Here is a 55041-nt window from a genome sequence, read left to right as displayed (position 1 = left end):
GGCGTGGGTTCGGTAACGGTTTCCTGCGGCGGGAGCTCTGATGTCGGAGTTTCCTTCGTTTGCATGAGCACAGCGTGTTCCCAGGCCGCAGACCATCGCGTCGGTGACTATCGCCTAGTCAGTGCCGGCCGTAGGCAGTCGGCGGTCCGAGGAATCCCCAGGCCGGTATGGCCGCCGTAGGCGCTCGCATTGCTTAGGCGATTTCTACCGACGCGAGCGCGGAAGCGGTGATGCGATCTTTGCGTCATGAACGGCCCCCGACTCGAAGAGCCGCCCATCCGATCCAGACCGTGGTTTCCGCTGGCGGCCCTGGCGACCGCCCAGTTCCTCGTCGTGCTGAGCACCTCGATCGTGAACGTCGCGCTTCCGGAGATCCGCACCGGCCTGGGACTCTCATCGGCGGGGTTGTCGTGGGTGGTCAACGCCTATGTGCTGGTGTTCGGCGCGCTGCTGCTGCTCGGCGGCCGATCAGGTGACGTCTACGGCCTGCGCCGCGTCTTCCTGCTCGGCGCCGGCCTGTTCACGCTGTCTTCCCTGGCCGCGGGACTGGCTCCGGGGGCCGCGCCACTGATCGCCGCGAGGGCGGCCCAGGGGGTGGGGGCGGCGCTGCTCGCACCGACGGCGCTGGCCCTGATGCTGACCATTTTCCCCGAGGGGAGCGGGCGCGGCACCGCGCTGGGCGTGTGGGGCGCGGTCTCCGGGGCGGGCGGCGCAGCGGGCGTTCTGCTGGGCGGGCTGCTCAGCGGTCTTTTCGGCTGGCGTTCGGTGTTCTTCGTCATGATCCCCGTCGCCATCGCCGTGATGATCGCCACCTGGGTGCTGGTCGCCGCCGACCGGCCGCGCGGTGGCCGGCTCGACCTCGGCGGAGCGCTGACGGTGACGGCCGGCCTGGTCACCCTCACCTATGGACTGTCCGGCTCGTGGCCCGCGTCGATCGCCGGACTCATCCTCCTGCTGATCTTCGTCGTCCTCCAGCGGCGGACGGCCGACGCGCTCGTGCCGGCACGAATCTTCGCCGTGGGCGCGGTAGGCGCGGCGAACCTGCTGATGGCGCTGCTCGGCGCGGTCTGGCTCGGCCTGTTCTTCTTCCTGCCGCTCTACCAGCAAAGGGTGCTCGGATACACCCCGATGGAGGCGGGGCTCACCCAGTTGCCGCTCGCCCTGACGATCACCCTGGCTTCCTGGATCACCCCACGGCTGGCCGGTCGGCTGTCCACGCGATCCGTGCTGGCCGGTGCGCTGATCTTGCTCGCCGCCGGGCTGGTGTGGCTCTCCAGGGCGCCCGAAGACGGCGCCTTCCTCATCGACCTGCTCGGCCCCTCGTTCCTGGCGGGCGCCGGGCTGGGGATGACGTTCGTCCAGCTCACCACGCTGTCGTCGGCGGGCGTCCCGGCCGCTGACAGCGGCCTCGCCGGTGGGCTGATCAACGCCACCCGTCAGATCGGCGGAGCGATCGGCCTGACCGTCCTCACCGCCGTCTCCGCCGCGGGCGGGTACGGCTCCGCCTTCCTGGCCTCCGCCGCGATCACCTTGCTGACCGTACTCCTCGCGTTCGTCACCATCAGAAACTGAAAGGAATCCGCTCCATGAGCATCGACTTGCCTAAGCCGTACATCAGCGGCCATTTCGCACCCGTTCCCGACGAGATCACCGCCCGCGAGCTGACCGTTCACGGCACGCTGCCGCCGGAGCTGAACGGGCGCTACTTCCGTAACGGCCACAATCCCAGACCGAGCGTCACCCCTTCGCACTGGTTCCGCGGCACGGGCATGGTGCACGGCGTACGCCTGGCCCAGGGCCGGGCCGAGTGGTACCGCAACCGCTGGGTGCGTACCCCTTATCTGGACGGCGTGCCGTTCACCGGGACGGAGCTGGAGGTCAGCGCCGCCGCCACCAACATCATTTTCCACGGCGGCCGCTATCTGGCGCTACAGGAGGCCAATCTGCCTTGGGAGGTCAGCTCCGAGCTGGACACGATCGGCCCGTACGACTTCGGCGGCAAACTGACCAGCGCGATCACCGCCCACCCCAAGGAGGACCCTGTCACCGGTGAGCTGCACTTCTTCAGCTACAGCCCCTTCCCGCCGTACTTGACGTACTTCGTGGCCTCGGCCGCCGGCGAGATCATCCGTTCGGAGGTCGTCGAGGGCTCGGGTCCGTCGCTGATGCACGACTTCGCCATCACCGCCGACCACGCCGTCTTCCTCGACCTCCCCGTGGTGTTCGACCACGCCGAGCACTCCGGCATCCCGTACCGGTGGAGCGACACGTACACGCCGCGCATCGGCGTCCTGCCGCGCTCGGGCCCTTCGGAGGTCACCTGGTTCGAGGTGGAGGCGGCGGCGCTGCTGCACGTCACCAACGCCTACGCCGACCAGCAGGGACGCGTCGTGATCGAAGGGCCGCGCTACGACCGCGCGAGCTGGGAGTCGTCGTGGAAGTGGTGGATCGGCTCCCCCGGGTACGGCCCCACCCCGAACGCCGGAGCCACCTTCCACCGCTGGATCCTGGACCCCGCCACCGGAAAGGCCACCGACGAGCCCCTGGACAGCCTGGTCACCGAGTTCCCCAGCATCAACGACGCCCACACCGGGGCTTACAACCGCTACAGCTACGCCATCGCCTTCCCCGGCGCCGGCCTGGAGGGCTACTCGACGATCAAGTTCGACGCTGTCACCGGCGAGCGGCAACTGCTCGCCCACGGCGAGGACCGCATGCCCGGTGAGGCGGTGTTCGTCCCGGCCGAGGGCGGCACCGGCGAGGACGAGGGCTACCTGCTCACCATCGTCAGCGACCTCAAGGCCGACGCCTCCCAACTGCTCGTGCTGGACGCGAGCAACCTGCACAACGCCCCCATCGCCACGGTCGAACTGCCCCGCCGCGTCCCGGCGGGCATCCACGGCCACTGGATCGCCGACCAGGAGGACTCCCTGTGATCACCGCAATCGACCATGACGCCCCCGTCGTCGTCCGCCGCGACATCACCATCGACGCCCCGCTCCAGCGGGTCTGGGACCTGCACACCGACGTGCCCGCCTGGCCGGCGTGGCAGTCCGACATCACGGCCGCCCGCGCCGACGGCGCACTCGTCCCCGGCGCCGTCTTCCACTGGAGCACCTTCGGGCTGGACATCGACTCCACCGTCCACGTGGTCGAGGCGCCGAATCGCATTCTGTGGGGTGGCCCGGCCCACGGCATCACCGGAATCCACCTGTGGACGTTCCACGAGGAGAACGGCGTGGTCCGCGTGCACACCGAGGAGTCGTGGGACGGCGATCCGATCCGCGCCGATGTCGAGGGCATGCGCGCCGCGCTCAACGGGTCACTGGGCGCCTGGCTCGACCACCTCAAGAAGGCCGCCGAGAGCGCCTGAACGGACACCGTGTGGCGGCTCGGCCGCCACACGGTGTCTCCTCGACGATCGTGCTGGGGCACATATTCGTGGGTGAGCCTGGACGTTCCCCGGTCACGGTGGCAACCATGAAGAGGGCGCCCACCGCGCACGGTGCGGCCGCGGACGCCACCGCGCCGCCCGCGGCAAGAGAGCGGCGAACCTACCTCACAACCACGGACCTCAGGCAAGGCGGCGTTCACCGTGGTGAATCGGATAGGTGAACGTCGCCGACGCGAGAACGCCAGCGAAAAGAGATCTTGGTCTCGTGAGCACCTTTGAAGGAATCGCCGAAATCGTCCTGCGGGTCCGCCGTGCGGACGGCTCCTGGTCCGTCAGATCGATTTGGGTTGTCGTGGTGGACCAGGATGTCTACGTCCGCTCCGCATTCGGGCGCCGCGGCGCCTGGTACCGCGCGGTCCGCGCCGGCGCCCCTGCCGAGATCGAAACGGCCAGGGCGATCCTTCCCGTCCGGCTGGAACCGGTGCACGACCCTGCCGTCCATCGGAAAGTCTCGGATGGTTACCGGGTGAAGTACGGGCTGAGCTGGCCGGGCCCGGTGGAGACGATGCTCACGGACGAGGCGTGCGCCACCACGATGCGCCTGCACGTGGGTGATGCCGGGAGCTCGGACGGCCAGGCTGTCCCCGGCAGTTCCGCGAGTGCTCGGAACCCGCCCGCGTCCTCACTGGATCGCCGGCAGATCCCTGAGCTGCCGGCGTGAGGTGATGCCCAGCTTGCCGAAGATGTTGCGAAGGTGAGCGTCGACCGTACGGGGGCTGAGGAACAATCGGGCGGCGACCTCCTTGGAGGTCTCTCCGGAGGCGACCAGGCGAGCGATGTGCGCCTCCTGCATGGTGAGCCCTTCGCCCGCTCTGGACGAACGGCTGCGGGCGTGTTCGCCCGTGGCACGCAGTTCGCCGGCGGCGCGGCGGGCGAACGCCTCCACGCCCATCCCGGAAAACAGCTCATGAGCGATGCGGAGTTGCTCTCGTGCGTCTCGCCGCCGCCCCTGCCGCCGCAGCCACTCCCCGTACAGCAGGTGCGCCCGGCCCCGGTAAACGGCCGCCCGGCTGCCTTCAAGGTGCGTGAGGGCCTCGCGGTAGGCGCCCTCGTCGTCGGTAACCAGTGCCCGGCAGTACGCCTCCACGCCCAGTCCCCAGGCGGCGCCGCTGGCGGAAGTGCGCTCGGCCAGGGCCGCCAGCGCCGTCGCGGCCGGTTCCCGCTCGCCGCAGCGCACCGCCGCCTCGATGAGCTCGGGCAGGGTGAGCCCGCTCGTGGCGAGTTCGCCGTTCTCGACGGCCTGCCGCGCTGCGACGAGCGCCGCCGGGTAGTCGGCCAGGCCGTTGCTCAGCACGGCCGTCGCCCAATGGGCGCTGAGGGTCATCGGGTTCGCCGTGGTGGCGGCCTCGATCAGCTCGACGGCCTCCTTGCGGCGACCGCGCAGGGCCACCAGATGAAGCCGGGGGTAGATCAGCGGTGCGGCCCCGGTGACATCGGCGATCGCGTCTCCTTCGGAGATCAGCTCGATGGCCGTCCTGAGGTCGCCGGCGTGTGCCGAGGCGGTGGCCAGCATGGCCAAGCCGATGGAGAGAGTGAGATGCGAACCAGATTCGCGACCCGCCTCCACCACGCGGGCGGCGATGTCGAAATAGGCGTCGAAGTCCCATAGCTCCACCGAAAGCAACGAGCCCAGCGACGGGCGCCGGATCCACACCTCGTTGTCGACGTCAACGACGATCGGCCGCAGCACGGGGACCGCGGCCCGGTGGCCGTCGGTGGCCAGGCTGACAAGGGCGTCCAGTACGACATCGGCGCTGTCGGGTGGCTGCGGAGCCGGCGGCGCCGAACGGGCCGCGTCGACGATCGCGCCCATGGCGTCCCCCACGTGGCCGATGATGATCCCCATCTCCAGCGCGTCCAGGTAGCAGGCACGCGACCATTTCACGTCCACATCAGCCAGCTCCTGGGCCGCTCGGAGCAGGTAGGTGGGGGCGTCACCGGCGCCGCGGTGCCGGGCGAAGGAGATCCGGCCGTGCAGGAGGCCGACGCGTGCGCCCTGGCGCCGGTTCAGAGAGCCGGCCGCCACGCTGGTCAGGAGTTCGGCTGCCACATCCAACGCGCCCGCCTGGAGTTTGGCCTGTGCCGCCGCGAGGACTCGCTCGATACGCCGGTCGGGGTCGAGCGAGAGAGCCGCCGCCCGTTCGAGGAAGGCCGCCGCGGCCGCCACGCCACCGCGCGCCTGAGCACGAGTCGCGGATTGCTCGAGTTCCGCGGCCACGTCCTCGTCGGGTCCGGCGCTGGCCTGGGCGCGATGCCAGGCCAGCCGGTCCGGGTCCGCCGCCGGGTCGGTGGCCGCGGCCAGCGCGTGGTGGATCTTGCGGCGTACGGCAAGGTCTGCGGTTCGGTACGCGGCCGATCGCGCCAGTGGATGACAGAAGCGGATCCGTGTCCCGAACTCGGCCAGGGCGGCGGCTTCCGCGGGTCCGGCCGCCGTCACGTCCAGGTCCAGCAACTCGGCCGCCCGCCACACCAGCCTGGGGTCACCGATCGGCTCGGCGGCCGCTATGGCGAGCAACAGTCGTGTCTCGGCAGGCAGGGATGCCAACCTGGCCTGGAAGCTCCGCTCGATCTTGTCCGAGGGCGAGGACGCCTCGGGGAGGGCGAATCCCCCTGCCATCGCGGCCATGCCCGCGCTTCTGGGAAGCTCCAGCAGCGCCAGCGGGTTGCCGCGTGCCTCCGCCAGGATGCGGTCACGTACCCGCTCGTCGAGCGGAGCGCGGATCTCGGCGGCCAGCAGCGCGCGTGCGTCCGCCTCGGTCAGCCCGTCGACGGCCAGGCTCGGGAGCTCTTCGAGTTCGGGCAGGGGGCTCGATCGGCGCAGGGCGAACACCACGGCCACGGGTTCCGCGGCGACCCTGCGGGCGAGAAAGGCCAGTGCTTTCGCCGAGTCGCGGTCCAGCCATTGGGCGTCGTCGACCACGCACAACAGAGGGCTTTCTCCCGCCGCCTCGGCCAACAGCCCTAGTGTGGCGACGCCGACCAGGAACGGATCCGGCGTACCGGTGTCCAACCCGAAGGCGATGTCGAGGACCTTGCGGTGCGGACCCGGCAGCGCGGAAAGATGGCTCAGGACCGGCGCGCACAGCTGGTGGAGGGCGGCGAAGGGCAGCTCCATCTCGAACTCCGCCCCGGAAGCGAGCATGACCTCGAATCCGGACGCCGCTTCCCGCACGTGCCTCAGCAACGCGGATTTGCCGATGCCCGGCTCTCCACGCAGGACCAGCGCCCCTCCCTGACCACCTCGCGCCGAGCCGATCAACTCATCGAGCCGGCGGATCTCGTCCTGCCGGCCGAAGAGAGCAGGCGAAGACGGCCCTGATCGCCTTGCGTTCTCGGGCACGTCCAACTGCGTCACACTCAACCTTCGCCTCCGTCTGCCGCTGACCGCCAGCACCCTACTTGGCGTGCAGGCTCTAGGCTCTGCCCGGGTGGCTGATCAAGGCGGAGGCCACCCTCCTGCCCTAAGACGCGAACCCCTAAGTCGTCCAGCCCTCCGGCGTGGCATCACGGAGCCGAGGAAGCTCGTGGGCGGACAGTCGGGCGAGCGCCGTGGCTTCATGGGGCTGTCCGGCCTTTGACGCGATCCGGGCCCCACCGGATAGGTAAGAGTCGCCGACGCGAACGCGCGCGAGCCACTGCGATCGTGGCGAGTATGAGCAGCGCCCCTCTTGGCTAGGGGAAACGCGCTCGATCAAAAGCGATCCCGACGTTTCGCGAGACGTGTGGCCGCGGCCGGAAAGGGGACTGGTGAGCAGTGGAGGGGTGGGCGTGCTAGAGGGCCAGGTGCAGGCGGCACGAGACCGTGCCTTCGTGGGGCGGGTGGTTGAGCTGGGCGCTTTCCGCGCCGCGCTGTCCGGTGGCGAGAAGCCTGTCGCGGTGGTGTACCTGCACGGGCCCGGAGGCATGGGCAAGTCCATGCTGCTGCGCCGCTTCGCCGCCGAGGCGCGAGCGGCTGGACGTCGTGTGCTGGAAATCGACGGCCGGCTCATCGAGCCCACTCCGGAGGCGTTCGCGAAAGAGGCCGAGACGGTGCTCACCGGCGAACGCGCCGTCCTGCTCGTCGACACCTTCGAACGATGCCAGGGACTCGAGGTATGGCTGCGGGACAGGTTCCTGACCCGGCTGTCGGCCGGGGCGCTGGTCGTCATCGCGGGACGGCAGCCGCCGGACGTGCGGTGGGTCTCCGATCCAGGCTGGGCGGAGCTGCTGCGGACCGTGGCCCTGCAGAATCTCGCCCCGGACGAGGCCACGGACTTCCTGCGCCTGCGTGGCGTGCCGGAGCGGATGCACGCGGCGCTGCTGGCCTTCACCGGCGGCCATCCCCTCGCCCTGACGCTCGCCGCGGCGGTGGCCGAGCGGGACGAAGAGCGGAGGGCGGACTGGCGGCCCAGCCGGGATGTGATCGAGACGCTGCTGCCCCAGCTGATCGGCGAGGTGCCCACGCCGGTGCACCGCCGGGCTCTGGAAGTGTGCGCCCACGCGTATCTCACCACGGAGTCGCTCCTGCGTGCCGTGCTCGGCGACGAGGCGGTGCCGATGTTCGCCTGGTTGCGTGGCCTGCCGTTTGTCGAGTCCGCCCAGCAGGGTCTATTCCCGCATGACGTGGTGCGTGAGGCGCTGGAGGCGGACCTGCGGTGGCGTGATCCAGAGGGGTACGCGGAACTGCACGTCCAACTTCGCCGCCACTTCTTCGAGCGGATCCAGACGGCCCCAGAGAGCGGGATGCTGCCCGCCGTGGGCGCGTTCATGTATCTGTACCGGACCGATCGGTACATGTCCGACTACACCACCTGGCGTGGCGAGGGCGAGCTGTGGCTGAGCCGCTGCGAACCGGCCGACCACGCCACGGTGATCGACATGACGGCCGAGGTCGAGGGGCCGGACTCAGCGGCCCTGGCGCGTTTCTGGCTGAGCCGACAGCCGGAGGCGTTCCGGCTGTGCCGGTCGACGCGGAACGACGAGATCGTGGGCTTCTCTGCCTGGTTGCGGCTGACCGAGCCGTACGGCGAAGACGCCGACCCCGTGATCGAGACGGTCTGGGCGCACGCCCGAAGCTCCGCCTCGCTGCGTCACGGTGAGCATCTCGGCGTGGCGCGCTTCTCCGTGACCTCGCCGAAATATCGCAGGACCCCCGACAGTCCCATCTCGCCGGTCGAGGATCTCCATCAGTGGCGGATCGTGGCCGAGGTCGCCCGTGCCGGGCCCAGGCTGGCCTGGTCGTACCTCGCGATCCGCGCCGGAGAGTTCTGGGCTCCGTACCTGACCAGTCTCGGCCTCGACGTCATCGCGCACCGGCCGCGGGTCGGCGACCTGACCTACACGCTGTTCGCGAACGACTGGCGGATCCAGCCGGTATGGACATGGGCGGAGGAGCGGACCCGTCTAATACTGTCAGGCCTGCCGTTTGTTCCTGAGGCGCCCGCCACGGGCCGGCGCACCGAACTCGTGGTCCTGGACCGGCCGGAATTCGATGCCGCCGTGCGCGACGCGCTGCGCGTGCTGCAGCGGCCGACGGAGCTCGCGATGAATCCGCTGGCCCGCAGCAGGTTGATCGTCGAGCACGGTGCGGCGCTGCATGACGTACTGACCCAGGCCATCGAAGCGCTGCGCAAGGAGCGGGGCGGCGAGAAGCACCATCGTACGGTCGCGGCCACCTACCTGCGCAGCGTGTCCACCCAGGAGTCGGTCGCCGCGCGGCTGGGGCTGCCGTTCAGCACGTATCGCCGGCATCTTGCCGGCGGGGTGGAGCGAATCTGCGATGCGCTGTGGCGCCAGGAGATATACGGGGCAGGCGCCGATCAGCGGGATGCAGGGCATCACTGAGCTGCGAACCGCCGATCGTCGCAGGCCGGCGCGCCGTGGTGACCCGGAAGGGCACTGCTGGTCGGTGACGTGGCTGCGCTGGGCGATTCATCCGCTGCGGCACCGGCGCTCGACCTCCCGGGTGGGACAGCGGCCCGACGCGTACGGGCGGGCGTTACCGTACGCAGGAGTGCTCATTGCATTGAACGGGCGAGGCGTACGTGCACGGTGAGGCCGCCGGCGGGGTTGGCGGTCGCGGTGAGCGTGCCGCGATGCGCGGTGGCGACCGCGCGGACGATCGCGAGGCCAAGGCCGTGACCACCGGGCCGCCCGGCGTCGCGGGGGCGGGTCCGGCCGGTGCCGCGGGTGAAGGGCTCGAACAGCCAGTGCCGTGTCGAGCCGCGCGGTCACCGACACGCCGCGCTCGGCAGCCTCCCTTGCCGTGATGGCGATGGCGTCGCGGGCGAAGCCGGCCAGGTCGGTGGTTCATCCTCGGCTATCAAAACCCGCACTGGCCCACTCTCTTCACCGTGCCCGTCGCTCCTGTGCCCATCCTGGCCGAAGCGGTGTTCGGCCGGCATTTGCTCGCGGACCGCGCCGATGGCCCGGTTTCCAAACGTTGGCCGAATGCGCCTACCGGCTCAATGGGTGGTGCTCGAACATCCACGAGCGAGAACATCGGCGAACAGGAGCAGCGAATGAAGATACGGCTCAAGCCGGCGGTAGTGATCGGCGTCCTCGTCCTGGGCGGGCTCACCGCCGCCGGGGTGGCGTACGCCTCGGAGGGCGACGGCAGCGATTGCGGAGCGCCCGGCGCGCTGTCTCCGGCGCTCGGGCCGGCCTCAGCCCCAGCGGCGGACGCGGGAAAGCGGGAGTCCGGCGACGGCCCGCTGTGCGTGCCGGCCGTCCCGGCGGTCCCGGCGAAATGACCGAACGCGCCCGCGCACCGAGGTGCGCGGGCGCGTGCCGCCGCGATCGGCGATCCAGGTCGGATGTCCAGGTGGCGCCCCTCGAAGGGTCGGGACGGGCAGAAGTTGGCATCGAGTGGCCTGGTAAGTGAGCAACTCCCCATCCGATGCTTTGGCGCGGCGTCACAAGGCGTGACGTCAGGGAGGATCTGATGGTCAAGTTCAACCGTTCGAGCGCGATCGCCGTGGTGGCCACCGCGGTCATGGCCAGTGGCTGCCTGATGGCGACACCGGCGACCGCGGGGACGGCCGTGGACGTCTATCTCGCCGGCACCCTGGTCGGGGACGACGAGGTAGGGACGGGCGACAAGGACGGCGGGGCGCTCGCCCTGTTCCACATCACCGGGGACAAGATCGAGTACGCCGTCCAGTGGCGTGGTACCGAGGCCCCGACCGCGTTCCATATTCACCAGGGCAAGACAGGGAAGAACGGCAAGGTCGCCGTACCCTTCTTCGGGGAGCAACTGCCCGGCCGGCTCAACGCCGTGACAGGCGTGGCCCGTGCAGATTCCGGGATGCTCAAGAGCATCGCGAAGAACCCGAAGAACTGGTACGCCAACCTGCACACCGCCGAGTTCCCCGACGGCGCCGTGCGCGCCCAGCTCAGGCGGGTGGCGAAGGTGGACCTCGACTCGCTCCTGGATGTGGGTGCGAAGACCACGTTCAGCGCCCTGGCCAACGCCGAACAGGAAGTACGCGAGCCCGGCAAGAAGGTCGGGGACAAGAGCGGCGTGGCCGTCTGGCTCGTCTGGCTGAAGGGCACCGAAGTCCACTTCGCCACCCTCTGGCAGGGCATCGGAGCGCCCACCAACGCCCACCTGCATCGGGGCAGGAAGGGCAAGAACGGCCCTGTTGCGGTGGACTTCTTCGCCGCGTCCGGAGGGCTCCCGGCGGGTGTCACCGGCGTCGCGGGCAGCGTGAACGCATCGTCCTCGATCATCAAGGGCATCAAGCAGAGCCCGAAGAACTGGTACACGAACCTGCACACGGCCGAGTTCCCCGACGGCGCGGTCCGCGGCCAGCTCGCCAAGGGTGGCTGGTAGCGGGCGCGGCTCTGCATGGGGGGTCATGACCATCGTGATCTCGCTCATGCCGGCGACAGGCTCCACCGGCCGGCGAAATGGTCACGCCGGAAGCCGGGCTGGGGCGCGATGGGCGGCGGCACTGGACGGAGGGGCACCGGCTACCCGACCATGCCGACCACGACGCCCTGGCCGCCGGGATCGTGATCATCGATCCTGAGCAAGGAGGCGATGGGACGCGAGGTCTCCGGCCGGGGCACCTGAGATGCTGTCATTGCGATCAGGCTCTCCCGCTTCAGCCGGGGGCCGGGCTCCCGGCAAAGGGAATCCGGCCCCCGCATGTCTTCTAGCCGATGGTCCTCTTGATGAAGGCAGTCATCATGACGTGCCCCGTCAAGTTGGGGTGGGCGGACTTGGCGCCGAGGGGCATGACGGGCTCGATGAACCGCTTGTTTGCGGGCTGGCACATGTCCGCGCCCTTGGTGGCCGTGTACAGGTCGACGTAGGTCGTGCTGTTCCACGCCGCCTGCTGCCTGAGCATCTCGTTGAGCTGGAAGACGGTGCGGTCGAGGTACGGGATGTCGCCCTTGGCGAAGGGCACGGACTCCCACTTGCAGTCGGCGCCGTTGGCGGGTAGCAGCGAGGGGTAGCCGACCAGCACGACCCGTGCGCGGGGACTGCGCCGCTTGATGTCCTGCAGGATCGCCCCGATCCGGGGGGACAGCTTCTCGATCCGCTGTCTTAGCTGGTCGCCGTAGTACTTCTCGCAGGGGTTGCCGTTGCGGTTATTCGTGGCGCCCGACATGCAAGTGGCGATGATCTCCGAGAAGCCGATGTCGTTGCCGCCTATGGTCAGGGTGACCAGCGTCGTGTCCGCGGACAGGGAGTTGGCCTGCGGCGGTTTGCTGCCCTGGTGGTTCCAGATGCTGCGGGTGGTGGCGCCGGTGCAGGTGGCGTTCTTGAACGAGGACTTGTAGACCAGGGCCAGCAGGGCTGGGTAGCTCCTGTTGGAGCGCGCGCACTGGGAGTCCTGCTGGCCGCTGAGGCCGCTGCCGGAGGCGTACGAGTCGCCGAGGGCGACGTAGCGGGACGTGACGGCCGTACCGGCCGTGCTGCCGGTCCCGGCGACGGCGAGGCCGGCGGTGGCTGAGATCGAGGCGCTGACCACTGCGGCCGTCGTGGCGATACGCCGCGCGAATCGCATGCGGATATGTCCGGTCATAAGGGTTCTTGGCTCCATGGGGGTGTCCGGGTGTGAACGAGACGATGGGGCGTCGTCGGAGCGCCATGCGCTGCCTTTTACCGCCAGACGCAGACGATCGCACCGCGCGCTGATCACTTCACAGCTCAGACGGGTGTTCAGCCGCGCTCACTACTGATCAGAGCGGGACACCCGATCCATCCGTACGCCCGGCCGACGCGGGGGATTCGCGCGTACCTTCAGGCGGGCGCCCAGGGGCTGGGCGCCCGCCTGACGTCATGGGTTCGAGATGGGGCATCGAGCCCATGCCCGAGGCCGGAGTTCGACGCCGGCGTGCGGGCGGCAGCATGCGCTGATCGGCGGAACTCGGGCCGAACCCGCTGACCTCAGCAGGCCGACCGTCGAGCAGGACAGGATCCCGGCTGATGAACAGCGGTCAGCTTTCCGGCTTGCTCGCGATCTTCCTTCCGCGTACCGCGTGGTACAGCATGGATGCCTGGAACACGCCGGCCGTGGTCAGAACAAACAGGAACGTGGAGGGCGCGAGGTCTGGCGCGATGAACGTTACCAGCCAAGACAGCGGCATGGTCACCACGAACAGCCAGACGCCCGCCAGGCCGTCGTTGTCCGGCAGCCGGACCGAGACCTCCACGAAGATCCTCACACCGATAATGAGCAAGATGTAGGACCCGCTGAGCGCCACGGCGAGGTTGCCCCGCTTGTACCCGGCGAAATGGCGGTATGCGTTACGAACCGATCTCATGAATGCCGCTCTGTCGAAGGAGGGCCATCCGGATGCGCGTCCGGGCCCAGTGGCAGACGTTGGAACGATGACCGCCCCGGAGCGCATAACCGAAGTCCCCTGGCCTGATCTGTCGGGCACACCGTGGCAGCGATGATTGCTCACGCACCAGTCCACGCGATGCTCACCTCTACTCGCTTCCCGGAGTAGAAGGACGACAATCGCTATGACGATCTGACGACTCCGTGGAGGCCATACCGTCCTTCATCCTCGACCGCGCCTACGAGCGCATGGTCGAGCTCGGCGTGCGACCCCGCCCGGATCGCGGCGATGCGGGCGGAGGAGCAGGTACCCCCTCCAGGCCCAAGCGAGCCGCTCGTGGAGCTGATGGTCGTCTTCGTCCCACCCCGGCTGCGTTCCTTCATGCCCAAAGAGTTGCCCGAGCACGACGAGTGGCGGCGGCGCAACCAGCTGCCCCACCCCAATCGCGCCTCCCCGCCTGTGACTTTGATGGCTTGATGCGTGAGTTACCCGGCGGTATTTGGCGTCTTGTTGGTGGGGCCGCTCAGTGGGTGCGGCGGGGCCCTCTCTGTCAGACTGCTGTGATACATGGGACACATGAGTCCTTTTGATGCGAAGCAGGGCGAGACGGGACGATCGAGACAGTGACGATGACCCTCGCCGACCAGGCCGCCATGACGGGGCAAGATGGTCGAGTGACCGATGAGCAGCCGGCCCGGCCCAAGCGGCGGACGTTCACCAAGGCCTACAAGGCGCGGATCCTCGCGGCCTTCGACGCGTTGCCTGAAGGGAGCCCCGAGCGGGGTGCCCTGCTGCGCAAGGAACGGCTGTATCACTCCCACATCGAGCACTGGAGAAAGCAGGCCGAGAACGGAACCCTGGCCGCCTCGACCGGCAAGCCGAAAAAGGACGCCGAATCCGAGGAACTGGCCGCTCTGCGGGCCGAGAACAAGAAGCTCAAAGCCGACACCGCACGGCTGGAGTCCCGCAACGAGAAACTCGCCGGCGAGCTGGGCAAGACCAAAACCGCATTGGACATCGCGGGAAAAGCATTCGCGCTGCTTCAGGACATCTCAAGCAGCGCGGACTCCGACGAGAGGTGAACCGGGTCCTGGATGAGTATTTCCCGGCCCTGGAGAAGTCGGTCGGCACGGTCAGGGCCTGTGAGGTGTTCGGCAGATCCCGGGCCACGCTGCACCGCCACCGTCGTCCGCGTCCGCCTGTCCACGGGCCGCGACGGCCGTTCCACCACCCGGCCGAGCTGTCCCAGCATGAGCGCGAGCAGGTGCTGGCGGTGCTGGACTCGCCCCGCTTCGCCGACAAATCCCCCGGCCAGGTGTGGGCGGTCCTGCTGGATGAGGGCGTATACCTGTGCTCGCAGGCCACCATGTACCGCCTGTTGCGCGAACGCGGCCAAAACGGCGAGCGACGCGCCCAGGCCGTACGCCCCTCCGACCAGCCGGCCCGAACTGGAGGCCGACGGCCCCAACCAGGTGTGGTCGTGGGACATCGAGCGCCACGAGGCGCCATGCAACCGAGTGGAGGTGGAAGACCGCCACCGCCGGGTCGTCGCAGCGACTCGGTGAAGCTGGGGGCAGCCTGATCCGGGGAACGCCGGGGAGGGTGGCAAGCAGCCCCGACAACGACGGTGCGTGCCAGTACTACCGGATGGCACGGGTCCGGCAAGCGAGTCGGAAAGGTGGACGAGAGGAACCAGTGTTCTAAAGCCCCTCAAGAAGTCCACCAGCTCGAACCCGGTGGATCTGGGCTGGATTGCGGTGCGTACTCGGCCCCCTCATCACGGGCCGGGGAACTTCTGGGCCGGGTGATGTCGCCGGTCGGGAGGCCATGACGAATGCCTGCGGCGTAGTCATGGCGATGCCGCAGGGGCATAGCTGGCCACCTCATCCGACGATCGGTTCATGGTGAACGTGGGAACCACCCTCGGGTTCCCGTCCCCGGCCCACGACCAGTGGGAATCGGGGCGGGTTGGCGCGTTGTCCGCCGATGGCCCCGGGGTGGGGCGGAGGACTCGTAGTAGTCGCAGGAGTAACGACCTGCCGCGGAGGACGGGAAAGCCGTCTGCAGGGCGAAGGGGTCCAGCGGATTCATGCAGTGAGGAACTGCAAGGGACGGAGTCGCCGGTGAATACTGGTGAACCGTGGCCCGACCCGTTCTGGGCGGAGCGACGGGTACGACGGATGCAGGCCAAGCTGCACCGATGGGCGGCCGAAGATCCCGGTCGCCGGTTTGATGATCTGTTCAATCTCATCCATCACCCGGATTTCCTCACGATCGCGTGGGAGCGGGTGAGGGGTAATAAGGGAGGGCGCACCGCCGGAGTGGACCGGGTTATCCCAGCCTTCATCTCCGACGCTGCCGATGTCGAGTACTTCCTGAACGATGCGCGCGAGCAGTTGAAGTCGCGGACGTTTGCCCCACTGCCGGTCAGGGAGCGTTTGATCCCCAAAGTCGGACAGCCGGGAAAGTTCAGAAGACTCGGCATTCCGTCCGCGATGGACAGGCTTGTGCAAGCCTCTCTGGTCCTGGTGCTGGAACCGATCTTCGAAGCGGATTTCAAGCCGGTTAGTTACGGCTTCCGCCCGAAACGTCGGGCACAGGACGCAATCGCCGAGATTCACCACTTCGGCTCCCGGAACTACCACTGGGTATTCGAAGCGGACATCGCGGCATGCTTCGACGAGCTGTCACACTCGGCGATCCTTGAACGGGTGCGTCGGCGGGTCGGAGACAAACGCATCCTGGCCCTGATCAAGGCCTTCCTTAAGTCGGGCATCCTGTCCGAGGAAGGTTTGAACAGGGACACTCACACCGGGACTCCCCAAGGCGGAATCGCCTCGCCGCTACTCGCCAATATCGCTCTGTCGGTGTTGGACGAGCATTTCTGCGACAAGTGGTCAGCCCACGGCACAGATTGGCGGCGTGCGGCGCACCGCAAGCGCGGAGGAGCCACCTATCGAATCGTCCGCTACGCGGACGACTTCGTGATCATGGTTCTTGGTTCCAAAGAACACGCGGATGCGCTCTGGGACGAGGTCTCCGAGGTGCTGGCTCCGTTAGGGCTGCGTCTCTCGGAATCCAAGACCCGGGTCTGCCATATCGATGAGGGGTTCGACTTCCTGGGATTCCGCATCCGGCGGCGTCTCAAGAGGGGAACCAACAAGAAGTATGTCTACACCTACCCGTCGAAGAAGGCGCTTGCCTCGATCACGGACAAGGTGAGGGCGCTCACGAACAGAGCACGACACAAGACGCTCGCCGACCTGCTGCACCAGCTCAACCCGGCGCTGCGGGGATGGTGCAACTATTTCCGGCATGGGGTGTCATCGGCGACCTTCCGCTACCTGGACCAGTACACCTGGGATCGGGTCACGCGATGGCTGCGCAAACGGCACCTCGGGATCAACTGGAAGGAGCTCTACCGGCGGTTTCTGGCCGGGAGACCGGGACGAAGACCGGCAGAGCGAGGGAAGATCCTGTTCCAGCCGCAATCGGTCGAGGTCACTCGCTACCGCTGGCGCGCGAACAAGATTCCCACACCGTGGACGGGCGTCCTGGTGGCTGAGGCCACCTAACAGCGGGAATCCGTGGAGCGCCGGATGCGTGGAGACGCGCTTGTCCGGTGCGGAGGGCGGGCGGGAGAAACGGACCGGAAGAAACCCCGGAACCGCGCCCCCGTCCGACCCCTACACGAAACTGAAAGGTCCGGTGCGTGGCGTCTACTACCTGCTGTACGTCATCATCGACATCTTCTCCCGCAAAGTCATCCACTGGGAGATCTGGCCCACCGAGAACGGCACCCTGGCCAAGGAGTTTCTCCAGAACGCCATCGCGGCCAATGGCGGGATCGCGCCTCGCTCGGTCCATGCCGACCGGGGCACGTCGATGACCTCCAACACCGTCACCGGCCTGCTCGCGCTGCTCGGGATCGACCAATCCCATTCCCGGCCGCACGTGTCCAACGACAATCCCTACTCGGAAGCGCAGTTCAAGACACTCAAATATTGCCCGGCATTTCCCGGGCGGTTCGGGTCCATCGAAGACGCCAACGTCTTCTGCGCCCAATTCTTCTCTTATTACAATAACGAGCATCGCCATTCAGGGATCGCGATGCACACTCCCGCCTCGGTACACGACGGCACCGCCGTCCAGGTTCAGGCACGGCGGATCGCCACCCTCCACGCGGCCTACCTGGCACACCCCCAACGGTTCCGCGGCCGGCGGCCCTACCCGCCGCCTCTGCCGACCAAGGTGTGGATCAACCAGCCACTCACGACACCTCAGACCGATACCTCACCACAAACCACACAAGTAGCCTGATGTCTCAGCCGGTTTGACAGCTTCCGCGGCGTGTCACTAGGCGCAGGTGTTGTACCTGGTTAGGCGTCTGCGGCGGGTGTAGCCTCGACGATCTTCTTTGGGGTCGGGATGTCGAGTCTGGCCAGGATGTCGCGCTGGGGCTTGGTCAGCTCGGCGCGCTGGCGGAAGGTGCCCGTCGGGCCAGCGAAGGTGGCCACCGTGAGCAGGTCGAACTCGTCGCGGATGCGGTTCCAGGTGGAGCCGCTGGTGGTCTCGATGATGCGGATCAGCAACAGCGCCAGCCAGCACAAGATGACGTGCGCACGGATGCGTTCCTCCAGCCGGTGATAGACCGGCCGCAGGTCGATGACCTGCTTCATCTACTGCGATTCTCGCCAGCGCGCCGCGGCCCCAGTCAACTGGTTCGAAACAGCGCTGGCCTACGCCACCACCACCCTCAAGAGGGCCGCCGCCGCAGTCGCCCCGATCTCCGACCACACCACCATGGGAAAGATCAACGGTATGGCCCGAATGAAGTGAGTGTCGCCTGGCGCTGACGACCATCTGTATCCGATGCCTGCATGGTCAAGTACTCGGCCTCTGTTGCGCTCTTGACCAGTCGCGATACGCCGCTCTGGTGGATGCCGATTTCGTGGGCCACGGCATTGACCGTTGCCACGATGCCTCGTTGGGTCGGCGAATGGACGGCCTCGGTGACGAGCACGAGCCGGCCTTGTTCGGCCACCTTGTGGTCGCTGGCCGGTGGCCTCCGTGACCAGTGCCGGACAAACGCGAACAAGACCTGTCCAGGCCCCGGGGTGCTCACTCGGTGGCCGCCATCTAGCGGTAGATGTAGGCCAGTTCCAGCGCTTGCTTCAGATCCGGAAGCCGGTGTCGCTGCGATCGAAGCTGCATCCCGACTAGCATGCCGTGAGGAAAGCGCGAGGAGGTCGACCAGGATGCTGCTGCAGCGCCTCGGCAGACGGAGCGTGCTCAGCGGCGTCGTGACTCTCGCCGAACTCGTCGCCGGCAGTGGCCTGGTGGTGGGCGCGCCGAGGTCGGACAAGACTCTGCGGGTGCTGGTGCCGTCGGGGTCGATTCGCCGGACTGCTGCGGCAACCAGGTCCGACCGCGATCAGTCAGGGCGAAGTTGCTGCAACAGGCCGAGCCGATCCGACACGGCGTGGCGCTCGCTGATGTGATCTCCGACGAACCGGAACAGCGCGAATTCCTCCATGCTGACCCGCTTGCCGGTCGCCGGGATGCCGAGCAGGTCGCCGGTATGGGTCGCGGACATACGCGAGCGCACCATCACATCGTCACCCTCGGCAACCATATCCAGGATTTCGAACCGCGGATCGGTGTATCCGTCGTGTATTGCCTGCACCTCGTTCTTGAAAGCCGACAGGCCGACCACACGCTGATGCGACCCCTCGACAGAAATGAAGTCTGCGGTGAACAGCATTTCGGCGAACGCGAAGTCGCCCTTTTCAATCCCACGGTACAGCCGGTGAAGCGCCTCTTTGCGAGACTGTAATGCGCTTTGCATCGACATCACATCCTCCCGTGCCTACGCCGCCGCCAAGTGTTTCAGCATGCCCGCACTAAGAACGAGCGTCGTGGACCCGTCGTCCGCGAGAAACTCAATCTCCCCGGCGCTGCGCATGATCAGCAGCGTATCCTCCGGGTGGACCAGTGGTTCGTGCACGGCACCAGCGGGTTCGAGCACGTAATCTCCGGCCTTGAACGCCCCGGTCTGCGGATGCGCACCCGCACCGTGCAGAATGTAGAGCTCCGTCCCGGAAACATGCCGATGCCGCGGCAGCACCGAACCCGGCTTCGCGTGCACCATGACAGTCCACACACCCGACTCCTCGTCAGCGTAGACCACTCGTACCTCGACACCTTCGGCCACTGGCTTGAACGGAATCTCGTCGGTGGCGATGGTCAGCCCCTGATCGTGATGGTGGGACATGATGATCCTCCAGTAACTGTCTCGGTCCGTCATCTCTATGACCGAACCGAATCCAACCCGAAAACGTGACAGGTAGATCAGCACAGGTGATTCGGCCGCAAGCCGGTGGCAGCCCCCGGGCGCCCGCCGAGGGTCCTTCCACCTTCCGTGAGAGCCCGATTCCCACGACCTTGAACAGGCGTGCACCCTCGGGCGCTCCGAGAAAGCTTGAAAACTATGTGTGATTCCTGTTCATGCACGTCACACTAAATGCGGCTTGGGGGTGCACGCTTCTCGATTCCTGATCGGTTTGTCGCCGGCCTCGACACGGTCGGCCCGCAGACGGTCCGGCAGGAGAACACCAGCCTGCTCACCCAGATGATCGCCGACCTGGAAGCCCGCCTCACCGAGCCGGCAGCGGGCTGACCAGGACCGTCATCGCGTCAAGGCAACCGTCCCCGGACACGCCGCACCCCCAACGACCGGCCAAGGAGCCCCGTCATGACTCCGCTCGAACGCACCCTTGCCAGAGCCCTCACCGAGGTCGTCATCAGGCTGGACCTCAGCGACGACGACGCCATCACGCCCGCGGCCACGATGCAGGTGCTCCAGCCGGTGGCCGTCCTCCTGCAGGACCTGTCCGAGCAAGGGCACCGGTAAGAATCGCGCCGCACAGCCCTCTTCGTCGGTGGCGGGGTCATCGCAGATGGGGCAGTCGTCGAAGACACGGCGTGGAATCTCTTCGAGCAAGGTGATCCTCGCCGAACCGGACGGCTCCCGCGGCGTGGACGACAGGTGAAGGACCCGTCCGTCAGACAGGTCCAGGGACATCTCGCCCGCTCCTCGGCGGTTCACGACCCAGGATCGTATCGGGGGCCAGTGGCGAGCACATGGGCGTTTTCAGTGCTTCCATGGCGCTGGTCCCCGACGGCACGTCGCTGGCGCCAGCGGTCGTAGGCGCCGGACCGCGCCTGAGCTGCAGGCCAAGAGCCGTCATCAGCTCTCGTGTCGCCGCCACTGACATCACGCGCCGCAGGCCACGATGGTTATCTGGGGTTGTCAAGCGAACTTGCTGGTCAGCGACTTGAGGGTCGTTAAGTTATGTCAGGCAAGTAGGCAGTCCGCAGCTGCCGCGCAGGTGGATCATGGAGACAGAGAGGCGGAGGTCTCGGAACGGCTCGACGGGCTGGTTCGGGCAGGGCGTTCAGGCGAGATCGACACCGCAGGAACTTCCGGTCGTGGCTCTTTGGGACCGGACTCGCGGGGTTCGGTCCGTCGCGGAGACGTTCGCCCTGCGGTACCCGACCTGCCGCGCCGGCCCACCTACTGCGACGCGGTCGCCGGCAGGCCAAGGCTGATCGGCGAGAAGCCGGTATGGCAGCGTGCCGTCCGCGGGAACTGGGCGGCAGGCATCCGATTCGCAGCCAGACGTGGGCGACGTGCGGGGGTGCAGCACTCCTAGGAACGCTCCGGCCTTCTTCCGACGGCGTGAACACGGCAGGGTCGAAGACGAAGGATCCGGTCAGGGGGCTCCTGCCCCGGTTGAAACGAGGAGGACGCAGTGACGCAGACAATCCCAGAGGGCACTGAGCGAAACGATAAGAAGGCCATGCTGGTCACGAGCGCGGGCAGCCGCGAGGAGGTCGCTGCCGCGCATGTGCAATGGGTCTGGGGATGGGAACGCCGGGATGGCGATGGCTGCTTCAGCTTCCGGGAGACGTTTGAGCGGTTCTACGACTGGTCCTACAACCAGACGCTGCTCTATGACGACTTCGACCCCGAGCATGGGGTCGCCACCAGCCCAGCCGAGTACGGTGCCATCTAGGAGCCGACCTTCAACAACCTGCGAAGCGCCGAACACGGCGTCGTCTCGGGACCGGACGTCGTCGCGGGTGGGAGCCTGGCGTCGTCTTCGCTGGTGTTCGTGGCCAGGCTGGAAACGCTTGACGGCACCGTGACCGGCATACGCACCACGACCTCGCTTGTGTGGCGCCTGACCGACAGCGGCTGGCGGATCATCCGCGAGCACAACTCCAGCGTCGTCGTGCCGGTCAAGACGATCCGGGACCAGTTGGGCCGGTGACCCGCGGTCTGAAGCACCTCCTGCTCCCAGGGCTCCGCGAGGTCGCCAGTAGTTTCGTCCGAGGCTGACCCTTGGCCCGCCTCGCTGCGGCCCGCTGTCCGCGGGGTCGACCGTCGACGGCTTCGCCATCGCCGCTACCGCCGCCACCCTCACCTGCCCGGCCGAGCACACCGTCCCCTCTGCGACCCCGGCGGCCAGCGTCAAGACCGGCCGCCCGTCCTGGGCGGCCTGGCACGTCTACCCGGCCGCAGCGCACCGCTCCTACGGTGGCTCACATCACCACCCCCGACCAACCTGCGGAAAGGTCACTCCCATGCACGCGATCCCCCAGCTCCGCCCACTCTGGCTCCTGCTCGGCCCCGGCGTGGCCGCCCTCCTGGCCTGCTCGGCCCCGGCCGAGCACAGAACGGCGGCCAAGGACATGACCACGGCCTCCACCGGCTCCACGCCCCCGGATGCCACACCGGCGACTGCAAGTGAGGCGACGAGCCGAGCGGACCACCCCTACGTCGGCATGTGGGTCACAGCCGACGGTCACATCCGCCAAGAGCTGCTGCCCAACGGCCGCTACGACGAAGCGCGTGGCAGCCGCCAGGGCGCCTACACCGGCAGCTACACCATCACCGGCAACCGCATCGCCTACCGAGACGACACCGGCTTCGCTGCCGATGGAACCTTCGTCAGCGACGACGTCCTCCATCACGGCGGCTATGTCTTCCACCGGCGGCGCCACTGAAGGGATGGCCGCTACGTGGCGGGACAGATGAGCGCCTCATCCGACAGCCACCCATAACCCGGGACCGCCACCCGGCTGTCCGTGCTGCGCCAGCTCGCGCTGCTGCGCGCATGGTCATGGTCGCCGAACGGCAGGCACGCGACGTTCTACCGGCTCAGCTCTACCGCGAAGCGGCGTCCCGCGTGGGTGCTGGAAGATCTCGCTGCGCTGGTGCGCCTGCTGGAGGCGGGCGAGCTGAAGCCGCTCATCGCCGCCATGCTCCCGCTCGAGCGCGCCGCTGAGGCGCACGAACTCCTGGCGGGCGCCCGCGTGGTGGGGAAGGTTCTGCTGACTCCTGAGGAGGAATCGTCATGAAGCTGGTCACGGTTGCCCGGTATTACGCGGTCGTGCTCGGGCTGGGAACGGTTGGCTACCTGTTCTTCACCGGCATGGTCAGAGCGGACAACGCCTTCCTGATCCCTGACTTGGTCATCTCCGCGCTGCTCGTCGCGACCGCGTTCCTGCCACCCGCTTACGTGGTGCGGGGCATGATCCTCGCGTACGGCATGGCGGCCGGCGTGTTCACCGCGGCGGTCTTCACTTCCCTGGTAAGGGGGGAGCTGGGAGTGGTGAGCATGGCGGCGGCGGCGTCGTTGGTCGTGGCGGTGCTGCTCGTGGCACGGCAGCGGGCGGCCTCAGGCGTCCATTGACACCTGTGGCACCCGCAGACGGCCGCGCTCTGGCCGGCGGTGTATCCCGGAGGAGTACGCGACGAGCGTCCCGTCAGATGTGACTTTGATGGCTTGATGGGTCTGGCGATCTTTATGTGGCACGACCACGGAAGGCAGCCGGATTTGCGGCGGGGACTGATCGCGATCGAATAACGGTCCGCACAGGGGAACGGCCGCTCCGTGAGGATTTGGTTCATCCCAGAACTGATCATCACCGAGCGGCCGCGGAGTTCATTGTGCCCTGTGCGCAGCATGTCCTGGCGGGCGATGCCTGTGAAGGTGCTCTTCCCCCACCTGGCGAACTGGTCGTCGACGAGGTGACCGATCGCGAGGACTACGTGCTGGTCACCGCGCATACCGCAGGTGTGGACCGGCGCCCTGCGATGGCGCGAGCACGCGGGCCGCCTGGCCGCGTACTCGGCGGCCCAGGGCGGCGTCAGTCGATGGTCTCCTTGACGAGGTCGAGGTAGGCGTGCCCAGCCGAGACGCTGTAGGGCAGGCCGAGCGCCGTGAATCCGTCCAACAGCTCGCGTAGTGTGGCGAGGTGGTGCTGCCAGGAGGCGTCAGGCGAGTAGGGGCCGCCGAGGAACTTGATCATCCGGGCCGTTTCCGGCGAGCGGCGGGCGATCTGCTTGTCAGGCTTCGTCGTCGTCCTACAGGTCGTAGTCGTAGGGCTCGCCGCGGGCCAGCCGCTCGGCGCGCATCTTCTCGCGCTCGGCGTCGGTGATCCCGGTCAGGTACTCCCACCTGCTCACCCGTTGGACCGCGCCGCGGGCCAGGTCGTGCTGCAGCACGATCCGAGACGAGCAGCCCATCTCCTCCTCCTTGACCACCGAGGGGTTGGTCGCCTCCCACGGCACGCCGGCCCAGGAGGCGTTTTCGGCGATCTCGACGGCCGCGCGGCGGGCGGGCGAGCCGGGCCGGCGCGGCCCGTCGGCCAGGGGTTTCCAGCAGGAGGCGTACCGCACCCACGCCACCGCCTCCAGCTGGGCGACGTCGGTGTCGACGACCACGTCGTGCACGCCGCCGACCGGGTCGGCGGTGTTGACCAGGGCGTGGACCACCGGCCCGGTGTAGGCGACCTGCAGGAAGGAGGACTTGCAGGTGGGGCAGACCGGCGCCCGGCGCCCCTGCGGCAGTCGCTCACCCAGGGCCTTCTCCTGCTCGCGCCGCTGCCGTTCGGCTTCGGCCCTCGGGAAGTAATGGAGTGATCAGTGACGCCAGCGTGTGCAGTTTCCTGCACACTCGTTTGCGTCTGGCCGCGGTTATGGGAGCCGGCGCAGCTCAGCGGCGCTCGAAGGGGTTGACTCCCACGGATCGCTCCAGCCGGGTGATGAGCCCGGTGGTGCCGGCCTGCTCCATCTCCGGCAGGTCCCAGCTGTGTGAGCCTTGGGGTAGGCCGTCCAGGCGCACCGTAATGGACAGGTCGCTGAAGCTGAGCCGGAAGATGCGCAGGCTCACGTCGGACCCGCCCAGTTGGCTGGCGGGCACCAGGTGGGGCTGGCCCTGCGGGGCTTTGCGCGCCTCCTGCAGGGCCAGGGCTTTGAGCTGCTCGCCGGCCTCGCCGCGCTTGGTGTAGCGGCGGCCGGCTGCCCGGCCGGCGTGCCGAGCCACACACCTTACTGGGCCCTCCGCTCGGGTCGATGCGGTCATTAGTAGCGGTGAGTGACCGTAAGTGCGGGAATTGCAGCCGATCAGTAGAAGGTCGGGTATCCGGCGCAGTCATAGCTGTTCAGTCGCTTGACTGATGAGATCTTGTCGTTGAACTTCCACTGCGGTGCTCCAAGGACGTTCACCTTTTCCCACGGCCGGATGCAGTAGCGGCGGTCTTGAAAGTTCCTGTCGTCGTAGACGACCCATGCGGACCAGTCGTTGTTCTCGATCGAACTCGCCCTGTCGGACGATTCGTGGAGGTTGGTCGAGTAGGTACGGACGTGGCGCCCTCCCTCGAACCAGGAGTCTTCGTAGAGGTACAGCCCTGCAAGATCGCCCACACCAAGATCTGCGTGAGCGGCCGTCGCGGTACCCGTGATGCCGACGATGGCGGCGGCTATGGCGAGGCACGCGACCGTCCGGGTCTTTCTCAACATGATTCCTCCCAAGAATCGTTGCATTGGCGTCTGGGAGGAGGTTGCCAATCGCCTCTTGGCCGTGGCTTGTGCCTGGATTGGTGTCTACTACAGGTCAAGGGCTTCGGCCGGTGCGTTTGGTGAAGCGCTCCGGCCCCGGGCCGGCCACCGTCATGGCGAAGGCCCCGCCCTGCGGGCCCTAACTGAGACCTTGCGCGCCCAGGTCGGCACCGAACTAGCGCTGCTGGCGCGCATCCGCGACGAACTGCTGGACCGGATCTGCGAGCTGGAGGAGCAGGTTCGCGCCGAACGCGACGGTGCCATGACGGCTGAGCAACAGGCCCGTGACGCCGCCGAGCGCGCCCGCGCCGAGCTGGCCGAGCAGCAGCGCGCGGCGGCCGCGCACGAGCACGCCGCCGACCTGCAGCGGCTCCGCCGCGAGCATGAGGAGGCGCTCGCTGGGGAGCGGGAGCGGGCCGCCACAGCGGAACGGGCCGTGGCCGCCCTGGAGGAGCGGCAGCGCACCACCGCGGCCGAGCGCGACCGTGAACGCGGCCGCGCCGACGCCGCCGACGCCGCCGACACCGCCGACACCGCCGACACCGCCGCCCAGCGTGAACGGGACGACGCCCGCAGAGCACAAGGCGACGCCGAACGGCACGCCACCGAGTTGCAGACCACCCTGACCGACCTCATCCGTCGCCTGCCCGCCGCTGGCGACGTACCCCCGGACTGAGGAACCGGCGGACGACCGGTGGCGCCCAGAGGGCAGCAGTCGCGGGTCCGCGCTCTTCACTGTCTGGCGTCTTCCCAGGGCTGGATGAAGCGTGTGAGGTGTAGTGGTGGACAACAGGTACGTGCAGGTGACACTACGTGCCGCGATGTCGATCGCGCTTTTCGGCTTGCTGGTCGCCCTGGCCGCGAAGGTCTCGGTCTTCTTGGCGGTCGTCGTCGCCGTCTTGGGGGTTGTTTTCGTGGTGGCCGGCGTGATGATGGATCGGACGAACACCATGCTGGAGCGCGGCGATTTCAAGGAGCTGTCGCGGTTGGCACAAGCGTTGCCGGCGGACGAGGTGGTTCCGGCGTCCGGCGTGTGGCTACGCGTGGAACGCCACGGCAAGGACATGGTGGTCGTGCGGGTGTCGGAGGCAGACATCGAGGATGCCCGCCGGGACCTGGCCGAAGGGCAGCAGCAGAGCACGGTGTCGTGCGAGGAGTTCACCTTGAAGTGGCCGGGGTTTGTCACGCGTGGGCACAGGTACATGTCGGCGGTGTTGGAGGACGGCCAGGTGCGCGTCCTGCCGGCGCCGCGCTCATCGCTGCCGGATCGGGTGCGGAGCTGGTGGCTGGTCGGCAGGCTTGGGACAGCGTTGACGTCGCTGGCCGAGCTGGAGCAATTAGCCGAGCAGTTGCGGCAGGCTGCGTCGCAGGCCTGAGGAGGTGCACGAAGTGGGCCCTCGACGATCACACACCGTAAGAACAGCGCGGGATCCCGGCGGCCAGCGCGGCCAGGACCAAGAAGGGGTGCCACCTCAACGGCACGCCCGACGCTCTGAAGGCCCGCCCTATAAGCACGTCGTCCACGTGTCGCCGCGAGCGCCGACCTCGTCAACGGCGTACGCGTCTCGGTGACAGGCGCAGAACGTCTTCGCGGCGGCTGATTCGCGGCGGCTGAGCGCACGCTACCGCGCGGGAACGGTCACCGCGAGGCGGTCCCGCGGTGGCCGTTCCGGTTCAGGGCGCCGGGATCACCCGGGGGAGACCGCGCCGGTCCAGACGGCGTCGGCGGCGGAGTAGACCGCGAGCAGTTCATCGTCGAAGTAGGGGGACAGGGCCGTGTCGTAGCGCAGGTTGGCGTCGGTGTCGGTGACGCTGAGGGTCAGGCCGTTCAGGTAACCTCTGGCGCCGGCCGCGTCGTAGTTCAGCAGCCAGGAGGAGCCTTGCGCGCCGTACCCGGTGAACCAGGAGCGCACGGGCAGCAGTCGCTCGCCCTTCAGGCTGGGGGCGTGGGCGGTGGTCGTGACGCTGCCCACGGACATTTTGAGGTTCTGCCCGGTGTATGGCCGCACGCCGTCGGGGTGCGGGCCCGCCGGGTAGCCGAAGACGTTCACCGAGTAGTCGAGCGGCTGGTTCCAGGCCAGGCCCTGCCCGCCGACGTTGTCGCCCAGCCTGCCGTAGCCGGTCGGCTCGCCCGTGGCGGAGGGGACGACGCCCTCGTACACGTTGACGAAGGCGTAGCCGCGGTCGAAGTCGCGGCCGGTGTCGAAGTCCTGGTGGCCGAAGAGCTGCTTGCCGACGTACAGGCCCAGCGGGGCGGCGCCGGCGGCGTAACGGGGCACGAACACCCACTTGCCGAGTGCGGCGCCAGGGGTCTGGGTGTCGAACGCGCACTGCGCCGCGGTTGCCACGACGTTGCGGTACTGCGAGTGCACGGCGCTGCCCGTGCACCAGTGTGGCTGCCCGTCGGCGCCGATGAAGAACACCTTGCCCGAAGTGGCCGGGCCGTCGGGTTGCGCCGGACGGCTGACGGAAGGAAGCGACGGCGCGATGCTGCCGGGCTTGCCGCTGGGCGTGATTACGGCGCCCGCGAGGGGCTCGCTGACGGAGGCCCGCACGGTGTAGGGGGTGGCGTTGGCCAGGTTGGCGCCGCCGTCGCCGAGCCAGAACGCCGCGACCTCCGCTGCGGCCGCCTGTGTGGAGGCCAGCGGCTTGGTCACGACGCTGGCGGCGACGTCAGCGGCAGCGGCCGGCGCGGCCATCAGAGCGGCTGGCAGAAGGCCGGCGGCTAATGCACTGAGGGCTCTACATAACATAAGCATCTCCCGTCTGCTCGCTGTTTTTCAGCGATGATTTCGAACACACTGTCGTGCGCCCAGAGAGACGCTACCCCCCGGCCTAGTCGCGATCAACGGGTTTCACCAACCGCCCGATGTCCACCTTTCCGGATCCTGGCGCTGCGCCGTCAGTCCTCGACGGCCACCCGGGCGAGCACGTCCCGCCGGGGACGCAACCCCTCTAACAGACAGCAGTTCCCACGGCGATGCCATACTCGGCCCGCAGGAGCGCGAGCCGCTGCCGTGACATCACCGCGGCGGCGACCGCCCGGCACTCCTCAGGCCCCAGCGCGTCGAACTGCTCGGCAACGCGACGCTGCTCTGCCTCGCCCCGCGCAACCGCTGGACCTACGTCACACGCAAGCGGAAGATTGACTACCTGTTCGCCGGCGGCGGCCGCATGCGGGGTTGCTTCGTCGACTACGCCAAGGCCAGGTGGTCAGACCACGTCCCGATGCACGCATGGGTGGCGCGGTAGGAAGAGGTTGCGGGCTGTGGCCCGAGTCACCCCGAACACGTCCCTTGCCCCACCACCCGGGCCAAGTTGGGCTGCCCCGCTCCCAACGCCGGGAAGGTGCAGCGCGGGCGCCCCCGCCAGCATCTTCCTGCGCGGTTGTACGTGTGCCCGCATCGCCATGCCGGCCACCGATGCGGCCAAACGGTTGCTTGCTTGGACGGGAAATGATGCCATAGCGAGATCCGCTGCCGACGGAAGGAGGTTCCACGATGACACGCTCATGGGCCCGAAGGCTTGCCGTGGCGCCGGTCTCGATCGTGCTCGGCCTGGCGTCGCCAGTCACGTCGTACGCGCAGACGGCGGACTCCCCGTGGCAGACCGTCCAAGCGCCCCCCGCCCAATCCCCCGCCGCCCTGGCCGACGTCGCGGCGCGGAATGCACGCAGCGCGTGGGCCGTGGGCAGCGAGGGCTCGCCATCGCTCCCGTACATCGCGCACTGGAACGGGCGGCGCTGGGTGAAGCAGCCTTCGCTTGGCTGGCAGGGAACGCTGACGGAGGTCACGACCGCCCCGGGCAGCACCTGGGCCGCGGGCGTCGACCAGAGCACGGGCACGGCGAAGCTGCTACGCAAGATCGGAAGCGTCTGGGCCGGGCATGACCTGCCACGAGGCGACGACCCGACACTGCGGATCACCGGACTGTCGGCACTGCCGGACGGGCGGCTGTGGCTGTCCGCGACGTACGGCTCCCCGACGCTCTCCATGCTGGCTTTCTTCGACGGCCACACCTGGACCGAGACCCCGCTCCCCGCAGAATGCGCGGCAAGGTGCGCCATCCAGCAGATCGAGGCGCGCACCGCCCAGGACGTGTGGGCGGTCGGGGCGGGCGTGCCGCCCTCGCCCGGCGTGGTGGCGGGGATCGTCCTGCGCTGGGACGGCACGACTTGGACCGCCGGATTGTCGAACGGGACCGACAACGTGGCGAACCTGTACGACGTCCACGCGGTGTCGGCCGACGATGTCTGGGCCGTCGGCCACAAGGCCGTCTTCAGCGGCCCCCGGCCCTACCTCGCCACCATCGTCCTGCACTACGACGGCACCTCCTGGCAGGACGCCGGCGCACCGGCCATCGTCGGCTCAGCCGTCTCGCTCGCTGCCGGCGGCGGCGGACTGTGGGTCTCCGTGCAGCCCTCCTCACCCGGTCTCGCCGGAACGACGCGCTACCTCCGGTACGAGTCGGGCACCTGGACGGCGGTGGCCGGCCCCGCAACCCCGGACGTCGACGTGCTCGTGACCCAGGCGGTCGCCGCCGTGCCCGGCACTTCGGCGACCTGGTCCGTCGGCTACCGGACCTCGACGGCCGCCCAGACCACCGTTCCCCACATCGAGCTGGCGGGATCCCTCTGACAGAGCCGGCGTCCGCCCCCTGCGTGATCCATGAGCTCAGGGGGTCGGCCGGGCTGGGGGTAGGAGGACAGCCAGCTGCTCGGCGCCCGATCTCGGTGCGGTATCGATCTGGTGGAGCGAGCGCCTGACCTCGATGCGTCAGGGACGCGTCCGCAGGACCTCACACCTGCTGGAGCCCGAGCACCCGCAGCATGTCGAGGACTGTCGCTCCGGGGGATCCCGGCTCGGCCGAGTACACGAGCACGGTCTGGTGGCCGTCCGGGAGCAGCATGGTGTCGCAGTCGAGCGAGATCATGCCCAGGCTGGGATGCCTGATGCTCTTGGTCGCGGTACGCCATGGGGAGGAGCGCCCCTCTCGCCAGAGCTCGTCGAATCGCGTGCTGCCACGACGTAGTTCCGCGATCAGCCGGACCAGGTCGGGGTCGTCGGGATAACGCGCCTGCGCGGCCCGCAGTGTGCCGACCGAGGCCCGGGCGGCCGCGTCGTCCTCGTCCGGGCCTGCGGCGACCTGGCAGCGGCTGCTGCCGAGAAAACGCTGCCAGATGAGATTGCGTTGCCGCTGCGGCCACGCGGACATGTCGCCTTGAAGCGCTGCCCCAAGGGGGTTCCAGGCCAGCACGTCGCCCTTGGCCGAGAGCACCAGCACGGGCAGATCCGCCATGCGGTCCAACAGCCGGAGCACGCTCGGCCGTACGACCATCGCGATGCGCCCGGCCTGTGGCGGCTCGTGGCCGGCGAGCCGGAACATCAGGTCGCGATCATCGTCGTCGAGCCGCAGGGCCTGGGCCAATGCGGCGATGACCTGGCTCGAGGGTCGCGGCCCGCGCCCCTGCTCGAGCCGGACCACGTAATCGACGCTCAGGCCTGCGAGCATGGCCAGTTCCTCTCGGCGCAGACCCGGCACCTGGCGACGCGTTCCCGCCGGCAGTCCGACGTCCTGCGGTCGTACACGAGCCCGGGCTGTGCGGAGTATTTCGGCGAGCTCGGCGCGGTTCACTGTTCAATCATGCCTGTAGATCGCGCCGGCCGGGTGGTACCGCAGGTCCTATGCCTCAGCGGTCCTGGTGGGCCCCGGGTGTGCGCATGGAGGATCGGCTCCATGACAGAGATGAAGACGGTGGCGTTGGTCACCGGAGCGAACAAGGGGCTGGGCCGGGAGACCGTACGCCGCCTGGCCGGCCAGGGGTGGCAGGTCTTCCTGGCCGCGCGGGACCGGGGACGCGGCATCGAAGCCGCGGACACGCTGGCAGGTGAGGGGCTCGAGGTGGAGTTCGTCGAACTCGACGTGACCTCGGACGAGTCCGTGGCGGCGGCCGTGAAGGCCGTCGCCGAGCGGGTGGATCGCCTGGACGTGCTCGTCAACAACGCCGGAGTCGGTGGCCCGTTGCTGGATCCGGCCGACATGGACGCCGACGCGCTACGTGCGCTGTACGAGGTGAACGTGTTCGGTCAGGTGCGGGTCACACACGCGTTCCTGCCGTTGCTGCGCAGGTCGCAGCAGCCCCGCATCGTCATGGTGTCCAGCGCTCTCGCCTCGCTGACACACGCCGGCGACCCCTCCCGCCCCGAGCACGGCTTTCTGAGCCTGGACTATGCCTCGTCGAAGGCGGCGCTCAATATGATCGTCTCCCAGTACGCCCGGGCGCTGCCCGGGTTCAAGGTCAACGCTGCGGATCCGGGCAACCCCGCCACCGACATGAACCATCACACGGGTATCCACACCGTCGCGGCGGGAGCCGCTGCGATCATCAGGTTGGCCACGTTGGACCCCGGCGGGCCGACGGGAGGCTTCTTCGGCAGTGACGGCCCCGTCCCATGGTAGGAGTGGACATGACCAAGATCCTCACGATCGGGCTGCATCCCAGCACGATCGACTACACCGGATTTCCCGACCTCGACGAGGCGACGCTCACCGCACGAATCGAGCAGGGCAACGCAGCTCTGCGGGCGGCGGGCATCGACGCGGTGCCGTGCCTGGTCGGTACCGACCCGGACGAGGCAGAAAAGAGCGTCCGTGAACGACTGAGGGAGGGGCCCTTCGGCCTGGTCATGATCGGAGGCGGTGTGCGCATGAGCCCTGAGCACACCCTTCTGTTCGAACGGCTGATCAATGTTCTGGCGGCCACGACTCCCGGAATTCGCTTCTGCTTCAACATCTCACCGGAAACGACGATCGACGCCATTCGCCGTTGGGTTTGACGGAAACGGCATCCGCCGCAACGAGGTCGACCGCGTTCCGTCCATGAGCCCGCGGTGCGGGCTACCGCCTCGATCTGGCGGTCTGACACCTACGGCCGGACCTCGTAGACCGCGTTGAACGGGCTCTCCGCCACCCGCCGGAATCGGGTGAAGCCCGCATCCGTGATCACCTCCCGGATCGCCGCCTCGCCGGCCTGCGCACCCAGCGCGTAGCCGCCCGGCTGGGAGAGGCTGTTGGGCACGCACAGGAACGTGGAGCCGCTGTAGTAGAGCCGTCCCACAGGGTTGAAGTTCTCCTCGACCTTGTCGGCGGCGAACGGCTCCACCAGGAGCCACGTCCCGTCCGGAGCCAGCGCCTCCCGCACGCGTCGCGCGGCACCGAGCGGGTCACCCATGTCGTGCAGGCAGTCGAACATCATCACCAAGTCATAGTCGCCGCCGCTGAAGGTCTGCGCGGTGGCCACCTCGAAGGTGACGCGGTCGCCGACCCGGGCCTGGGCGGCCTTCTTGCGGGCCAGCTCGATCGACTCGGCGTGGTAGTCCGAGCCGACGACGGTGACGCGCGGGTACGCTTCGGCGATCAGCAGCGTCGAGGAGCCGAGCCCGCAGCCGAGGTCGGCCACCCGAGCTCCGGCGGTGAGTTTCGCCTCGACCCCGTCCAGTGCCGGGATCCAGTTCGGGATCAACTCGGCTGCGTAGCCGGGCCGGTAGAACGCGTCGCATCCGACGAAGACGTCCTCGTGGTGCTCGTGCCAGCCGACGCCGGCGCCGGTGCGGAACGCCTCGGTGATCCGCGGCTCGGCGCGCAGATATCCCAGCGCAAGGAGGAACGCGGCCGATACGTGGGGGCCGTTCGGGTCTGCCAGGCAGAACGCCTGCTCCTCGGTCAGCGAGAACTCGCCGGTCTCCGGTTCGTAGCTCACGTACCCGCCCGCGGCCTGGCCACGCAACCACTCGGTGAGGTAGCGCGGATGACACCTGGTCCGCTCGGCGAACTGCTCGGGCGTCGCCGGACCTTGCGCGAGTGCGCGATAGAGGCCGAGCCGGTAACCGATCACGACCGAGCCGGCGGCCCCAGTCGCGCCCAGATCCGCCACGAAGCGCTCAAGGAACTTTGTCACCTTGTCGTGGTCCACGCCCGATTTCCTTCCCCGATCGGAACCGGCTGATTCTGGTCAACCGAAAAGGCGGGCGGTCGCGCTCGCACACGAGGCGGCCCGGCCGGCAGCGCGCTGCGGCACGCCGACCGGACGCCGCCGTTCCCGCTCTTTGCGGTCCGCCTCGAAGCGGGGCCGGCCTGCGGCCATGTGGCGCCGCGCACACACCGCCAGCTGGCGGCACGCCACCTCGATCGTTATCTGGGGTTCTTAAGCGAAGTAGCTGGTCAGGCTTCGACGACACCGAGCTGGGCTGCGTCTATCGCTCTGGCCGCCACTGGCAGGCCCTGGCCCCCGACGGGCGCGTGGTCGTGCACCGCGCCGCAACTCGTACCGAGGCGGTCGACCAGCTGCTCGCCACTCCTGGCCCGCTCTTCGGCGACCCCGCTGATACCCTCCTCCACGGCCTCGACGACGGGGGTCGGCTGTGGGCGACGATCCCCGAGACCGTCTGCCTGCCGTTGGGCGAGTGGCTATGAAGACGGAACGTCCCCCCGTCCTGCCGGACAGGGGGACAATGTACCCCCGCGCCTCACACCGGGCGCTTGAGACCCGATTCGCCGTCGGCCAGCACCATGGCCCCTTGCGGTGATGGTTCTTGCGGCTTGCGGATCACGGTATCCGCATGCGCAGGAGTGATGCCCAGCGCCAGCACGGCGGCCAGGCCGGCGGCTAAAGCGGCGGCACGGCGAGTCCAGGTACGGGTCTTCATACAGCACGCATCAGCTACTCCCCCGGCCTGGCGTGTTCATCGACGCGGGCGGCGCGGACGTCGCGCAGCCAGCGGTTGAGCGCTTGCCGGTAGCGCTCGCCGTCGCCGACGTCGTCGGTGGCGGCGATATCGGCGTTCGGCATCGGCTCGGGTCCGTCCCCCGGCCTCCACAGCGGTCCGCGTGGTTCCTAGGCCTGAACTGTGTCGGCGATGCCGTCCCATTCGGCTACGGCCAGTCCGGCGGCGGCAAGGGGCGGATCGTGGGTGGCGTTCACCAGTGTCCATCGGCCGTCGATGAGGACTTCAACGGCGGTATGGACATCCTGTCGCGAGGGCAAGAGCTGGCCTTCTGCCGGCCGGTCGGGCAGGTGATACGGCCATCGAATCCGCCGGGCCTGATAGCCGAGCGCCTGGAAGCCCTTGATCAGGTAGGCGGATTTGGCCAGACAATCGCCGCGCCCGACCGTCATCAGCGTCTTGGCGTCGTGGGCGCCGTCGGTGGCGTACGGCAGGTTCCGCACGGCCAGGAACAGCGCGATCTGCTCTGCGCGTGCATCCACGCGCTGACGGTAGCCCGGCTGAGGCCGCACCCGCACTACTCCACGCTGCATGGAAGGAGAAGCGCCCGAGCTGTGTCGCGGCTGGGTATCCACGGCAGCCGAGCTGACGGTTGGTTGCTGCTCGTACAAAAGTGACATATGCCCGGGCGCACGTTGCGGCGGCGACAGTGCACCGCCGCTGCCCCCCATCACGCCCGGTGCAGAGACGGCCGGGCGGAGTCAAGCCCCGGAGGGCTGAGCAGGTAAAAGCGGCGAGGTCGCGCAGTGTGCTGCATCGGCGACGTCGTGATCAGCAGCACGAGCGGTACGGCCGGATCTCCCACTTGAGACATACGATGTAGCCGGCCACATAGATCTCATCGGGCACCTGCCCACGACGAGACCGCCAGCGTCCAGCTCACAGAACTAATTCCGTGAACTCAAAACCTCGTTCGACTTTGACTGATAAGCGATTCGCCCTGCTTTGATACCGTTTTCAGCCTTTTCTCCAGGTTTGAGCCTCCGAAAGGCTTCACCAAGGCATCGCTGCTCCTTCAAAGGCACAGCTATTCGACCAGCTCGACCAGTCGAAGCCCGCAGGGGCGCGGCGATCCAGAGCAGCAGCTTGCACCGAAGGGTGTCAGGGCATTGATACTAACGCGTGGGCCAAATATCGGTTTGCCAGCTCCCGATGAGAGTGCTGCGGCGACACAGGGAAGGATGGGAGGTAGAGAAGTTTCCCCCTCCGGTGTGACTCCTTCTCCCAAGTATAAAGGCTAAAGCGCGAAAAGCCTTCCGATTCTACGCCTGCGACGTAAACTCGTGAGGGAAAGGGTCCCCTGCCCGCACAAGTGCGAGTGGTTCGCCGGCAGGGGACCCTTCCCTACTTCTTGTCGGAGGTGATGATGATCCAAACCGTCCAGAGTATTAGTTTGGCGACCTCAAGGGCCACATGGTTCCGGCGGTCTGGCTTGGGCACCCTCCGACGTCGGCGTCTGCGTTTCACACAGTCACTCCTTCCCCCGCCAGCGATCAGATGAGACAACTCCCGTGGATGGCGGGATTTCTTCGGTTAGTTTTTTCGGGCAAAGTCAGACTAGAAGGGGGGAGAGTCTCACACAAGACGCCCACAAAGGCGACCGGGGAGAGATTATGACCTCCCAGTTGCGATTAAGCATGCCTTGGGAGTAATGCGTTCTACCTGATCACATGATCATGTCATCAGGTACGTGACATGATCACCCACAACGGCGATACTGTCGCCATGCCGAAAGCTGTCGCAGAGCCGAAGAAACCGACCAGCGTCTACAACCTGAATCGACGGGTCCAAAGATCGGATCATCTCCTACTTCCACGATTCGGTTATGATGATTTGGACAGCATGTCCATCAGCATCACATATGTCCTTAATGAGCTGTCTCTATGCCGCAAGGCAGACGAGGAACGATTGAATCTTCATGATGCAGCACCGAACGTTGAAGCATTACTGCGCATTTTGATCCTTATTCAGGAGCTCAGGGCGAGCCTGGACAAGGCTGAAGCCGAGGCGATCAACGAAGCCCGCAAACTCCACGCTCGTTGGTCAGACCTCGCCGGACCTCTGGGAGTGAGCTGCCGCGCAGCTGCGGAACGTAGAGCCAGCAGGTTGCGCGATCGCGTGGCAGACAAGGGCGATGGGTTGTCTGATCAGTTGTATGCCAGTGACTAGTTCGCCAATGAGAAAGCTCCATCCTGTTTTCGCACGTAGATGTGGCTGGTGTGGTGGCGATCAGGTGTGAACGTCGTGGTGGCGGGGCGAGATCATGGAAGTAGATCGTCTGTCAGCGGGTGACTTCGAGGCGGGTGAGCACCAGCAGGGCGCGTAGCAGCGCGGTGGCGTGACGGGCGTTCAGGCGCAGCCGGGTCAGTACCCGCCAGTTCTTCAGGTCGCCGATGCCGTGCTCGACCGCGGCGCGCTCACGGTTCAACAGCCGGTTCGCGTTTTTTTGGGCCTTGGTGAGCGGGTTGTTCTTGCTGGCCTTGAACCCGGTGACGATCACCGGATCGTCGGGGTCGTCCTCCAACCCGACGAAGCCCAGGTCGGCCAGGGCGCCCAGGTCGAAGCGACGCAACCAGGTGGTGATCTTGTTGTGGCGGGCAGTGGTGATCTCGCTCGAGCGGCCTGGCTTGGCGGAGGAGATCCAGATCAGGTTGCCGTGCTCATCGGTGAGCGCGAGGAACAGCAGGCCGTGGACCTTGTGTTTGCCGTTGTAGTTCGTGCGGTTGGCCTGCCCGGTGCGGCGGCGGGTACGCACCAGGATGCCGTCCAGCAGCACGATCTGCCCACCGGCCTTGGCGATTTGTTTCAGGACGCGGTCCAGGCGCGGGGCGCGCGCGGCGAGCAGGTTGATGACCTCCAGCAGCCAGCGGCGGATGGTGGAGGCTGAGACGTTGTTGCCGCCGGCCATGTCGGCCAGGCGCTGGTCGTGGCGCAGGACGGCGAGCACGATGAGAGCGATCTTGCCGGGCGGCAGTTTCCGCCAACGCGAGCCGATCGCTTTGAGGTGGCCGCGGAGCAGGCCGGCGACCAGGGTGAGGGTCTTGGTGGACAGCGGCAGGCGGCACTGGTAGACAGCAGACGGCGCGTCCTCGGCGGGTGTTTTGGCTGTACTCACACACCGCCATGCCCCTGCCGGGGGCGCGCCACGTCGCCGCCGGTCAGGGGTGCGGGAGATTCCCTCGAGGATGCCGGTCAGGATGGCGGGGCGAACGCTCCGGCCGGAGTCTTGCGCAGCCAGCCCCGTTCGGCCAGTCGATTCAGCTTGGCCCGGGTTCCTTCTACCTGGCCCGGTTCGGTTGACAGTTCCAGCTGCTCGCAGATCGTCTTGACCGGCAGCGGAGCCTGGCCGGAGCACACCGCGGACAGCAGCGCCTGGTAGTCGGGGGGAAGCACGTGGACCCCTGCGGCCTCGTGCCGGAAGCAGATCAACCGGCCGCCGCGCATACGCCGGCCTCGGTCAGCAGCCCGCTCAGGCGGCCGGTCTGTTTGCGGGAGGCCGTGTAGACGATGCCAGGCATCGGTTCCGCGGAAACCGCGGTGACGATCTCGGCCGCGGGATCGTCGAGCATCCGGCGTACCTCGAGCGAGATGTTGGGCCGGTCGAAGCCCTGAACGATCTCCACGTGCTCGCGCATGTCCAGCCGCTCGGCGATCTCCGCCCGCACCGGCGGCGCCGCGGTGGCCGTCAGGGCGGCGATCACCGGGCGCCCCAGCGCCTGGGCCACCGATCCGAGCCGCAGGTAGTCGGGGCGGAAGTCATGTCCCCACGCCGAGATGCAATGAGCCTCATCGACCACCATGAGCGAAGGGGCCGCGGCCGCCAACTGGTGCATGACGTCGGGGCGGGCGAGTTGCTCCGGCGCGCAGAACAGGAACTCCGTCTCTCCCGCGCGAAGCGCCTCGAACGCCTCCGTCCGTTTACCCGCCCCAGTTCCGGCGTCCAGACTGACCGCGTCCTCGTCGCGGCTGCGCAGGGCCTCGACCGGACCCGCCCGTCATCTGCTCGTGGTCCAGGGCGGGAGCACCTGAGCAGGATCAAAACCATGAGCTCCTCTGCCGCACACGAAAGGCCGGCGGCGCGGCCGGTGGGAGTGGGGCGGCTGTGGGCCGCCGTCAGCGGCCGCCTGGCTCCCGCTCCCGTTGAAGCTCGCGGCTGGGATCGACGAGTTGCGGGTCGGCACGCGTGCGCGCATCCGCGTGAAGGCTCTGGGAACCTTCCGCCCGAGCATGGTCACCTGGAGCAAGAACCCCGTCACGTACGAACTCGGTCACGTTCGCGGAAGCGCTGACGCCGCCGCATGACACCAGCGTCACACAGCGCCTAGCTGGCGTTCCCGGTCCGGTTGCCATTCGGCCAGCAGGACGGTGGCGTCGTCTTGGAGCTGGTCGTCGTGGTAGGCCAGCACGCTGCGGACGAGCCGGCGCAGCGTTTCCGGCACCGGTAGGCCGTCGGCGTTGTGCCGGATCACGAAGTCGACGAAGCGGTGCAGCCCGAACTCCCTGCCGCGCGCGTTACGTGCTTCGGTGATGCCGTCGGTGTAGAGCAGGACCCGATCACCCGGTTCCAGCTGCTCGCGGCACAACACCGGCTCCAGTCCCAGATCCAGCCCCAAAGGGTGGGCCGGCGGGCATTCCAGGGTGGTGCTCCAGCGTCCGCCGCGGATCACCACGGGCGGGAGATGGCCCCGGTTGACCCAGCTCAGCACCCCGGTGGTGAGATCCAGGTCGGCCAGGACGGCGGTGACGAAGCGGGTGGCCCGGCCGAACTCCTCGATCAGCACCCGTTCGATCATTGTGCTGTTGGTGACCAGGTCGGCGCCCTGGCGGCGGTGGTTGCGGCAGGCGGCCATCGCGAGGTTGGCGGTCAACCCCGCCGAGACGTCATGGCCCATGGCGTCGAAGACGGCCAGGTGCGCGACGCCGTCGGCCACGGAGTAGTCGAAGGCGTCCCCGCCGATCTCATAAGCCGGCTCCAGCACCGCGCCGATCACGATCTGCGGTGTGGCACAGGTCAGCGGCGGCATCAGGTTCCACTGCATCTCCGCGGCCACGTTCATCGGCCGGGTGCGCACCAGCCGGGGATACGAGTCACTGTAGGCTCGCGTGCTGACCACCATCAACGCCACCATCGAGGCCAGGTGACGCGCGTTGGCGCCGATCTCCTGCTCGTCGCCCGCGGCGCTGACCCGCAGCACCCCAATGCGTTCGGTGCCGTCCAGCACAGGCACCCACGAGTGCTCCACAGGCTCCGTGTCATCCCCGTTGCCCTGGCCGTTCTTCTTGCCCAGGATGCGGCTCTCCTGAAAGGCCCGTCCGGCCAGCGTGCCGTCGATGCGCAGTTCGTTGTCGGCATCGCTGCCATCTTGGCCGGCGTCCAGGCCGTGGCCGGTCAACCGGCGTAAGACCGTCTGCTGCAGATCCGCCAGGTAGATCAGCACGTCGTCGAGGCCGGCCATGGCAGCGTGTTCGGCCACCAAGGTTGGAATCTGCTCAAAGGTAGCGAGGTGGGTGGCCTCCAGCAGCCCGGTGAGCATCCTTTCGAGGCCGGACGACTCCCCGCCTTGAGGCGCCGCGGTGTTCTGCACTGGCATTGGCTCATCGGCCTTCCCCCGCCTTTCCGCGACCCAGGCAGCATCAGGTGGGAGACACTGGTGGAATCCCGTGATCCAGGCGACCAGGGGGTGGAGCCCAGCTTGCCATGCTTCAGCGGCGCTTCACACCGCTCAGACCCAGGGCTTGCCTTAGTACGCGGATGCGCACCTCACCCAGGCGACGACGGCCGAGCCCGGCTCGAGATCCGCCGTCGTCGCGGATGGTCCACCGTCCCTCTCAACGACGGTCGACATGCCCCTCGACCACGGCGGAGCTGTAGGTAACGTGAGATCCGCGCGGGCGGCGTCGAGGTCGCGGCGCAGCCCTGCGATGAAATAACCACCCGTCCAGCACAAGCTCAACGCCATCGCAGATGACCTGGCCGACTTGATGACGCAGGTTGCCGAGGATCAGGAGGTGCAACGGCTGCACAGCGGCGTGGCCGAACTGCGCGCCGCCGTGGGCCTGGAGGAGATGGAAAGCGCCTGATCGCTCGCGATGACCGCGTTCAGCTGGCGAGTTCCGCGCGAAGCCGCTCAAGGACGGCGCGCAGAATACGGGAGACGTGCATCTGCGAGATGCCCAGCTCGGTGGCGATCTCCTCCTGCGTCAGATTGCCATAGAAGCGCAACAGCAAAATGTTCCGTTCTCGGGCGGCCCGGCACCTTGACCGCCCACGTGTGGTCCCGGAAGTGTCGTTTGACCTCTCCCGACATGGTGATGGCCGCATATCCGCGAAAGTCGTGGCCGAGACCGGCGTCGAAGCCCGCGATGGCCTTCATCAGGCCGAGGTAGGCGGCTTGGAGCAGGTCGTCCAAGGGTTCCCCACGCCAGCGGTAGCGCCGGGCGATGTCGGCGGCGAGCGGCAGATGCATCCGTACCAGCCGCTCACGACGCGCTGGCCTTCATTCGATCGGCGTTCCTGCTCCATTTGACGGCACCTTGCCCTTACGTTTTGAGTCCTCCGGGTACGGAGTTGCCGAAGTTACGGTCCGTCCAGGGCCGAACGGCTGCCGTCGCGGGGAGTGCTCATGGCAGAGAACCGACGTAGTGTCATCGACGTCCTCACTCAGGATCATCGTGAGGTGGAGGACATGTTCGCCGAGCTGACCGCCGAGTCGGATCCGGAAGCGCGCCGGCGGATCGCCGACGACGTCACCATCGAGCTGGTGCGGCATGCGGTGGCTGAGGAGATGCACCTGTATCCGGCGGTGCGCCAGTACGTTCCGGACGGCGACGCGATCGCCGACAAGGAGCTTTCCGACCACGCCGAGGTCGAACGGGTTCTCAAGGAGCTGGAGAAGACGGATCCGGCCGCCGCGGCGGACTTCGACACGCTGGTGCGCCGGCTGGTCGAGGATGTGACCACGCATGTCCAGGACGAGGAGAGCAACCTGTTCCCGGCACTGGCCAAACACGCCACCCCTGAAGACCTGCTCAAACTGGGCGAGAAGATCCAGTCCGCCAAGGCCAAGGCCCCTACCCGCCCGCATCCAGCGGCCCCCGACCGGCCGCCCCTGAACAAGCTGTTGGCTCCGGGCACGGGGCTGATCGACCGCGTCCGCGACTACCTGTCCGGCCGAGGCCGCGACTAGATCTGGATACGGCCGGCCCATTGCGCCGCGGCAGTCAACCAGGGGCACAGGCCGACATGAGAGGTCTCCGGTTCGGCGACCGCACGCCATGCGAGCGATGAATGATCAAGCAGCCTGAAGCTCAGCGGCGCGGCGGCCGCCTACGCCTGATCGGCGTTCATCGCCCGCCGGCATGGCCGCTGACCATTCGTGGATGCACATACGTCGCCGCTCATGTCCCTCCCCGGCAAGCCTCCGCCTTGTCATGTACGGAGTGATCGTTACGGAAGAGTCCGCACGCGTCGGATAGATGGTCCGCCTGCGGCCCGGCAACCCCCCTTTGCACGGAGTGGTCCCGCCGAGCGGTGGCAGGGCCCGGTCCAGGAGACGTGCCTGCACGCCGGCATGCGGAACAGGGTCGTCGGCAACCCGTGCGACCCCTCCAACGGCGATCAGAACTGGACGCTCAGGCTCGTGTGATCGGTCAGCCGAGGACGTTCTCGTGGAGCGCCCGCAACACCGCGTTCGTACGGTCCCGCGCCCCCAGCTTGAGCAACACCGTCGACACATGGTTCTTGACCGTCCCCTCGGCCAGATGCAGCGCCCGGGCGATCTCCCGGTTGCTGTACCCCTCCGCCACCAGCCGCAGCACCTCCAGCTCCCGCTCGGTGAGCCGCTGGATCGGGGGGCGGTCGTCGGTGGCGGGTGGGCGGCGGCGGCGGACGGCGCGGAGGAGGCCGTCGGTGATCGAGGGGGAGATGAGGGTGCCGCCGTCGGCGAGGGTGTGGATGGCCCGGGTGAGCTGTTCGAGGGTGACGTCCTTGAGGAGGTAGCCGCAGGCGCCCGCGCGCATCGCGTCCAGGACCAGGGTGTCGTTGTCGAACGTGGTGAGGACGAGGACCGGGGGTGCCTCGGCCGTGCGGTCGTGCAGGGCATCGAGGGCCCAGATGCCGTCGTGGCGGGGCATGCGCAGGTCGAGGAGGACCACGTCGGGGTTGTGCTCCTCGATGGCGGCCAGCGCGCTCATGCCGTCCTCGGCCTCGCCCACCACCTCGATGTCGTCCGTCAGATCGAGCAGGCTGCGGATGCCCTGCCGGACCAGGGTCTGATCGTCGACCACGAGCACCCGGATCATCGTGCGGGCATCCTGGCCGTGACACGGAACCCGTCGCTGCCGTCGAGGTGCACGTCGCCGCCGATCGCGCCGATGCGCTCCGTCAGGCCGCGCAGGCCGTTGCCGGGGGTGAGGTCAGGGCTGCCGCGGCCGTCGTCGACGGAGGTCAGCTTCAAGGTGTGGTCCGGGGTGCGTTCGAGGTGGATCCGCAGGGAGGTCGCGTCGGCGTGGCGGATGGTGTTGGTGACGATTTCCTGGACGACGCGGATGAGCGTCATGGTCAGCTCTTCCGTGGTCCGCACGTCGTCGTCGATCCGCACGCTGATGTCGAGGCCGGGGATGTCGCGTACGACGGCGGTCAGGGACTCGCGGAGGTCGGGCGCGTCGGCGCGTAACTGCCCCACGGTCTTGCGTACGTCGTCGAGCAGGTCCCTGGCCACCCGGTTCGCGCGCTCGACGTGCTTTCGGGCGCCGGCGCCGTCGTGGTGGCGGGCGACCTCCAGTTCGAGGGTGAGCGCGGTGAGCTGGTGGCCGATGAGGTCGTGGAGTTCGCGGGCGATGCGCAGGCGTTCGTGGGTGCGGGCGGAGTCCTCCAGGATGACGCTCGCCGCCCGCAGGTCGATGTGCGCCTCGGCCAGCTCGCGGCGCATCCGCTGCTCCCGGATGATCGCAACGGTGCTCAGCAGGGTCGCCGACTGGATCAGCAGGTAGAGGAGTGTGCCGAGGGCGGCCTCGGTGGCGGGGGCGCCGGTGCCGTTCAAGGTCAGGGCGATGACGGCGGTGTTGAGCGCGATCACCACCGGGCCGGCCCACAGCGGGAGCACGTACGCGCTCATGGTGGCCGTGAAGACCAGCAGGATCAGCAGCCATCCGGCGCCGGGCGCCGTCAGGACGGTGGCCCAGCCCAGCACGACGGCCAGGAGATAGGCGACCCGCGCCGTCCGGGGGCGGTGGTCGCAGACGGCGGAGACCAGCAGCGTGACCAGCAGCCCCACGAACAGCGCGGCCCACAGGGCCCGGGGCACCCGCATCCCGGTCTCACTGATCAGCGTCGGCGTGCCCACCGCGACGCACAACAGCAGGACCGCCAGGCCCGCCCAGGAGTCCGGCTCGATTCGCCGCATGCCATCACTCTACTTGCGGCCTCAGCAGCGCCGGGGGTGCCGAAAGTCATGGGTGGGAACGCTGACGAACGGCACAGGCTCCGCCGGCCTGCCCGTTCTAGCGTCGGGGTCATGCCTGGAACAATGTCATCCTTCGCCGTCGAGGCCGAGCTGCTGCACAAGCGGTACGGCTCGAAGGTCGCCGTCGACGAGGTCAGCCTGTCGATCGACGCCGGCGAGATCTTCGGCATCCTCGGACGGAACGGAGCCGGCAAGACGACCACCGTGGAGTTGATCGCGGGGCTGCGGCGGCCCGATCGCGGCACGGTCCGCGTCCTGGGGCTGGACACGCGGCGCGACAGGGCCCGGCTGCGGCAGGTCCTCGGCGTGCAGTTGCAGGAGAGCCACCTGCACGCCGCGCTCACGGTCGGTGAACTGGTGCGGTTGTACCGCAGCTTCTACCCGGCTCCGCTGGACGCCGGCGAACTGATCGAATCGGTGGGACTCACCGGGTCGCGCCGCACACGCTTCGCGGCCTTGTCGGGAGGCCAGCAGCAACGGTTGTCTATCGCTCTGGCGCTGGTCGGGCGGCCCAGGGTGGTGATCCTCGACGAGCTCACCAACGGGCTCGATCCGGAGGCGCGCCGCCAGATGTGGTCGACCGTGGAGGGCCTGCGCGACTCCGGCGTGACCGTGCTGCTCGTCAGCCACGCCATGGAGGAGGTCGAGCGGCTGTGCGACCGGGTCGCGCTGCTCGACGCGGGGCGGGTCGTCGCCCTGGATTCGCCGGCCGGACTCGTCCGCAGGGCCGGGTTCGCCCAGCGGGTGACGTTCAGGGCGGCCGACGCGGTTCCCGGCGGGCTCCTGGAGGGGCTCGACGGGGTCGAGCGGGTCCGCGTGGACGGCGACCGGGTGGTCGTCGAAGGCCGCGGCGATCTGCTCCAGACCGTGAGCGTCGGGCTCGTGCGCGCGGGCGTCGTGGTGACCGAGACGCGCAGCGAGCAGGCGACCCTGGACGACGCCTTCGTCGCCCTGACGGGGCGGCACCTGGAGAACGAGAAGGGAATCACCCCATGACGACCGTCGTCGCCCACCGCCCGGGGCTCCGGTCCTGGGCCGAACTGTTCGTCTGCGAGCTGAAGATGGTCGCCCGCGACACCGCCGGGCTGATCGTGCCGATCGGCCTGCCCATCCTCATCCTGGTGATGAACGCCTCCGCGGCCGGCCAGCAGGCGATCGCGAACGGCCGCACGGCGCTCGACGCGTACGTGCTGCCGCTGGTGTTCACCATGGTCGTGGCCACGACCGGCATCATCAACATGCCGAGCTTCCTGGCCTACTACCGCCGCAGCGGCATCCTGAGACGCCTCGCGGTGACGCCCGCCTCGCCGGCGATGGTCCTCATAGCCCAGGTGCTCGTCGGCGTGCTGCAGACGGGCATCGGCATCGCGGCCGCCTGGGTGCTGGCGCTGCTGGCGTTCGGTGCGAAGCCTCCGGTGCACGTCGGCGCGGCCGTCGGCGTGGTCGTCCTGACCATGGCCGCCATGTACGCCATCGGCATGATCGTCGCCGCCCTCGCCCCCACCCCGAACTCCGCCGTGGCCATCGGCCTGGCCCTGTACTTCGCGCTCGGTGCCCTCGGCGGCATGTTCGGCGGCCGGAGAAGCCTGCCGGACACGATCGCGACGATCGGTGAATGGCTGCCGTTCGGCGCCGCGGTCGAGGCACTGTCGGCCGCCTGGACCGGCGCGGCCGTCGACGCCACCCACCTGATCAGCCTGTCCGCCAGTGTGGTGATCGGGGGCGTCATCGCAGCGGCGTTCTTCCGCTGGGAGTAGGCCTGGGGGTGTTGCCGGCCGCGGCCAGGTGGTCGCGCCAGGCGCTCACCTCGCGCGGTGACGGCCGACAAGCGGTCGTGCCCGAGCCCATCAATGATCCACGTACGAAACCGTTCCAGGTGCCCGGTGATCTTGTGGGCGTCCTCCGCCGAACACACCCCGTGCACGGCCAGATCGAGGTAACGCTCCGTCCAGATGGTGAGGCTGTCATCCGCCGGATCAAGGGTCTCCGGCAGGCCGATCACCTGACCGGAAAATAGGAGCCTCAGCAGGGCGCGCGGCAGCCAAAACTCGGCCCCGTGATGGGCGGTGCTCAGAGCCGAGGTGACACGTGTCTGCCGGGAGCAGCCCCGCCGTGAGACGCCGACGCCTTGCGAGCGAGCTTCGCCGTCTACGCGAAGAGTCCGGCCTCACCGCCGAGGCGGTAGCCGAGCGGCTCGAATATGACCAGTCCTGGGTGAGCCGCATCGAGTCAGGACGACGGGGAATCCGCCCGAACGACCTGAAGGCGCTCCTCGACGTGAACGAGGTCTTCGGCCAGGCCCGCGAGGATCTCCTTCAACTGGCACGGCAGGCACGGCAACGCGGCTGGTGGCATTCGTACGGCGATGTCATCCCAGAGTGGTTCCAAGTCTTCGTCGGGCTCGAAGCTGAGGCAGCTCAACTGCGCAGCTACGATCCAGAACTGATACCCGGGCTGCTCCAAACTCCCGACTACTACCGGTCCTACCTGCTTGTCGCGCCGATGACGTCCAAGCCGGAGAAGGTCGACCGCAAGATCGAGTTGCGATCTCAGCTGGGGCGCATCCTGCCATGGACGGCGGCTTCGTGATCTTAGGCTTCCCCCGAAGCGGCCGATCCCGACGTGATCTACCTCGAAAGCCAGGCGAGTAGTGTCTATGTGGAGGAACGACCGTCCCACGCGTCATGGCGCAAGAGCAGCTTCAGCAACGATGGCGGCAACTGCGTCGTTGCCGGCACGGCCAGGCGCAGGCCGGGGAAGCGGTCGAAGAGCGTGGGCAGCGCGATGCGCAGCTCCACCCGGGCCAACTGCTGGCCGAGGCACTGGTGGGATGCCGTGCCCGAAGGTCAGGTGGCTCTGCGCGCGGGCGTCGTAGAGGTCGGAGCGCCGGTTCGGGTCTGCGGCCCAGCGGACCGGGTCGAAGCGCCCCACGATGCCGCACCCGCGCGCATCCTGGCCTCCTTGCCGGGATAGCGCCGAGCGAAGTGCGCCCAGGCATTCTCCTTGGCCTCCTGCTGCCGGGTGAGCAACGCCTCCGTGCCGGCCTGTATATCGCAGGCCGACGAGTTGGGCGTCGATCCAGGCGGGGTCCTCGCCGGGGCGCGGGAGGGAGACCTCGAACTCGTGGCGGCCGCGATGCCTGTAGGTGCGGGCGAACTCGTCCCTGGCGATCTCGCCGCGCGCCAGCCGGGACAAGCCCACGACCAGACCCATGCCGGCCAGGTCGCCGGCGGCGTTGACGCCGGTGAGCACGGCCTCGGCGTCGGTGTCGGTGTGGCCCATCATCTTGCGCAGCTTGGAGGTGTGAGGAGCAGGCTGGTGCCGCCTTGGCAGCCGCCGACCTCCAGCATGCGCCACGCGGTGACCGCGTGCGGCTCGATCTCGCCCGCGTACAGGTCGGCCAGTTCCGGCGCCGTGACGGCGGCGGCGATGCGCGTGCGCAGTTTCTCGCATCGCCGGCGGGAGGTGGCCAGGAACGCGCGCATGCCCTTCAGATTCTTCCAGATCCGGAGCCGGACGCGGATCGCCGTGGGCACGCCCTGCTTGATGAACTTCCAGCGGAAGAGTTTGACTCTGGGCACGTCGAGGATGGGCGGGATCTTGCCGAAGACGTCTTCGAGGACGCCGGACAGGCTCTTCAGGCCGAAAGCCTTGATCAGGGAGTACATGGGGGTGAGGTTCATGCAGAAGCGGCCGCCGATGTTGCCCACCATGTCGAAGCCGGGCATGGCCTCATGGATGAACAGGCGTCTCCAGGGGCTATTTCACATAGGGGCAAGTAGACCAGGGTCATCAACGCCGACTTACCCTTGCTCGCCGGTCTGTGGGGTGGCGTAGATCTGGCGCCAGCGTTCGGCCGAGCGCACCAGGTCGTCGCCGACGCGGGTGAGGAACTGGCTCATGTTCTCCAGCCGGACGCCGGCCGGGGTGGTCAGGCCGAGGGTGCGAGCGCTTTGCCGCGCGGTGCCGGCGAGCAGGGCGTTGGCACGGGCGCTGGCCACCATGGCCTGGTACCAGACGTCGTCGTCGATGACGTATCGCTCGGCCCGGCGCCGGGGGTCGCGTTCGCGCCGGATGAGTTCCTGGGCTTGGAGGTAGCCGACGGCTTTGGAGATCGAGGCAGGGCTGACCTGCAGGCGCTGGACGAGTTCGGCGGAGGTGAGGCTGCCACTGTCGGTGGTGTACAGGGCGGCCAGCACTTTGGCCATCATCTGTGGGATCCCGCTCTGCATCAGCAGGTCCGTGAGCTGGTCGGCCACTTCACGCACGGTTTGCAGGTCGCGTCCGTCGGCGTCGGCATCGCCGCGCGCGGCCGCCGGGGTGATGGTCCTGCGGCGGTGGACGCGCCGGTCGGCGGCGCGCTGGGCTTGGTCGGCGCGGTAGGCGCCGGGGCCTCCATTGCGCATCACCTCGCGGGTGACGGTCGAGGTAGGCCGATTGAGGCGGCGGGCGATCTCGGCGTAGGTGAGACCGTCGGCCAGTCCGTCGGCGATCTGACGCCGGTCCTGCTGGGTGAGCCTGTCTCCGGGCATGGCGTCCGCCTCCTGATGGCTCGACCGCGCGCGTGCGGCTGAGCGGATCTCGGTTGACGGACAGTGTGCATCCGACCGCGATGACATGCAACTCACAGCACCCTATGTTGCATTAACCGACAACCTTCATGCAACGAATATGCGCCTTTGAGCTGCTTGAATTCTGTTGCTTCGCACATTCGTGATTGACGATTCGTCGCATGCAACGTAACTTTTCCTTCGTCGCGAAGATCGATTGAGGAGCGGGGCGATCAGCCCCGCCAGCCCCCGAAGGAGACCCCACATGAACACCCATGCCACCGCCCCCGCGAATCTGATCGTCCCCGGCCAGGCCGAGGTTCAGCACCTGCTGGAGGCCGCCGTGACCGAACAGGGCTACCCCGGTGTGATCGCCGAGATCCGCAACGGCACGCGGCAGTGGTTCGGCTCGGCGGGCGTGGCCGACACCACCACCGGCCTCCCGCGCACGCCGCAAGAGCAGTTCCGCGTCGGCAGCATCACCAAGACCTTCACCGCCACCCTGATCCTGCAACTGGCCGCCGAGTACCTGCTGAGCCTGGACGACACCGTGGACAAGTGGCTGCCCGGCCTCGTCCAGGGCAACGGACACGACGGCGGCAAGACCACCATCCGGCAATTGCTCAATCACACCAGCGGCATCTTCGCCTACACCCTCGACGAGGGCATGCTCGAGCGCTACTGGACGCCCAAGCTGCTGGAGCACCGCTTCGACCAGCTGACCCCCGAGGACCTGGTGAAGATCGCGGTCTCCCACCCGGCCGACTTCCAGCCGGGCCAGGGCTGGGGCTACTCCAACACCAACTTCGTTCTCGCCGCCATGATCATCGAAAAGGCGACCGGCATGTCCTACGCCGACGCCGTCGCCTACCGCATCGCCCGCCCGCTCAAGCTGACCGGCACCTACGCCCCCGGCCACGAGATCGGCTTCCGCGGCCCGCACGCGCGCAGCTACTCCAAGCTCATGCTGCCCGACGCCGACGCGCCGGCTCACGACGTCACCGAGCTGAGCCCGTCGTACGCCTTCGGGGTCGGCGAGCTCATCTCCACCGCCGCCGATCTCAACACCTTCCTGGGCGCGCTCCTGAAGGGCTGGCTCCTCCCATCCGCTCAGCAGAGCGAGATGTTCACCATGACCCCGGTCCCCGACGGCAAGTGGCTGGACGGTTACAGCTATGGCCTGGGCATCTCCTCGGTCACCCTGCCCTGCGGCGTCACCGTGTACGGGCATGGCGGCATGATCACCGGCACCTGGTCCTACCTGTACGGCACGCGTGACGGCAAGCGCGTCGTCACCCAGAACGTCAACGGCGACTGGGGCGTGCCGCCCGCGGGCCTGTTCCTCGACGTCCTCGACGCAGCCTTCCGCCCCGCCGGCTGACCTGCCGCGCTCCTTGACACCCCTTTCCATCAAGCAGGAGTTCTGATGCCCACATTGATGACCTTGCGCACTCTCGTCACCGCGGTGACGCTGGCCGGAACCACCGCCATGGCGGCCGCCCCGGCGAGCGCCGTAACTCGTTCGGCGGTCCAGACTGTGCTGGACGAGACGGTGGCCGCCGGCATTCCGGGCATGGTCGCCGAGGTGCGTGACCGCGGCAGGCGTACCTTCGCCGCGGCAGGAGCGGCCGACACTACCACCGGCCGCCCACGCACGCCGCACGAACGCTTCCGCGTCGGCAGCATCACCAAGGCGTTCACCGCCACGTTGGTGCTGCAACTGGCCGCCGAGCGCAAGCTGAGCCTGAACGACACGGTGGAGCAGTGGCTGCCCGGCCTGGTCAAGGGCAACGGCAACGACGGCAGCAAGATCACCATCAGGCAACTGCTCAACCAGACCAGCGGGCTCTACAACATGTATCTGGACGAGAAGATGCTCTACAAGTACTCAGGGCCGGGCTTCCTGGAGCATCGCTTCGACAAGGTCAACCCTGAAGAACTCATCGCGGTCGCGATGGCCTACCCGCCGTACTTCGAGCCCGGCACCGCCTTCCGCTACTCCAACGCCAACTACGACCTCGCCGGAATGATCGTCGAGAAGGCGACCGGCAAACCCTACGCCGATCAACTCGCCCGGCGGATCGCCCGCCCGCTCGGCCTGTCCGGGACCTACCTGCCGGGCAACGAGACCCGGATCCGCGGACCGCACCCGCGACACTACTCCCGGCTGTGGTCAGCCGACCCCGACGCCAAGACCTACGACGTCACTGAGCAGAACGCCTCCTACGCCTGGGCGGCCGGCGGCGTCGTCTCCACCACCGGGGACCTGAGCCGCTTCCTGGCCGCACTGCACGACGGCACGCTGCTGCCGCCGGCCCAGCAGAAGGAGATCTGGAACACCAGCGTCTCGACCGAAGGGGCGGGCTGGATCCCCGGCACACGGTACGGCATGGGCACCTGGCAGCAGCAACTGTCCTGCGGTGAGACGGTCTGGGGCATGGGCGGCGCCATCAACGGCTCCTACACCTACGCCATGAGCAGCCGCGACGGCAAGCACACCGTCGTCACCAACATGAACGGCGACTGGAACAACCCGATCGCCGCCCTCACCAAGGCGGTCGAGGCCGAGTTTTGCCCGCCCCCATCCCGCTGACACCACACAACGCCCGGACCCGTCATCCCCGGCCGAACGACATCGGCCGGGGTTTCCGGTCGCCTTCGCCTCGGCCAAGGCGGCACTCACTGCGCTCGGCAAGTCCCTGGCCGAGGAATTCGGTCCCCGAGGCGTACGCGTGAACACCATCTCCCCCGGAGCGGTCCGCACCTCCATCTACGAGGACCCCGACGGCCGGGTCAGCAAGATGGCCGCTGCAGCCGGCAAGAGCCTCGCCGAATTCGTCCAACAGCTCGTGAAAGCCCAGAACATCACGACCGGCCGCATGACCGAAGCCGAAGAAGCGGCAGCCCTGATCGCTTCCTCCTGTCCGACGTGGCCGGAAACATCACCGGCGCCAGCTACGTCATCGACGGCGGTACGATCAAGACGGTCTGGACCGGAAGCATGCCGGCCGCTCGCAGACGGCGCTCGGCTTCTCCACCCACCTGACCGCCGAGCCCGCGATCGGCTGGTCCGGCGGCTCCGAGCCGGGCGAGCAGATCAACCTCTCCGCGGGTCCTGGGGTGGCGCCGAGGACCATGAGCGCGCGCGAGATCCGCTCGTTCGTCGACCGGCACTGGGCCGTGCCCGCCGCCTGATGCCGGGAGGCGGCGGAGAGCGAACGCCCCGGCATGGCGCCCTCAGGCGAGCTCCGTGCCGAGGGCAGGGGCGCCCTGATCAGTTGATGTCGTCGATCCACCATTCGTCGTGCCACTCGGTTACCGCCATATTCCCGTCGAATCGGATCGGCAGCCAGACGTAGTCGGCGAGCGACGTGTTGACCTCGGGAGTGTCGAGCCGGCGGGGCCATGTCCCGCTTCCACGGCTGCGAAGTACCGATCGAAGACTGTCGTTGGTCTGACTCCTTCTCGGACAGGTGCGGAACCAGCGGTCGGCGAGCGCGATGTAGAGATCCGGCTTGGCCGGGTGCCGGAAGACAGAGCTGAGCTCAGCCCAGTTCTCCAGCCACCCCCAGCCTTCTTGACCAGACGTCCCCATCGCGACGAGCGGTCGAACTGCCGAGCGATCATCAGGCCGGTAGGAAGCGGGCCGTCCTCACCGCCACATCTTTGGCCCACCGCCATGCCGCTCGCTGAAGCGCCCGCTCGCCCTCACAAGACCGTCGCGTCGATGTCTCCCGTGTATCGTCCCCCCGTCCCTCGGCTGGGAGATCTGCAACTGCCTGCCGAGCCGAGGACGCGGTCGTGACTGCGGACTGGCGGATCTGGCACATCAACATCTCGTACGCGCCGATGAGCGCCAGACTCGGCCACCCGGCGATCAATCGAGCGATCATCGTCGGCTCTGCCACCGCCACGTTCGCTCCCAGGCTGGCGAGACTGCTGACGATCAGCAAGGACCAAGCCAGCAGCCCGCCGCGCGCACCCTGTCGGCTGCCCCGCAACAGCGACATCGAGGCAGCGGAGCGATCAGCTCATGGGTCGCGTCAGGCGATCCCAGGTGTATGAGCTCGATGGCGCAGAAGGAGCCGCCGCGCGGCGGCTCCGGGAGCTCGGGGATGTAGGGGAAGCGCAACAGGCGCCCGCGCGAAGCGTACCGTTCACCTGTGCACGGATCGCGCCGAGCACCTGAATCTTGATCGTCACCGAGCGGGTCCGTCCGGGCGTGGGCGGAAGGCGGCATCGAGTCCGGAACGATCCAAGCGGGCACTTGCAAGCCCCGGCTGAGGCGACGAATGGCACGCAGCAGATCGTAGGTCTATCCGGGCATCTCCCCAAGCATGTCTTATTCGATCGCGGCCCGCTCGATCTACCTGGCCGCGACCGCAGGCCCGCGGTTCACGCCATCGGCCCGGTCACCCAACATCGCCGATGGAGTCTCGGTATCAGAGTTGTCCATTCGCTTGGTCGAACAGACCCGGAGGGTTTGGGCGGCGGCCGCGCGAAGTCGGCTGTTTCGTGAGCCGGTACAGCACCTGGGACCGCCCGTCGCTACATTCGAGCCATGATCCGGCGAGCAGGCGTGTTCAAAGCGGTGCCATCTGGAGCGACACCAGCTCGGCATATCGCATCCCATCAGAGATCAGATCGTCGTGGGTGCCCCACTCCACGATGCGCCCGTTGTCCAGGACGACGATCAGATCGGCGTCCCGGATCGTCGAGAGACGATGGGCGATCACGATCTGCGTGATCCCCAACCGGCTGAAGTTGGCCCGAATGCGATCCTCGGTGAGCGCGTCGAGACTGGAGGTCGGCTCGTCGAGCAGCAGGATGCGCGGTTCGCGGGCCAGCGCCCTCGCCAGTGCCAGCCGTTGCCGCTGGCCACCCGACAGGCGTCCGCCGCCCTCGCCGATGTGCGTACCGTACCCGAGCGGCATGGCGATGATCTCGTCATGGATCTCCGCCATCTGGGCGGCCCATTCGATCACGGCCCGTTCGATCGAGTCGTCGCCGAACGCGATCGCTTCGGTCACTGTCCCGGAGAACAGGTGCGGCTGCTGGGTGACCACGCCGACCTGCCGGCGCAAATGCCGCGGGTCGAACTGGTGCAAAGGAATATCGTCGAAGGCGACTTCGCCGTCGAAGGGTTCGATGAGGCCCAGCAGTACCCGCCCAAGGGTGGTCTTTCCCGACCCTGATCCGCCCACGATGGCCAGTCGCGCTCCGGGCCGGATCCGCAGTGTGACCTCGCGCAGAACGGGGAAGCGCGGGTCATAGCCCGCCGAGACGCTCCGGAGCGTGACCTGGCCTCGAAGAGCGGGCCGGAGGGTCCCGGCCGGTTCCGGGGCCGCCGCCAGCAGATCGGCCACCCGGTCGAGGTGGGCGAAGGCCAGATGGATCTGCTGCAGGGTGGCGAGCAACGAGGCCATCGGCGCGATCGCCGAGCCTGCCAGCGCCGCCAGAGCCATGAGCTCGCCCAGGCTTGCCGTACCGGACAGCTGAGTGGAGATCACCACGAGCAGGCCGAGGGAGAGGGCCAGCTGGAGCGCGTCGGTGAGGCTCTGTACGGTGACCACTTTGCGATCCCGCCGGGCTCCGGTTTCCAGCTCTCGCTGGTAGCGGGCCTGCCAGCGGTCGAAGGCGCTGTCTTCGGTCCCGCTGGCCTTGAGCAGTTCGATGCCGGACAGGCTCTCGATCAGGTTGGTCTGGGTGGCCGAGGTGGCGTGCAGAGCGGCGTAGGCAAGCTGCACCGACGGCTTGGCATACCACGCCACCACGCTCGCCTGCACCGCTGCCACCGCGATGGTGAGCGCGGCGATCCTCGGCGCTGCCGCCAGCAGCGCGATGAGGTAGGTCACCGCGGTGAGCAGGTCGAAGGCCAAAGCCAGCGACCGTTCTGCGATCATGTCCCGGATTCCGGAGATCGCGCTCAACCTGGTCAGCAGATCACCGCTGGTCCGGCGCTGAAAGAAAGCGTACGGCAGGGCCAGGACATGGCCGACCAGCCGTCGCATCAGGTGGGCCGCCATCCCCGTCTGCAGCCGGATGAGCAGGAATGAGCGTGCACGCGAAACCAGTACATGGGCGATGACGGCGAACGCCGCGGCCAGAGCCAGCGCCTCCGGCCCCACGGCGCTGCCGTCCACGACCAGCTTGGTCAACAGCGGCACGGCCAACCCGAAGAGCTGGACCCCGGCCGTGGCGAGAACGACGGCGAGGACCACCTTCCGCTCGGACAATGCTCCTGCCAGCAGTGACAGCACGGCACGCGCCGACGAACCGCCCGTTTGCGCCGAGGTGAGCCGCTCTGGGACATCGGGCACCAGCACCGTGCCGCTGTAGCCTTCGGCGAAGCGTTCGCGGGTGAGCCGCAGCCGGCCGAAGCCAGGATCGACCACCACGACACCACGGCGATCCACGCTTTCGACGACGACGAAATGGTCCTGCTCCCAGTGGGCGATGACCGGCGCGGGCAACGCGCCGATCTGCTCGGCGCTCAGCCGGAAGGCGCGCAGCCGCAGGCCGAAGGAGGCCGCGGCGGTGATGAGCTCGCGCAGCGTGGCACCGTCGGAATTCTCGGGAAGGTGTCGCCACACCTCGGCAAGGCTCGTGCGGCGGCCGAAAGCGCTGAGCACCATCGCCAAGCAGGCGGCCCCGCAGTCGGTCTGCGTCTGCTGCATCCGCAGTGGCACGTGCCGTTTTGTCGCTCTCATAGCCAGTGCCAGCGGATGTCGGCGGCTCGGCGCCGCTCGGTGAGCCACTCGGCATAAGCCGCCTGTGCCGCGGCGGCCAGTGCCTGGGGGTCGTCCGGCCGGGGAGCAACCCTGCCCAGCACCACGCCGGCCAGCAGGCCATCCTCGCCGTCGACGGGGCCCACCACGCGGCCCGTCGAAGCGGCGCGCAGCGGCTCCGGCAGCTCCGAGGCGTGCCCGGTGACCATGGTCAGTCGTAGCCGTCCGTTGCCGCCGCGGATGGCCTCCTCGGCCTGCAGCAGGAAAACGGCGGCCGAGTCCGCCCGCGCGATCTCCTCGATCGCCGTAGCGTCACGGCCGGTGATCCAGGCCGCCCGGATCTCACAGAACTCCTTCAGGTGGGAGGTGAGATA

General features: G+C 68.1%; 62 protein-coding genes and 3 pseudogenes (1 of these 65 only partly in view). 32 read left to right on the top strand and 33 right to left on the bottom strand.

All coding sequences use genetic code 11. The features are described from left to right. Window positions 1-65: the 5' portion of a hypothetical protein gene (locus tag ACIBX3_RS56575; RefSeq protein WP_397129123.1), read on the bottom strand. Its footprint begins 172 nt before the window's first position; only the first 65 of its 237 coding nucleotides appear in the window; its start codon is at window positions 63-65; the stop codon falls past the left edge of the window. A gap of 181 nt (window positions 66-246) precedes the next feature. Between ACIBX3_RS56575 and ACIBX3_RS56570 the strand changes: the two genes are divergently transcribed. The 4 genes from ACIBX3_RS56570 (at window position 247) to ACIBX3_RS56555 (ending at window position 4115) form a co-directional block, all read left to right on the top strand. Continuing rightward, window positions 247-1572 (top strand): MFS transporter, encoded by a 1326-nt coding sequence (locus ACIBX3_RS56570; protein WP_397129122.1) that lies wholly within the window; start codon window positions 247-249, stop codon window positions 1570-1572. A 14-nt stretch (window positions 1573-1586) separates the two neighbouring features. Beyond that, window positions 1587-2936 (top strand): carotenoid oxygenase family protein, encoded by a 1350-nt coding sequence (locus ACIBX3_RS56565; RefSeq protein ID WP_397129121.1) that lies wholly within the window; start codon window positions 1587-1589, stop codon window positions 2934-2936. Then, window positions 2933-3373 (top strand): SRPBCC family protein, encoded by a 441-nt coding sequence (locus tag ACIBX3_RS56560; protein ID WP_397129120.1) that lies wholly within the window; start codon window positions 2933-2935, stop codon window positions 3371-3373. The genes ACIBX3_RS56565 and ACIBX3_RS56560 overlap by 4 nt, the downstream gene beginning before the upstream one ends. Window positions 3374-3611: 238 nt before the next feature. Beyond that, entirely contained in the window at window positions 3612-4115 is a 504-nt protein-coding gene (locus ACIBX3_RS56555) for a DUF2255 family protein (protein ID WP_397129119.1), read from the top strand. On the opposite strand, the gene ACIBX3_RS56550 is transcribed toward ACIBX3_RS56555, so the two are convergent. Then, a complete protein-coding gene (locus ACIBX3_RS56550; protein WP_397129118.1) occupies window positions 4077-6809 on the bottom strand; it encodes an AAA family ATPase in 2733 nt (910 codons plus the stop codon). The two genes, ACIBX3_RS56555 and ACIBX3_RS56550, sit on opposite strands and share 39 nt — an antisense overlap. Before the next feature lie 455 nt (window positions 6810-7264). On the opposite strand from ACIBX3_RS56550, the gene ACIBX3_RS56545 reads away from it, so the two are divergent. Further along, the gene (locus tag ACIBX3_RS56545; protein ID WP_397129117.1) at window positions 7265-9277 is read left to right on the top strand and encodes an ATP-binding protein; all 2013 of its coding nucleotides are present in this window, start codon (window positions 7265-7267) and stop codon (window positions 9275-9277) included. 173 nt (window positions 9278-9450) lie between these two features. On the opposite strand, the gene ACIBX3_RS56540 is transcribed toward ACIBX3_RS56545, so the two are convergent. Further along, on the bottom strand, window positions 9451-9639 hold the full coding sequence (locus ACIBX3_RS56540; RefSeq protein ID WP_397129140.1) for an ATP-binding protein: 189 nt from the start codon (window positions 9637-9639) through the stop codon (window positions 9451-9453). 315 nt (window positions 9640-9954) lie between these two features. On the opposite strand from ACIBX3_RS56540, the gene ACIBX3_RS56535 reads away from it, so the two are divergent. Together ACIBX3_RS56535 and ACIBX3_RS56530 are read left to right on the top strand one after the other, a co-directional pair. Continuing rightward, window positions 9955-10185 (top strand): hypothetical protein, encoded by a 231-nt coding sequence (locus tag ACIBX3_RS56535; RefSeq protein ID WP_397129116.1) that lies wholly within the window; start codon window positions 9955-9957, stop codon window positions 10183-10185. Window positions 10186-10376: 191 nt separating this feature from the next. After that, window positions 10377-11267: a CHRD domain-containing protein gene (locus ACIBX3_RS56530; RefSeq protein WP_397129115.1), complete on the top strand. Its 891-nt coding sequence runs from the start codon at window positions 10377-10379 to the stop codon at window positions 11265-11267. Between the two features lie 325 nt (window positions 11268-11592). Here the strand turns inward: ACIBX3_RS56530 and ACIBX3_RS56525 are convergent, their stop codons facing one another. Then, window positions 11593-12450, bottom strand: coding sequence for an SGNH/GDSL hydrolase family protein (locus tag ACIBX3_RS56525; protein ID WP_397129114.1), 858 nt, complete (start codon window positions 12448-12450; stop codon window positions 11593-11595). 433 nt (window positions 12451-12883) lie between these two features. Further along, on the bottom strand, window positions 12884-13210 hold the full coding sequence (locus tag ACIBX3_RS56520) for an SCO4225 family membrane protein (protein WP_397129113.1): 327 nt from the start codon (window positions 13208-13210) through the stop codon (window positions 12884-12886). Window positions 13211-13854: 644 nt separating this feature from the next. Between ACIBX3_RS56520 and ACIBX3_RS56515 the strand changes: the two genes are divergently transcribed. The 4 genes from ACIBX3_RS56515 to ACIBX3_RS56500 all read left to right on the top strand — a co-directional run bounded on the left by ACIBX3_RS56515 (window position 13855) and on the right by ACIBX3_RS56500 (window position 17551). Further along, a complete protein-coding gene (locus ACIBX3_RS56515) occupies window positions 13855-14313 on the top strand; it encodes a transposase (protein WP_397129112.1) in 459 nt (152 codons plus the stop codon). Further along, window positions 14310-14813, top strand: a complete 504-nt coding sequence (locus ACIBX3_RS56510) for a hypothetical protein (protein WP_397129111.1) — start codon at window positions 14310-14312, stop codon at window positions 14811-14813. The genes ACIBX3_RS56515 and ACIBX3_RS56510 overlap by 4 nt, the downstream gene beginning before the upstream one ends. Before the next feature lie 541 nt (window positions 14814-15354). Beyond that, window positions 15355-16806, top strand: a complete 1452-nt coding sequence (gene ltrA / locus ACIBX3_RS56505) for a group II intron reverse transcriptase/maturase (RefSeq protein WP_397129110.1) — start codon at window positions 15355-15357, stop codon at window positions 16804-16806. A 28-nt stretch (window positions 16807-16834) separates the two neighbouring features. Beyond that, a complete protein-coding gene (locus ACIBX3_RS56500; protein ID WP_397129109.1) occupies window positions 16835-17551 on the top strand; it encodes a transposase in 717 nt (238 codons plus the stop codon). Between the two features lie 59 nt (window positions 17552-17610). Here ACIBX3_RS56500 and ACIBX3_RS56495 read toward each other — a convergent pair whose 3' ends face one another. The 4 genes from ACIBX3_RS56495 to ACIBX3_RS56480 form a co-directional block, all read right to left on the bottom strand. After that, window positions 17611-17910, bottom strand: coding sequence for a hypothetical protein (locus ACIBX3_RS56495; RefSeq protein ID WP_397129108.1), 300 nt, complete (start codon window positions 17908-17910; stop codon window positions 17611-17613). A 134-nt stretch (window positions 17911-18044) separates the two neighbouring features. Continuing rightward, entirely contained in the window at window positions 18045-18275 is a 231-nt protein-coding gene (locus tag ACIBX3_RS56490; protein ID WP_397129107.1) for a MarR family transcriptional regulator, read from the bottom strand. Window positions 18276-18665: 390 nt separating this feature from the next. After that, complete coding sequence (locus ACIBX3_RS56485) at window positions 18666-19085, bottom strand: ester cyclase (protein WP_397129106.1); 420 nt, start codon at window positions 19083-19085, stop codon at window positions 18666-18668. A gap of 15 nt (window positions 19086-19100) precedes the next feature. Further along, window positions 19101-19589, bottom strand: a complete 489-nt coding sequence (locus tag ACIBX3_RS56480; RefSeq protein WP_397129105.1) for a cupin domain-containing protein — start codon at window positions 19587-19589, stop codon at window positions 19101-19103. 165 nt (window positions 19590-19754) lie between these two features. Between ACIBX3_RS56480 and ACIBX3_RS56475 the strand changes: the two genes are divergently transcribed. The 7 genes from ACIBX3_RS56475 to ACIBX3_RS56445 all read left to right on the top strand — a co-directional run bounded on the left by ACIBX3_RS56475 (window position 19755) and on the right by ACIBX3_RS56445 (window position 22992). Then, on the top strand, window positions 19755-19910 hold the full coding sequence (locus tag ACIBX3_RS56475) for a hypothetical protein (RefSeq protein WP_397129104.1): 156 nt from the start codon (window positions 19755-19757) through the stop codon (window positions 19908-19910). 75 nt (window positions 19911-19985) lie between these two features. Then, complete coding sequence (locus ACIBX3_RS56470) at window positions 19986-20144, top strand: hypothetical protein (protein WP_397129103.1); 159 nt, start codon at window positions 19986-19988, stop codon at window positions 20142-20144. Window positions 20145-21045: 901 nt separating this feature from the next. Beyond that, window positions 21046-21309 (top strand): hypothetical protein, encoded by a 264-nt coding sequence (locus ACIBX3_RS56465; RefSeq protein ID WP_397129102.1) that lies wholly within the window; start codon window positions 21046-21048, stop codon window positions 21307-21309. Window positions 21310-21408: 99 nt separating this feature from the next. Then, window positions 21409-21567: a hypothetical protein gene (locus tag ACIBX3_RS56460; RefSeq protein ID WP_397129101.1), complete on the top strand. Its 159-nt coding sequence runs from the start codon at window positions 21409-21411 to the stop codon at window positions 21565-21567. Window positions 21568-21880: 313 nt separating this feature from the next. Then, the gene (locus tag ACIBX3_RS56455) at window positions 21881-22303 is read left to right on the top strand and encodes an Atu4866 domain-containing protein (RefSeq protein ID WP_397129100.1); all 423 of its coding nucleotides are present in this window, start codon (window positions 21881-21883) and stop codon (window positions 22301-22303) included. A gap of 81 nt (window positions 22304-22384) precedes the next feature. Continuing rightward, window positions 22385-22657: a zinc-binding dehydrogenase gene (locus tag ACIBX3_RS56450; protein ID WP_397129098.1), complete on the top strand. Its 273-nt coding sequence runs from the start codon at window positions 22385-22387 to the stop codon at window positions 22655-22657. Next, window positions 22654-22992 carry a hypothetical protein gene (locus ACIBX3_RS56445; protein ID WP_397129096.1) on the top strand — a complete coding sequence of 113 codons (339 nt, stop codon included), beginning with the start codon at window positions 22654-22656 and terminating at the stop codon, window positions 22990-22992. The genes ACIBX3_RS56450 and ACIBX3_RS56445 overlap by 4 nt, the downstream gene beginning before the upstream one ends. A 457-nt stretch (window positions 22993-23449) precedes the next feature. Here ACIBX3_RS56445 and ACIBX3_RS56440 read toward each other — a convergent pair whose 3' ends face one another. The 4 genes from ACIBX3_RS56440 to ACIBX3_RS56425 form a co-directional block, all read right to left on the bottom strand. After that, on the bottom strand, window positions 23450-23611 hold the full coding sequence (locus ACIBX3_RS56440) for a hypothetical protein (RefSeq protein ID WP_397129094.1): 162 nt from the start codon (window positions 23609-23611) through the stop codon (window positions 23450-23452). A gap of 55 nt (window positions 23612-23666) precedes the next feature. Beyond that, window positions 23667-24077: a hypothetical protein gene (locus ACIBX3_RS56435; protein WP_397129093.1), complete on the bottom strand. Its 411-nt coding sequence runs from the start codon at window positions 24075-24077 to the stop codon at window positions 23667-23669. A 220-nt stretch (window positions 24078-24297) separates the two neighbouring features. Continuing rightward, window positions 24298-24627, bottom strand: a complete 330-nt coding sequence (locus tag ACIBX3_RS56430) for a hypothetical protein (RefSeq protein WP_397129092.1) — start codon at window positions 24625-24627, stop codon at window positions 24298-24300. An 80-nt stretch (window positions 24628-24707) separates the two neighbouring features. Then, window positions 24708-25103, bottom strand: coding sequence for a hypothetical protein (locus ACIBX3_RS56425; RefSeq protein WP_397129091.1), 396 nt, complete (start codon window positions 25101-25103; stop codon window positions 24708-24710). A gap of 190 nt (window positions 25104-25293) precedes the next feature. Here ACIBX3_RS56425 and ACIBX3_RS56420 point away from each other — a divergent pair, with 190 nt between their 5' ends. Then, window positions 25294-25818 carry a hypothetical protein gene (locus ACIBX3_RS56420; protein WP_397129090.1) on the top strand — a complete coding sequence of 175 codons (525 nt, stop codon included), beginning with the start codon at window positions 25294-25296 and terminating at the stop codon, window positions 25816-25818. 106 nt (window positions 25819-25924) lie between these two features. Continuing rightward, window positions 25925-26518 (top strand): hypothetical protein, encoded by a 594-nt coding sequence (locus ACIBX3_RS56415; protein ID WP_397129089.1) that lies wholly within the window; start codon window positions 25925-25927, stop codon window positions 26516-26518. A 312-nt stretch (window positions 26519-26830) separates the two neighbouring features. On the opposite strand, the gene ACIBX3_RS56410 is transcribed toward ACIBX3_RS56415, so the two are convergent. Next, window positions 26831-27841: a hypothetical protein gene (locus ACIBX3_RS56410; RefSeq protein WP_397129088.1), complete on the bottom strand. Its 1011-nt coding sequence runs from the start codon at window positions 27839-27841 to the stop codon at window positions 26831-26833. Window positions 27842-28642: 801 nt separating this feature from the next. On the opposite strand from ACIBX3_RS56410, the gene ACIBX3_RS56405 reads away from it, so the two are divergent. After that, entirely contained in the window at window positions 28643-29779 is a 1137-nt protein-coding gene (locus ACIBX3_RS56405; RefSeq protein ID WP_397129087.1) for a hypothetical protein, read from the top strand. A gap of 160 nt (window positions 29780-29939) precedes the next feature. On the opposite strand, the gene ACIBX3_RS56400 is transcribed toward ACIBX3_RS56405, so the two are convergent. Beyond that, on the bottom strand, window positions 29940-30776 hold the full coding sequence (locus ACIBX3_RS56400; protein WP_397129086.1) for a helix-turn-helix domain-containing protein: 837 nt from the start codon (window positions 30774-30776) through the stop codon (window positions 29940-29942). 102 nt (window positions 30777-30878) lie between these two features. On the opposite strand from ACIBX3_RS56400, the gene ACIBX3_RS56395 reads away from it, so the two are divergent. Then, window positions 30879-31601 carry an SDR family NAD(P)-dependent oxidoreductase gene (locus ACIBX3_RS56395; protein ID WP_397129085.1) on the top strand — a complete coding sequence of 241 codons (723 nt, stop codon included), beginning with the start codon at window positions 30879-30881 and terminating at the stop codon, window positions 31599-31601. Between the two features lie 8 nt (window positions 31602-31609). Beyond that, window positions 31610-31978, top strand: coding sequence for a hypothetical protein (locus ACIBX3_RS56390; RefSeq protein WP_397129084.1), 369 nt, complete (start codon window positions 31610-31612; stop codon window positions 31976-31978). A gap of 89 nt (window positions 31979-32067) precedes the next feature. Here ACIBX3_RS56390 and ACIBX3_RS56385 read toward each other — a convergent pair whose 3' ends face one another. After that, window positions 32068-33114, bottom strand: coding sequence for a class I SAM-dependent methyltransferase (locus tag ACIBX3_RS56385; RefSeq protein WP_397129083.1), 1047 nt, complete (start codon window positions 33112-33114; stop codon window positions 32068-32070). Window positions 33115-33446: 332 nt separating this feature from the next. On the opposite strand from ACIBX3_RS56385, the gene ACIBX3_RS56380 reads away from it, so the two are divergent. Next, window positions 33447-33614 carry a hypothetical protein gene (locus tag ACIBX3_RS56380; RefSeq protein WP_397129082.1) on the top strand — a complete coding sequence of 56 codons (168 nt, stop codon included), beginning with the start codon at window positions 33447-33449 and terminating at the stop codon, window positions 33612-33614. Between the two features lie 53 nt (window positions 33615-33667). On the opposite strand, the gene ACIBX3_RS56375 is transcribed toward ACIBX3_RS56380, so the two are convergent. From ACIBX3_RS56375 to ACIBX3_RS56365, 3 genes are read right to left on the bottom strand one after another with little or no spacing between them, the layout of a single operon-like run. After that, window positions 33668-33847 carry a hypothetical protein gene (locus tag ACIBX3_RS56375; RefSeq protein ID WP_397129081.1) on the bottom strand — a complete coding sequence of 60 codons (180 nt, stop codon included), beginning with the start codon at window positions 33845-33847 and terminating at the stop codon, window positions 33668-33670. Window positions 33848-33861: 14 nt separating this feature from the next. Beyond that, complete coding sequence (locus ACIBX3_RS56370) at window positions 33862-33990, bottom strand: hypothetical protein (RefSeq protein ID WP_397129080.1); 129 nt, start codon at window positions 33988-33990, stop codon at window positions 33862-33864. A 45-nt stretch (window positions 33991-34035) separates the two neighbouring features. Further along, window positions 34036-34407: a transglutaminase domain-containing protein gene (locus ACIBX3_RS56365; protein ID WP_397129079.1), complete on the bottom strand. Its 372-nt coding sequence runs from the start codon at window positions 34405-34407 to the stop codon at window positions 34036-34038. Between the two features lie 1213 nt (window positions 34408-35620). On the opposite strand from ACIBX3_RS56365, the gene ACIBX3_RS56360 reads away from it, so the two are divergent. Next, entirely contained in the window at window positions 35621-36094 is a 474-nt protein-coding gene (locus ACIBX3_RS56360) for a hypothetical protein (RefSeq protein ID WP_397129078.1), read from the top strand. Between the two features lie 112 nt (window positions 36095-36206). Here the strand turns inward: ACIBX3_RS56360 and ACIBX3_RS56355 are convergent, their stop codons facing one another. From ACIBX3_RS56355 to ACIBX3_RS56330, 6 genes and pseudogenes are all read right to left on the bottom strand, one after another. Then, the gene (locus ACIBX3_RS56355; protein ID WP_397129077.1) at window positions 36207-37040 is read right to left on the bottom strand and encodes a transposase family protein; all 834 of its coding nucleotides are present in this window, start codon (window positions 37038-37040) and stop codon (window positions 36207-36209) included. 77 nt (window positions 37041-37117) lie between these two features. Further along, window positions 37118-37318: a hypothetical protein gene (locus ACIBX3_RS56350; protein ID WP_397129076.1), complete on the bottom strand. Its 201-nt coding sequence runs from the start codon at window positions 37316-37318 to the stop codon at window positions 37118-37120. Between the two features lie 32 nt (window positions 37319-37350). Continuing rightward, window positions 37351-37869, bottom strand: a complete 519-nt coding sequence (locus tag ACIBX3_RS56345; protein ID WP_397129139.1) for a DEAD/DEAH box helicase — start codon at window positions 37867-37869, stop codon at window positions 37351-37353. A 366-nt stretch (window positions 37870-38235) separates the two neighbouring features. After that, window positions 38236-39516 (bottom strand): PP2C family protein-serine/threonine phosphatase, encoded by a 1281-nt coding sequence (locus ACIBX3_RS56340; protein ID WP_397129075.1) that lies wholly within the window; start codon window positions 39514-39516, stop codon window positions 38236-38238. Between the two features lie 509 nt (window positions 39517-40025). Continuing rightward, the gene (locus ACIBX3_RS56335; protein WP_397129074.1) at window positions 40026-40148 is read right to left on the bottom strand and encodes a sigma factor-like helix-turn-helix DNA-binding protein; all 123 of its coding nucleotides are present in this window, start codon (window positions 40146-40148) and stop codon (window positions 40026-40028) included. 94 nt (window positions 40149-40242) lie between these two features. Next, window positions 40243-40392, bottom strand: a pseudogene (locus tag ACIBX3_RS56330) (sigma factor); the annotation flags it as partial. Window positions 40393-40548: 156 nt separating this feature from the next. Between ACIBX3_RS56330 and ACIBX3_RS56325 the strand changes: the two are divergent. Beyond that, entirely contained in the window at window positions 40549-41112 is a 564-nt protein-coding gene (locus tag ACIBX3_RS56325; RefSeq protein ID WP_397129073.1) for a hemerythrin domain-containing protein, read from the top strand. A 463-nt stretch (window positions 41113-41575) separates the two neighbouring features. Here ACIBX3_RS56325 and ACIBX3_RS56320 read toward each other — a convergent pair whose 3' ends face one another. Further along, on the bottom strand, window positions 41576-42226 hold the full coding sequence (locus ACIBX3_RS56320) for a response regulator (protein ID WP_397129072.1): 651 nt from the start codon (window positions 42224-42226) through the stop codon (window positions 41576-41578). Beyond that, window positions 42223-43329 (bottom strand): sensor histidine kinase, encoded by a 1107-nt coding sequence (locus tag ACIBX3_RS56315; RefSeq protein WP_397129071.1) that lies wholly within the window; start codon window positions 43327-43329, stop codon window positions 42223-42225. The genes ACIBX3_RS56320 and ACIBX3_RS56315 overlap by 4 nt, the downstream gene beginning before the upstream one ends. 111 nt (window positions 43330-43440) lie before the next feature. Here ACIBX3_RS56315 and ACIBX3_RS56310 point away from each other — a divergent pair, with 111 nt between their 5' ends. From ACIBX3_RS56310 to ACIBX3_RS56300, 3 genes are all read left to right on the top strand, one after another. Continuing rightward, entirely contained in the window at window positions 43441-44385 is a 945-nt protein-coding gene (locus tag ACIBX3_RS56310; protein ID WP_397129070.1) for an ABC transporter ATP-binding protein, read from the top strand. Further along, window positions 44382-45146, top strand: coding sequence for an ABC transporter permease (locus ACIBX3_RS56305; protein ID WP_397129069.1), 765 nt, complete (start codon window positions 44382-44384; stop codon window positions 45144-45146). The genes ACIBX3_RS56310 and ACIBX3_RS56305 overlap by 4 nt, the downstream gene beginning before the upstream one ends. 355 nt (window positions 45147-45501) lie before the next feature. Continuing rightward, the gene (locus ACIBX3_RS56300) at window positions 45502-45978 is read left to right on the top strand and encodes a Scr1 family TA system antitoxin-like transcriptional regulator (RefSeq protein WP_397129068.1); all 477 of its coding nucleotides are present in this window, start codon (window positions 45502-45504) and stop codon (window positions 45976-45978) included. A gap of 65 nt (window positions 45979-46043) precedes the next feature. Here ACIBX3_RS56300 and ACIBX3_RS56295 read toward each other — a convergent pair. The 3 genes and pseudogenes from ACIBX3_RS56295 to ACIBX3_RS56285 all read right to left on the bottom strand — a co-directional run. Continuing rightward, window positions 46044-46251 (bottom strand): annotated as a pseudogene (locus ACIBX3_RS56295) (cytochrome P450); the annotation flags it as partial. Between the two features lie 419 nt (window positions 46252-46670). Then, window positions 46671-47117 carry a hypothetical protein gene (locus ACIBX3_RS56290; protein WP_397129067.1) on the bottom strand — a complete coding sequence of 149 codons (447 nt, stop codon included), beginning with the start codon at window positions 47115-47117 and terminating at the stop codon, window positions 46671-46673. A 75-nt stretch (window positions 47118-47192) separates the two neighbouring features. Continuing rightward, the gene (locus tag ACIBX3_RS56285; protein WP_397129066.1) at window positions 47193-47921 is read right to left on the bottom strand and encodes a helix-turn-helix domain-containing protein; all 729 of its coding nucleotides are present in this window, start codon (window positions 47919-47921) and stop codon (window positions 47193-47195) included. A 283-nt stretch (window positions 47922-48204) separates the two neighbouring features. Here ACIBX3_RS56285 and ACIBX3_RS56280 point away from each other — a divergent pair, with 283 nt between their 5' ends. The 3 genes and pseudogenes from ACIBX3_RS56280 to ACIBX3_RS56270 form a co-directional block, all read left to right on the top strand. After that, a complete protein-coding gene (locus ACIBX3_RS56280; protein WP_397129065.1) occupies window positions 48205-49320 on the top strand; it encodes a serine hydrolase domain-containing protein in 1116 nt (371 codons plus the stop codon). A gap of 45 nt (window positions 49321-49365) precedes the next feature. After that, window positions 49366-50532, top strand: coding sequence for a serine hydrolase domain-containing protein (locus ACIBX3_RS56275; protein WP_397129064.1), 1167 nt, complete (start codon window positions 49366-49368; stop codon window positions 50530-50532). A 43-nt stretch (window positions 50533-50575) separates the two neighbouring features. After that, window positions 50576-51298: pseudogene (locus ACIBX3_RS56270) on the top strand (SDR family oxidoreductase); the annotation flags it as partial. Here ACIBX3_RS56270 and ACIBX3_RS56265 read toward each other — a convergent pair. The 3 genes from ACIBX3_RS56265 to ACIBX3_RS56255 form a co-directional block, all read right to left on the bottom strand. Beyond that, on the bottom strand, window positions 51214-51534 hold the full coding sequence (locus ACIBX3_RS56265; RefSeq protein ID WP_397129063.1) for a hypothetical protein: 321 nt from the start codon (window positions 51532-51534) through the stop codon (window positions 51214-51216). The pseudogene ACIBX3_RS56270 and the gene ACIBX3_RS56265 sit on opposite strands and share 85 nt — an antisense overlap. Before the next feature lie 988 nt (window positions 51535-52522). Further along, the gene (locus tag ACIBX3_RS56260) at window positions 52523-54628 is read right to left on the bottom strand and encodes a peptidase domain-containing ABC transporter (RefSeq protein WP_397129062.1); all 2106 of its coding nucleotides are present in this window, start codon (window positions 54626-54628) and stop codon (window positions 52523-52525) included. Between the two features lie 17 nt (window positions 54629-54645). Beyond that, the coding region (locus tag ACIBX3_RS56255; RefSeq protein WP_397129061.1) for a hypothetical protein at window positions 54646-55041 on the bottom strand (396 nt) is incomplete at its 5' end.

The sequence above is a fragment of the Nonomuraea sp. NPDC049480 genome (assembly GCF_044465905.1).
Lineage (GTDB): Bacteria > Actinomycetota > Actinomycetes > Streptosporangiales > Streptosporangiaceae > Nonomuraea.
This window is presented reverse-complemented; position numbering and strand designations above follow the sequence as displayed.

Excerpts from the sequence above, each read along its gene's own strand:
- ACIBX3_RS56570 (WP_397129122.1), top strand. The coding sequence starts at position 247 with ATGAACGGCCCCCGACTCGAAGAGCCGCCCATCCGATCCAGACCGTGG.
- ACIBX3_RS56565 (WP_397129121.1), top strand. The coding sequence starts at position 1,587 with ATGAGCATCGACTTGCCTAAGCCGTACATCAGCGGCCATTTCGCACCC.
- ACIBX3_RS56535 (WP_397129116.1), top strand. The coding sequence starts at position 9,955 with ATGAAGATACGGCTCAAGCCGGCGGTAGTGATCGGCGTCCTCGTCCTG.
- ACIBX3_RS56530 (WP_397129115.1), top strand. The coding sequence starts at position 10,377 with ATGGTCAAGTTCAACCGTTCGAGCGCGATCGCCGTGGTGGCCACCGCG.
- ACIBX3_RS56525 (WP_397129114.1), bottom strand. The coding sequence starts at position 12,450 with ATGCGATTCGCGCGGCGTATCGCCACGACGGCCGCAGTGGTCAGCGCC.
- ACIBX3_RS56520 (WP_397129113.1), bottom strand. The coding sequence starts at position 13,210 with ATGAGATCGGTTCGTAACGCATACCGCCATTTCGCCGGGTACAAGCGG.
- ACIBX3_RS56495 (WP_397129108.1), bottom strand. The coding sequence starts at position 17,910 with ATGAAGCAGGTCATCGACCTGCGGCCGGTCTATCACCGGCTGGAGGAA.
- ACIBX3_RS56485 (WP_397129106.1), bottom strand. The coding sequence starts at position 19,085 with ATGTCGATGCAAAGCGCATTACAGTCTCGCAAAGAGGCGCTTCACCGG.
- ACIBX3_RS56475 (WP_397129104.1), top strand. The coding sequence starts at position 19,755 with ATGCGGCTTGGGGGTGCACGCTTCTCGATTCCTGATCGGTTTGTCGCC.
- ACIBX3_RS56470 (WP_397129103.1), top strand. The coding sequence starts at position 19,986 with ATGACTCCGCTCGAACGCACCCTTGCCAGAGCCCTCACCGAGGTCGTC.
- ACIBX3_RS56455 (WP_397129100.1), top strand. The coding sequence starts at position 21,881 with ATGCACGCGATCCCCCAGCTCCGCCCACTCTGGCTCCTGCTCGGCCCC.
- ACIBX3_RS56445 (WP_397129096.1), top strand. The coding sequence starts at position 22,654 with ATGAAGCTGGTCACGGTTGCCCGGTATTACGCGGTCGTGCTCGGGCTG.
- ACIBX3_RS56440 (WP_397129094.1), bottom strand. The coding sequence starts at position 23,611 with ATGATCAAGTTCCTCGGCGGCCCCTACTCGCCTGACGCCTCCTGGCAG.
- ACIBX3_RS56425 (WP_397129091.1), bottom strand. The coding sequence starts at position 25,103 with ATGTTGAGAAAGACCCGGACGGTCGCGTGCCTCGCCATAGCCGCCGCC.
- ACIBX3_RS56410 (WP_397129088.1), bottom strand. The coding sequence starts at position 27,841 with ATGGCCGCGCCGGCCGCTGCCGCTGACGTCGCCGCCAGCGTCGTGACC.
- ACIBX3_RS56405 (WP_397129087.1), top strand. The coding sequence starts at position 28,643 with ATGACACGCTCATGGGCCCGAAGGCTTGCCGTGGCGCCGGTCTCGATC.
- ACIBX3_RS56395 (WP_397129085.1), top strand. The coding sequence starts at position 30,879 with ATGACAGAGATGAAGACGGTGGCGTTGGTCACCGGAGCGAACAAGGGG.
- ACIBX3_RS56390 (WP_397129084.1), top strand. The coding sequence starts at position 31,610 with ATGACCAAGATCCTCACGATCGGGCTGCATCCCAGCACGATCGACTAC.
- ACIBX3_RS56375 (WP_397129081.1), bottom strand. The coding sequence starts at position 33,847 with ATGAAGACCCGTACCTGGACTCGCCGTGCCGCCGCTTTAGCCGCCGGC.
- ACIBX3_RS56370 (WP_397129080.1), bottom strand. The coding sequence starts at position 33,990 with ATGCCGAACGCCGATATCGCCGCCACCGACGACGTCGGCGACGGCGAG.
- ACIBX3_RS56360 (WP_397129078.1), top strand. The coding sequence starts at position 35,621 with ATGATCACCCACAACGGCGATACTGTCGCCATGCCGAAAGCTGTCGCA.
- ACIBX3_RS56340 (WP_397129075.1), bottom strand. The coding sequence starts at position 39,516 with ATGCCAGTGCAGAACACCGCGGCGCCTCAAGGCGGGGAGTCGTCCGGC.
- ACIBX3_RS56325 (WP_397129073.1), top strand. The coding sequence starts at position 40,549 with ATGGCAGAGAACCGACGTAGTGTCATCGACGTCCTCACTCAGGATCAT.
- ACIBX3_RS56320 (WP_397129072.1), bottom strand. The coding sequence starts at position 42,226 with ATGATCCGGGTGCTCGTGGTCGACGATCAGACCCTGGTCCGGCAGGGC.
- ACIBX3_RS56315 (WP_397129071.1), bottom strand. The coding sequence starts at position 43,329 with ATGCGGCGAATCGAGCCGGACTCCTGGGCGGGCCTGGCGGTCCTGCTG.
- ACIBX3_RS56310 (WP_397129070.1), top strand. The coding sequence starts at position 43,441 with ATGCCTGGAACAATGTCATCCTTCGCCGTCGAGGCCGAGCTGCTGCAC.
- ACIBX3_RS56305 (WP_397129069.1), top strand. The coding sequence starts at position 44,382 with ATGACGACCGTCGTCGCCCACCGCCCGGGGCTCCGGTCCTGGGCCGAA.
- ACIBX3_RS56290 (WP_397129067.1), bottom strand. The coding sequence starts at position 47,117 with ATGCCCGGCTTCGACATGGTGGGCAACATCGGCGGCCGCTTCTGCATG.
- ACIBX3_RS56285 (WP_397129066.1), bottom strand. The coding sequence starts at position 47,921 with ATGCCCGGAGACAGGCTCACCCAGCAGGACCGGCGTCAGATCGCCGAC.
- ACIBX3_RS56280 (WP_397129065.1), top strand. The coding sequence starts at position 48,205 with ATGAACACCCATGCCACCGCCCCCGCGAATCTGATCGTCCCCGGCCAG.
- ACIBX3_RS56275 (WP_397129064.1), top strand. The coding sequence starts at position 49,366 with ATGCCCACATTGATGACCTTGCGCACTCTCGTCACCGCGGTGACGCTG.
- ACIBX3_RS56265 (WP_397129063.1), bottom strand. The coding sequence starts at position 51,534 with ATGGGGACGTCTGGTCAAGAAGGCTGGGGGTGGCTGGAGAACTGGGCT.